Source organism: Colwellia hornerae, assembly GCF_007954355.1.
Classification (GTDB): domain Bacteria; phylum Pseudomonadota; class Gammaproteobacteria; order Enterobacterales; family Alteromonadaceae; genus Colwellia_A; species Colwellia_A hornerae.
In genome coordinates, this window is sequence record NZ_VOLR01000002.1 from 57,672 (window position 1) to 115,342 (window position 57,671).

The following is a 57,671-nucleotide window of genomic DNA, read 5'->3' on the forward strand; positions in this document are numbered from 1 at the left end:
TAAAATTTGTTGTTCAACGTTATAAACAAATACATACGATTTTTGTCCTTCATCCGCCGCCAGTGCTGCAATAGGGAGACGAAAAGCTTTACCTTGATAACCGGTTCGTCCAATACCTTGAAAGGTAAAATCAACTTCTGCAGTCATGCCAGCGCGTAAATTTTTTGTTTCAGAATTAATAAGAATAGTCACCGGGAATGCATTAGCTGTAGCGGCGCGCGAGCTAATTTCTGCGATTGTGCCTTTACTGTTTAAGCCAGGAAATGCCGGATAATGAATATCAATTTCGCTTCCTTTAGATAAATCTCGGATCATCGTTTCGGGGACCATAACTTGCACTTCTAAACCATCGTCACCTTCAATTTGAAAAATGGCTTGGCCCGGAGAAATTTGCATAGAGGGTTCGCTAAGACGTTTCGTTATTTTACCATTATAAGGGGCAGTTAATATCGAATCACTTAAATCTTTATTGGCGATATCAAGTTGAGTTTTAGCAATATTTACGGCACTGCTTGCTGATTCAAAAGCTGCTTTGGCATTATCGAAGCCAGATTTTGACACTAAACCTTTTGCCGATAACTCGGCGTAACGTTTGTATTCATTTTCAGTTTCAGAGAGTGCAGCATAGCTTTTTTGTAGGTTTGCTTGTGCAGATTGACGGCTCAAATTAAAGTTTCTTTGGTCTAAACGCGCTAGGGCATCGCCTCGCTTAACTTCATCACCGAGTTTTACTTTTATCCATTGTATTTTTCCACCAACCTCAAAACTTAAATTAGCTTCTTCAACCGGATAAATAGTGCCAGACAAACGACGCACTTGGTCAAATGAGGTTTGCTGAACTTCTTGCCACGCAATAGGACGAATAACTTCTTCAAAAGGCTGCTCTTCTTTACCACATCCTGAGAGTACTGTGATAAAAGAAAAAGCTAATAAAAATAAACGCATACAAAAACTCCATGAAAAAAAACTGCAATAATAAAGCTATTATAGCGGCTTTACAGTTAACGACAGGTTAATTATCAATACTGTCAAATAATTGCTCAGCTAACGCTTGTAATGTTTCTTGATCGGGATTTGATTGAGCAAAAGTGCGTAAGCCATAAATCCCCATCATTAAAAACTGCGCTAAGTGTTCACTCTTTTTATTTAATGATAATTCTTTTGCTGCCTGCGCTTGCGTAAACTTATCAGCTAGCGATTGTTGCCATTGCAAAACATTGTCAGCAATAACAGCTTGCACTTCTTGGTCTTCTTCTGTTGACTCGTAAAGGGTTTTAATAAATAAGCAGCCTTTAGCGGGATCACCACTGACACACTCACTGACCATATGGTCCAAATATTTTTTTAATTGTGCCAGAATTGTTTCATCGCTTAAGAAAAACCGTGAAAACTCGACATTACGATCGGCTTTATACTGTGCGATAGCGGCTAGAAGTAACCCACGTTTATTATCAAAAGCACAATAAATTGAACCTGGGTGTAGACCTGTCGCCTTTTTTAAATCAGGCATACTGGTTTTGCTATAGCCTTTTTCCATAAATAAGCTCATCGCAGCTCTCAGTACTTTTTCTCGATCGAACTCAGCATTTCTCATGGTTACCACTTATCAATTATCGACACGATAAGGACATGATACTTAATTTTGAACAATCATTCAAAAATAATACTTGAATGATTGTTCAATAAACGCTATCTTGAACGCATATTCAAGAAAGAAATCGATTAATAGAGATAATTAATGACTGATAATTTATTACAACCTTATGCACTAAATAACACCATCACTTTAAATAACCGTATCCTAATGGCGCCATTAACACGTTGTATGGCTGATGATAACTTAGTGCCTACGTTAGCAATGGCTGAGTATTATGGTCGCAGAGCAGAAGCAGGTTTAATTATTTCTGAAGCAACAATAATCCGCCCTGATGGTCAAGGTAATCCAAATACACCCGGCTTATTTACCAAAGAGCAAGTCAACGCTTGGAAGTTTGTCACCAAGACGGTTCATGATAAAGGTGGTAAAATATTTGCTCAACTTTGGCATACCGGCCGAGTTGCTCATCCTCACTTTTTTGAGCACAATAATAATGGCTCTAGTGATGTTTTAGCACCATCGGCGGTAGGTGTTGAAGGTACAGTGCCGAGAATGCGCGACTTAAACTATCAAGTGCCGAAAGCCGCTACTCATCAAGACATCGAGCAATTAGTTGCAGACTACGTTCAAGCGGCAAAAAATGCTCTTGAGGCAGGTTTTGACGGTGTTGAAATTCATGGTGCTAACGGCTATTTAATTGACCAATTCCTTCATTATGATAGTAACCATCGCACCGATGAATACGGCGCGACACCAGAAAATATGTCACGTTTTCCATTAGCTGTTGTTGACGCTGTTATTGCCAGTATTGGCAAAGATAGAACGGCATTAAGAATAAGCCCAGGTGCCTATTTCAATATGTCTGGCGATGTAAGAGACCGTCAAGTATTTGATTACTTGCTCAACGAACTTGAACAGCGTGATCTTGCTTTTTTACATTTAGGTATTTTTGATGATGCTATGGTCTTTGATTATTTAGATGGCCAAGCATCAAGTTATATGCGCGCTAACTACACTAAAACCTTAGTTGGTGTCGGCAGTTATACTCCTGATACCGCCAGTGTTGCCATTGCCAATAATAAGTTTGACCTAGTCGCTATTGGACGACCTTTTATTGCTAATGCTGATTACGTCGCTAAAGTACGTTCAGGTATCGACTTAGTTGAATACAATGCTGAGATGTTAACAAGCTTAGTTTAATAAATAGCGAAGCGAAGCATAAATGACTTCGCTTTTTTCAGTCGCTTAATCAAGGCTTAAATGGCTAAAAAATATCCATAATAAAGCCGAGCCCCGACCAGTGACTCCAGTTCAGCACTGCTTGGAAAGCTAGGCCATTTCTTAGCATTTTCCTCAACCACTGCTTCATTTAACCACACCAGTTGCCAACAAATTTCTTCATCATTGTCAGTCTTAAGTAATATATTATGTGATATTAATACCGCGTTTTCATTGTTCATTTCTGCAAACAATAATTCACTTAATTCAATCACTCTTTGTTGATTTTCTTTGCTAACAGAAAATACGGCAAACTCATGGCAATAGGGCATGTAAACTCTCGGTTGGTGATCAATCAATCACTTCACTTGGTATATCTATCAATGATGATTATAATCTCAAATAATATTTCAAATATACAACGACCTAAGATTAATTACTATGGATCTATTTTTAGTTAAAAAAATTATTAGCGCGCTGATCATGCCGTTAAGTATTGTTATACTATTACTGCTATTGGCTATTATTTTTTATCAATATAAAAAGAGATTCAGTTATAGCTGCTTAATCTTAGCCACCTTATTATTAACGCTAAGCTCATTTCGTCCGTTTGCTAATTTAGTAATGGCACCACTAGAAAGTCAATATTCCGCGTTTACCCGCTCAAATAAACCTGTTGATTATATTATTATTTTAGGTTGCAGGCACACCACTGATGCTCAATTACCAGCGACTAGCGAATTAGGTGTCTGTTCATTGCAACGACTCGTTGAAGCAATACGAATTTTACGTATTCACCCAGAAGCGCAGCTAATTACTTCCGGTTATGCCGGCAATGACGAAACGAGTAATGCCGAGAAAGTTAAGCAAGCTGCGATGTTATTAGGTGTTGCTGAGAGAAAAATAATTGTTGAAGGATTTCCGCAAGATACCGAAGAAGAAGCACAATTAATGGCGCCGAGGGTCAGTGGGAAAAATGTTGTTTTAGTGACTAATTCTGATCACATGCCGCGTGCGATTAAGTACTTCCAGCTAGAGGGTATTAACCCCATAGCTGCCCCTGCAGGAAAATGGACCAAAGGAATGAATGATAAAAAATACTGGCATGACTATGTTCCTAGACCTAAAAATTTAGAGCAAACAACTTATGCCTGGTACGAAAGCATAGGCCGCTTGGTTCAGTGGTTAAAGAGCTAATAGCGGCTTCTATTACCATCATACTGAACTCGTTTCAGTATCTGATTTTTGCCTTCTTCGCCGTCATGCTGAACTCGTTTCAGTATCTGGTTTTTGCTTTCTTCACCGTCATGCTGAACTCGTTTCAGTATCTGGGTTGGTGTTTTGTTGTGCAGTGCGAGATCCTGAAATAAATTCAGGATGACGGATGGAGGTCAGAATAGCGGGTGGAGTGCTTTCAGTATCTAGGCTTTGTCTTCTTCACCGTCATGCTGAACTCGTTTCAGTATCTGGGTTGGTGTTTTGTTGTGCAGTGCGAGATCCTGAAATAAATTCAGGATGACGGATGGAGGTCAGAATAGCGGGTGGAGTACTTTCAGTATCTAGGCTTTGTCTTCTTCACCGTCATGCTGAACTCGTTTCAGTATCTGGGCTTTGTGTTTTGTTGTGCAGTGCGAGATCCTGAAATAAATTCAGGATGACGGATGGAGGTCAGGACGACGGATGGAGGTCAGAATAGCGGGTGGAGTACTTTCAGTATCTAGGCTTTGTCTTCTTCACCGTCATGCTGAACTCGTTTCAGTATCTGGGCTTTGTGTTTTGTTGTGCAGTGCGAGATCCTGAAATAAATTCAGGATGACGGATGGAGGTCAGATGACGGATGGAGGTCAGATGACGGATGGAGGATCAGATGACAGAGAGATCAGATCACGGATTGGGGCAGCATGACGGCTGAGTATATTTTTTAAGCAGGATTATCAATGTCGATAAAAACTGTCGGTATTGATAATTCTTTTTCAAGGTGTTTGGCCAACGCTTTAGCGCCATAACGCTCGGTTGCATGATGGCCGGCCGCAAAGAAATGAATATCCATTTCAGTGGCAACATGGGTAGTTTGCTCTGAAATTTCTCCGCTGATAAATGCGTCAATGCCCTGCTCCGCGGCAAGTTCAATATAATTTTGTCCACCACCGCTGCACCAAGCGACTGTCTTTATTTTTTTATTAGAAGGCGGCGTAATATGTAAGCAATTTCTTGATAATTGCTGAGAGATACGTGTGCTCAGTTCATCACCTGAAATATGATGAGAGAACTCACCACGCACAGCAACGCTTAACGGGTTGCCAACTTCTAGAGGTTGGACATTATTTATTTCAAATAATTGAGCAAGCTGCGCGTTATTTCCTAATTCAGGATGAATATCAAGCGGCAAATGGTAGGCAAATAAGCTAATATTGTGATCAAGTAGCGCTTTAATTCGTTTATATTTCATGCCACGAATAACATAAGATTCATTTTTCCAAAAAAAACCATGATGGACTACTAAAGCATCCGCTTTTTCATCAATAGCTTGGGCAATTAAAGCTTGTGTCGCCGTTACGCCGGTGACAATTTTATGGATTTCGTCACTGCCTTGAACTTGTAAACCATTAGGACAAAAGTCTTTAATTTGTTCAGGCTTTAGCAAGGCATTTAGGTGGTGCTCTAATTCATTACGATGGATCATTGCTCTGTTCTCTTTGTTAGGGACTTAAAGATTAGTTAATTTTATGTGATGAATTCATACTCGGCACTTCTACTTGATTAAACTTTGGCCTTATCTTCCACTTAGGCTTAATAGGCGTTAATGGATGAACACGTTTTTTGGCCACTAAAACATAGATAGAACCGAAATTAGGTAAAAAGTCACTGGCGAGTTTTTGCCAAACTTGGACAATTTTACCTTGGCTTAAGCGACCAGACAAAGAAGAATAAATAACTTTCTCATCGACTAATATTTCATAGCCCATTAAATGTAGCCAATCTTTGACTCGCATCGCCGAAAAAAAACGCTCGTTCCACGGGGTGTTATGTTTACGATAGGGAATAAATTTATTTAGACCCGCTAAACTAAAAGGGTTAAAACCGGTAATCACTAAATAACCATTAGGGATCAATACCCGGCTAGCTTCTCGCACAACATGGTGAGGGTCGAGTGAAAATTCTAAAGCATGGCTGAGTAAACAGACATCAATGCTATGTTCTAAAAACGGTAAATCGTCTACATCGGCGATAATATCACCGTTTTGTTTTCGTTCAACCAAATTCATTTGATGCTTAATTGTACAGCCTGAACTGTCTATATAACCACTGAGTGCGCCAATTTTTAATAAATGATAGCCAAAAAACTTTGGCCACCACAGCGCTAACACTTGTTCAATTTCTTTAACTATCACCTCACCATTTGGTAAAGCTTGCCAAGATTTTGGGTAATGGGGTTGGCGATAGCCCAAAGCAGGTTTCATCAGTTAGATACGCCTTTTTAGTTCGTTTACGGGTATACTAGTTACTCTAGCTTCATTGAGGACGATTTAACGTGCAAAGTCAAACACTAAAGCCAATTTTGATTACGGCAATTCCCGCTTTTACCGACAATTATTTTTGGGCAATCACCTCTTCTCAAGAAAATGTGGCTAATCAAACAACGCTAAAACCGGTTGCTCTGGTCGATCCAGGAGATGCTAAGCCTTGTATTAAATATTTAGAAGAAAATAATTTACAGCTTTGCGCTATTTTAATCACCCATCATCATGCTGACCATACCGGAGGCGTTGCTGAATTAAAAAGCTACTGTAAAAATAAAAACTGGTCACTTACTGTTTACGCACCTGAAAATGAAAAAATAACCAATGTTGATGTGCGGGTGATGGATAAGCAAATCATCGAAATTGCCGCGCTTGCAACCTCTTTTGAAATAATTGACCTTGCAGGACACACCTTAGATCATATTGGATATTACACCGGTGATGTTGTTTTTTGTGGTGATACTTTATTCTCAGGCGGCTGTGGACGAATATTTGAAGGGTCACCGAAACAGATGTTGAGTGCTTTAACCCGTTTAACCGACTTACCTGATCGAACACATGTTTACTGCGCTCATGAGTACACCTTAGCTAATTTACGGTTTGCACTGGCTGTCGAGCCTAATAATGCTGAACTTGTTCACTATTATAATCAAGTGGTTGAGCGTCGAGCCAAAAACATTTCAACCATCCCTACTTCTATTTTGCTTGAGAAAAAAATCAACCCATTTTTGCGTTGCCAACAACAAGAAATCATCGATAGTGCTGTTGATTATAGTGGCAAAAAGTCAATAAATACCTTAGCAACCTTCACCGTTATTAGGCAGTGGAAGAATGAATTCTAAGCCGGTGACTCTTTGACTAATATACAAGCCACGCTTGAATAAGCAGGCTAAATAAGTGAAACTAACCTTAAGTAAATTAATATAGTGCCTACATGAACTTTCTCTTAAAAACATCAAAAAAATCACCTGCTAAAATATATACTTTTGCAAAAGCTTTACCACTGTCATTTTCTGTTGCTGCTGCTGTTATCCTAATGGGTTGTCAAGCGACGTCAGTGCAAAATAGTAATGGCTCTCAAGCAACAGATATTAACCAACGGATGATCGCTAGTACTGCTGAAATTAATCAGGCGATATTAGCCGATGAAAACATTGATATTATTCATCCGGTTGCGGATGTTGAATTTACCTTAACCGACCCAGAAATTGTTGATGATATTTATGTATCCGACGATATCTGGCAGCGTATTCGCACTAAATTTACCTTTGAAATTCCAGAAGATAAGCGCCTCACACAACAACGCAATTGGTTTGTAAAACATCCTGAATACCTTGACCGCGTAGCAAAACGTGCTGAGCCCTTTATTTATTATATTGTGCAAGAACTTGAAAAAAATAATATGCCGTTAGAAATAGCGCTTTTACCTATAGTTGAAAGTGCTTTTGATCCCTTTGCTTACTCTCATGGTCGCGCTTCAGGTATGTGGCAATTTGTTCCAGCAACCGGCAAGCGTTTCAATATGAAACAGAACTGGTGGTATGACGGACGCCGTGATGTTATTGCATCAACACAGGGTGCAATTCAATATTTAAAGTATTTAAACAAATTTTTTGATGGTGACTGGCTATTAGCACTCGCTGCGTATAATTCTGGTGAAGGTCGCGTAAAACGTGCGATGAAAAAAAATGCCCGTAAAAATTTACCAACAGATTTTTGGTCTTTAGATTTACCAAGAGAAACTAGAGCTTACGTACCAAAACTACTCGCTTTGGCCGATGTGATAAAACGTCCTGAAGATTTTAATATTAAACTTTACGAAATTGAAAATAAGAGTCAAATCACTAATATTGATATAGGCTCGCAGCTAGATTTAGCAAAAGCGGCTAAGTTAGCCGATTTATCTTTGGCTGAATTACAGCGCTTAAATCCTGGTTTTAATCGTTGGGCAACCGACCCTGATGGTCCACACCGTTTATTAATACCTAACCATAAAGTCGCTAACTTTGTGAAAAAACTCGCTGAACTCCCCACAGAAGATCGTTTAGCCTGGCAGCGTTATAAAATTAAAAATGGAGATAACTTAGGAGAAATCGCCCATAAATTTAATACCGATATCAAATTAATTAAGCAGGTTAATAATATCAAAGGCACGCAAATTCGTGCTGGCAAACACTTATTAATTCCTGTTGCGACGCAGTCGCTTGACAGTTATGTCTTTTCTCAAAAGCAACGCACCGCGACCACCAAAAACCGTCAACGAAATGGCGAGAAAACAACACACCTTGTCGTCGCAGGTGATACCTTATGGGATATAGGTCAAGCATATAAGGTCAGTAGCCGAAGTATCGCAAAATGGAACGGTATGGCGCCACGCGATGTCCTAAAACTTGGGCAAAAATTGGTTATTTGGCAAAAAACGGCAATGGTTCAAGAAAACTTAGCCAACACAACGTCTTATCAACCGCCAGAGCAGGCGATCATGCGAAATATCACCTATAAGGTAAGACGTGGTGACTCCTTCGCACGTATTGCTAATAAGTTTAAGGTCTCTATTAGTGACATTGAACGCTGGAACAGCTTAAATCGCAAAAAGTACTTACAACCGGGTCAAATGATAAAGTTGTCGGTTGACGTGACTAACAATATTTAATCAATAATATTTGATTGTAAAAAAACGCGATTGACTGCAGTCTCTAGCGTTTTTTTTATATAAAAATCTGCCCCTTATAACCATATATTAGTTTTGAGCACAAATAGCACTTGATAATATTTGTATAGCTGTCACAGTGACACCATCGTATAAGTGATTAATTTTATACGTACCCCACAATTTGTTAATAATTTAAAGGAGTAGCGCTTCAATGTGTTCGATCTTTGGTATATTAGATATAAAAACAGGTGCAGACGCACTTCGTCCGAAAGCTTTAGAATATTCTCGTTTATTACGTCACCGCGGTCCTGATTGGTCCGGTATTTACAGCAGCGAACATGCTATTTTAGTGCATGAGCGCTTATCAATTGTTGATACTGAGCACGGTGCTCAACCATTATATAACGAAGAAAAAACAAACATACTCGCCGTAAATGGTGAAATTTATAACCATAAAGCCCTAGCAGCTAACTTAACCGTTGATTACCAATTTCAAACCGGCTCAGATTGTGAAGTTATTCTGCCGTTATATAAAGAATTTGGCGCTGACTTTATTGATAAACTACAAGGCATGTTTGCTTTTTGTTTATACAACGAGAGTGATAACTCTTACCTCATTGCACGCGATCATATGGGTATCATCCCGCTTTACACTGGCTATGATGAAGACGGTAACTTTTATGTTGCCTCTGAAATGAAAGCTTTAATGCCTATTTGTAAAACAGTCAGTGAGTTTCCTCCCGGTCATATTCTTGATAGTCGTGTTGGCGAGTTACAAAAGTACTATAAACGTAACTGGCAACAATATTCTGCAATTAAAGATAATACCACCAGTAAAACAAAAATTCGTGAAGCGTTAGAAGAGTCTGTTAAAAGTCATTTAATGACAGATGTTCCTTACGGTGTTTTATTATCGGGTGGTTTAGATTCATCGCTAATATCGGCTATCACGCAAAAATTTGCTGCACGTCGAATTGAAGATAATGATTTAGCTGAAGCTTGGTGGCCAAAGGTTCATTCTTTCGCTTGTGGTCTTGAAGGCTCGCCAGATTTAATTGCCGCTAAAACAGTAGCAGACAGCATAGGTACTATCCATCACAGCGTGGTGTTTACTGAGCAAGAAGGTATAGATGCCTTACAAGAAGTTATCTATCACTTAGAAACTTATGACGTTACCACTATTCGAGCTTCTACGCCTATGTACTTGATGGCGCGTAAAATAAAAGCCATGGGTATAAAAATGGTACTTTCAGGTGAAGGCGCTGATGAAATTTTTGGTGGTTACTTATATTTCCATAAAGCGCCTAACGCACAAGAGTTTCATGAAGAGCTTAACCGTAAGTTAGACAGGTTACATAAGTTTGATTGCTTACGTGCCAATAAATCTATGTCGGCTTGGGGTATTGAAGCCCGTGTGCCATTTTTAGATAAAAACTTTATGGATGTTGCCATGCGCATCAACCCAGAAGATAAAATGTGTGGCAACGGAAAAATGGAAAAAGCGATTTTACGTGAGTCTTTTGAAGGTTATTTGCCAAAAGAGATCTTGTGGCGTCAAAAAGAGCAGTTTTCTGATGGTGTTGGTTATTCTTGGATTGATGGCTTAAAAGCGCACGTTGAATCTCAAGTAACAGATCAACAACTTACAACGGCTAGCTTTAAGTTTCCCGTGAATACCCCAGACAGTAAAGAGGCATATTTTTATCGTACTGTTTTTGAAGATAAATTTCCACTCGCTTCAGCAGCAGACTGTGTAATTGGTGGTAAATCGGTTGCCTGTAGCACCGAAGAAGCATTAGCATGGGACGAAAGTTTTAGAAATAATGCTGACCCTTCTGGTCGAGCGGTAATGAGTGTTCATAACGATAGTTACTAACATTTCTTATTAAAATATTATAAAACCGATAAGTCTGACTTATTGGTTTTTTTTTCAATTTTTTATCTCATCAAAATAATGATATTAATTTGAATACATAAAATTATAATTGTGTAGAATAACCCATAAGATAAAAATGATATAAATGATATAAATAGTACTAACAGGAAAATATTTTGACCAAGCAAATCGACCACAACATGCCAAGTATTACCCCTGATAAAGATCAGGTTGAGGCATTCAAAAATAATCGAACTTATTCTCCCGCTTCAGCTAATTCGGTTGATACTACATCACCTCAGCCCAAAGTAGTAAAGTCACCAAAAACACCTAGCTCGCCACCAATAAAACTCGCTAAAGCGGCGATTATTTTTATCTATTTATTTATTGCCGGTGCTGGCTATTGGCTTTATCAACAAAATATTAAAACAAATGCCATTATAGCTTCAGCAGAGCAACGCATTGCCGACTTAGAGCAGCAACTTTCCGCTACCGGCGAAGAAATGGGTGAATCTGCAGTCGAGATGAAGGTACGCATAGAAACACTCGGTAAGACCAGTGATAAACTATGGGAAGAAATGGACAAGCTTTGGGCTTCTGCTTGGCGAAGAAACCAAGCTCAAATAAAGACTTTACAAAAAGACAATAAATTATTGACTGACTTATCAGTAACTCAAGGTAAATCAGTTGCGGCAACAAACGCCGCCGTTAACGATGTGAATAATAAGCAAGTCGCTACAGAGTTCTCAATAGACGCACTAAAAGAAAAGTTGAGTGAAAATATTAAAAATTTATCGCTAGAGTTATCCGCAATAGAGTCAAACTCTCAACGTCGTGATAAACAACAAATAGCCCTGGCGAGCCGGGTCACTCAACTCAGTGAGCAGAATAAAAAATTATTATTGAAAGTTGAAAGTTTAGAAGCGCTAAGCAACATACCTGCCAGAACAGCCCCTCCTTTTGCTGAAGGCTCTTAACACTTAAAATAAGCAAGAGTAGGTTAATTAATAGTTAATAACCTACTCTACTGACCGCCCATCGACTAAAATCTAAACTGACTCTCGAGCTCGCTTACACCTAAACCACTACATTTTTTAACTTTTATTTGTACAGGAATACGTTCTTTAAGCGTATCTACATGACTGATAACACCGATCATTTTACCACTAGCATTTAAACTATCTAACGCATCAAGTGCCACTTCAAGGGTATCGTTATCAAGTGTGCCAAAACCTTCATCAAGAAAAAGAGAGTCAATACTGGTTTTAGCGCTGACTAAATCAGACAAGGCTAACGCCAACGCCAAACTCACTAAAAAACTCTCACCACCAGAAAGTGTTTTAGTATCCCGCACACTATCCGCTTGCCATGTATCAAGAACCTCAAGGGTTAATGCCTCAGATTGTTGGCACTTAAGTTGATAGCGAGCATGTAAGCGCTCAAGCTGCTGGTTCGCTAGATAAACTAGATGAGCAAGTGTTAATCCTTGAGCAAACTTTCTAAATTTCGCGCCATCTGCCGAACCAATTAAGCCGTTTAAATGGGCTAAATCATCGACATCTTTTTGTAGGGCAGTTATTTTTTCAAGTAAACCATGTTGTTGTAGGCGCTGAATGTCGTCATGTTTTAATGTTTGCCCTAATTGTCCTAGTTTTATTTGGACTTGTTTCAACTGCTCTTTACACGCGGCCAATTTGTCAGCAATCACTAAGGTACTAAAGTCAGTAACGCCCGCTTGTTCAATCACAGCTTGCTCAACAGTCAATTGTTCAAGTTGTTGCTGATATTGCTCAAGTAAGGTTTGTGAACGCTGTTTTTCAATGGTGATATTGTCTAACACTTGCTGAAACACATCTTGTTTATCAAGGGGTAATAACGCGTTAATAAAATCAATTTCTTGCAAAAAATCACTTTTAGATAAGTCGTTTTGCCATGCTGAAGTCAATAATTCAACTTCTTCATTAAGATGTGTTAATTGCTGTTCAGCGCTTTTTAATAGACCTTGCTGGTGTTGGTACGTTTGCATGCATTGCTGAAAATATTGTTGTAATTTATCAAGTTCATCAGCTACCGCATTTCGCTTAGTGGTGATATCAGCTCTAACTTCGCTAATGGTTTTTTCTTCAAAAAGATTAAAACGTTGCTGTTGAGCTTGTTTTAATTCACTGACAACTTGCCCCTGAGTTTTACTAACATGCGCGTAGTCGTCATTGAGCCCATTATCATGTATTTGTGCGACCGCTAACTGTTGCTTTAAGCCTGTAATGACTTGCAAGAACTGCTCTTGTTGTTGCAACATCTGTTGATAGCGTTTTACTTGTTCGCTTATTTCAGTAAACCAAGTAGAAAAAACTTCATTACTGGCTAGCGTTTCAGTGTTGTCGTTAAACAACGCCATAAATGATACGGGACTTTGATCTGCATTTACCTGCTTGGCTATGGCGCTAATATCGGCTTTAAAAGCAGTAAACCCTTCGGCCTTAATTTGTTGCTTTTGTGCGAGAAGCACCGTTAATTGTTGCAAACTTATTTGAATGTTTTCTTGATTATTTATTAGCAGCAAAGCTTGGTTTTCAAGCGTCGCCTTATCTTTTTCAGTAGCACTTAATTGCTGCTGGCACTGCTGTAAATGTTGTTCAACCTTTTGAAGCCTGACGTTTGTGTTAACAAAATGTTCTAGATTGTTTTCTCGCTCACTAATAAAAGCCTCGATAAAGGCTAAATCTGCTAATGGACAATCTAGATCAAGTGGTAGTGCTTTTGAATGCCACTGACTCAATAAAACTTGTTGCTCTATTAATTTTTCTTCTTGTTGTTTATTGGCAACGCCAAGTTCTGCCTTTAGCTGAGCTTGGATTTCTGCTTGAGCCTTGCCTCGCTGCTCTAATTGTTTTAATTGTTGTGTTAACTGCTCAAACCTTTGTTGGTACTCAGACGATTCACCTTCGGCTAATGATGAATATTCGTCGATAGCCGGATGCTCATTTGAACCACATAATGGACACGCTTGCTCGGGCTGAAGATTTTTACGATGCTCATTTAACGATAAAATAGTTTTTTGTTGATCTACAATAAGCATGACATCATCACGCGTTATCTGCACTTGTCGATATTCGTTTCTTAATTCAAGTACTTGTTCACAAACGCGTTGATATTGCTGTTTCTTTGCCGCGTTATCGGCATTAGCATTAGCGACTTCATTTGTTAAAAAGTTAAAGCGCCGAGCGCTTTCAAGAGCGGTTATTTGCTTGGCAATTTGCCCTTGTCGTTGTTGTATCTCGTTTTGAAGTACTGATCGGTCATTCATCGACACTTGCTCTAAAACGATAGCTATTTCTTGTTGATATTGTTCAAATCGCTCAACAAGACCATTGTGCAGACTTTGCTGTTTGTTGATCAAATTTTGCTGATTTTCTTGTTGAATACTTAATTCTTGACGTTGTAAGTGCAAACCTTGCTGGTCACTTAGAATTTGCTGTACTTCGTTTTCAGTGAGCAATAAATATTGATACTGACTTTGCCATAATGGCAGCTTCTCGGGCAAAAACTTCAATATCTGATTATTGCTAATAAAGCCTTCGTTTTCAGTAAACTGTATTTGATGTTGTTGTTGCTCGTTAATTAACTTGTCGCAATTATTCTTTGATAACTGCTGAGCATTAGCTAACTCAACTAATTTATTGGCTGATTCTTCTTGTTGTTTAAGCAAATGAAAGATTTTGTTATCAAGAGGGAGCACTTCTTCAATGATCAAATTTTCAATACGTTGATCGGCTAAATGTTGAATGCCCTGCTCTTTTGTTAAGGTTTCATAGGCTTGCTGCGCCATAGTTTTTTGCTGTTCGATATTTTTACAGCTAATTAAAAGCTCATTATTACTGGCAACTAATGATTTTTGTAATTGTATTTTTTGCTGATGTTGCTCGAAAACAGGTCGCAATTTTTCAGCCGGCTTCGCTAAGGCTAACAAATTCAAGTCATCTTGGGCGTCGCGCTCTTTTTGTGCTACACGCTCAAGTTGGCTATTAACCACATTAATACTGTTATGGTTTTCAAGCGACTTTTGTTGCCAAAGATGTGCTTTTTGCCACAAATCATGATCAGTGGCGACTCGTTGTTCATCATCACCAAGTTTTTCAAGTTGTTGAGTCAACGAGGTTAAATCTTCTGCCGACAATATAACGGTACCTTGGCTCTGTGCTTGTAATATTTTCAGGTCGTTACTGGCATTTTTATGGTTCTGATAGACTTGCTGAGAAACTTGACCGTAAATTTCAGTACCGGTTAACTCTTCTAAAAGTTCAGCTCTTTCGTTACTGGGTGCATTTAAAAAAGCCGCAAACTGTCCCTGAGAAAGCATCATAGACTTGGTAAAACGAGAAAAATCTAACCCCGTTAAACTGGCTATTTCAGTACGTACTTGTGAGACTTTCGTCGCTATTATTTGATCATTGTGCACTGTCGATGTTGAAATTTCGGCAAGCTCAGCAATCGGCTTCTGCAGATTCCCTTCGACACTATTTTTTGCACGTCGTTGACTCCAAAAGGCTCGGTAAGCTTTACCTTTTACTTCAAATTCAACCTCAGCTAAACAGCTCGCCGTATGGCGGGTCATTAACTGGTTTTGCTTGTCTGAAATATTTAAGCGAGGTGTTTGATGGTAGAGCGCCAAGCAAATCGCATCTAATATGGTGGTTTTTCCAGCGCCTGTTGGCCCTGTTATGGCAAACAAGCCACTATTATCAAAAGGTGCTTGGCTAAAATCAATTTTCCACGCGCCTTTCAGTGAGTTTATATTTTCAAATCGTAAACTTAATATTCTCACTTAATTTCACCTGTATCTTGAGATTTTTCACTGGCATTTTCACCCGTGGTATTTTGTTGCTGTACTTGCTCTAACGTTTGCGCAAACATTTGTTCGAGTCGACCCTTTTGGCTTATTTCTGTGTCTGTTTGCCAATTTTCTTGCAGTAATCGTGTTGAGAATACCTCAGCTAAAGATAATTCATTTAAGGTGATTTTTTTTTGGCTTTCCGGCATTGACTGCCTCGATTTTTTACTGCGTCGCACCAACAAGACTTCTACCGGTAGTTCTTTGACAAGCGCTTCAATACGAGGGGTTAAATCTTGTAAATATTCAGCACTGTTAATCTCAATATCAAGCCAAATTTTTTGCTCTTTCTCTAACGAGGTCTTCGAGCTTTTTAGCTCGGCAACGAGTTTATTGATATCTTCACTGAGCTGTTCTAGTTTACTTTTTACCATCAACAAGGGCTGAAAACAGGGAATGTCTTGTTCAATGACCTGACTCAGTTTTGCTTGTTCAAATTCTGCGATTAATACTTTTTTAGTTTGGTTTGCTTCATCGAAGCTTAAGGCTATTGGCGAGCCGCAATAGCGAATATGCTCAGATTTAGCAACACGTTGACTACGATGAATATGGCCAAGTGCGATATAATCAGCTTGAGGGAAAGCATTGGCAGGGAAAGCTTCCAAGGTGCCAATATAAATATCGCGTACCGACTCACTGCTGGTCACGCCTACCGTGGTCAGGTGTCCAGTGGCAATAACGGGTAATTTATTTTCATCGTTGACTAAAGAAATAACTTCTGCCTGTTCAAATAGTGTTTGATAGTGTTCACTAATCGCTTGCTGCAATGATTGCTGTTTATCTTTAACAGATTGACCCGCACTGCTGCTAATAATATCGCGCGGGCGAATAAAGGGAATAGCACACAATATCGCCCCTGGCTGACCTTGTTTATTGTTGAGCGTAATCACTTGCTGATTTATCTTATCGCTAACACTGGTGATCACCCGACATGATAAATGTGACAATAACTGTTTAGACTCGCCAAGCATGGCGACAGAGTCATGATTACCGGCCAAGATGATTAATGGGCAGTTTTTTTCATGCATATTGACGATAAAATCAAAGTACATTTCTCGGGCATAGCTAGGTGGTGTACCCGTATCAAAAATATCACCCGCAACAATCACCGCATCAATGTCATGTTCACTGACTTGTGTGAGTAACCAATTTAAAAATTTTTGATGCTCTGCAGCACGACTTTTACCGTAAAAGTTTTGGCCTAGATGCCAGTCAGAAGTATGGAGAATGCGAAATTTCATAAAATTATCTTAAGGTCTAAAACCTAGGTGTGAGTTATTAGTCGATGCTTGTGATGATATTTTTCTTTCCAACAAAGCGAGTATAAAGTTGCTGATGAGCTTGCTTTGAAAAAGTATCGCTACGTGTCTCATAAGCCTTTATCCAATCAATAAGCATGGCTAAATTATCATCCTGAGCTTGCTTTGATGGATATTTATGCGCTTCCCATGAGCGATTTTCAGCATGAGTAATGCATCGGTTAATCGCGATATCTAAGAAGATAATTTCGTTAGCAAACGCTTTATTTTTAACATTGTCATGGTCAGCTGCATTATTGCTAGTCAGTAGTTCAAGTAAGTCACTGTAACAGCCTTCTATTACCCAACTTGAATGTTGTTGGGTAAAGTTGTCAATTTCAATGGCTGAATCTGACAGGCGCTTTCTTTGCGGTGGTGATGTTGCTAACCATGCGAGTGTATCGAGATCTAAATGTGCTAAGCCTTGTTTTTTAGCTATTTTTTTAGCTAAAGTCGACTTCCCTGCTGCGGCATTGCCAAAAATAAGGATTTTTTGCAAGTAGCTCACCTTTTTATCATATTATTATCAAAGCTAGTGTACCTGAACTGATGCTAAAAAATTAGAAATTTAATACAAAAAAAGCAACTTAATAACGATTATCATCAAGACTACTTTCAATGGTTTAAACGCTGATAAAGTTAAGTGCTATGCGCTTAAGGCAATAAAAAAGCGATACTTACGTATCGCTCTTAATTGCTTTAATACTCTGAATTAAACGTTAACGCTTGAGTGACTAAAAGCGATAAGAAGCATTTAAGAAAAAGCTACGTCCGTACAAATCATATCCAGATGAAGTCACCATGTTGCCACGGTTCGACCCTGCGGTTAAGTCAACCAATTCTGGTGCTTTATCAAAGACGTTTTTCATCCCTGCTGTCACCAAAAAGTCATCACCGGTATAAGTGACTGATGTATTGACATAAACGGCACTATCAGCAGAACATACAGGCACAGTTTGCGGTTTACCGACTAAGTCTTCATTTTTGATAAAGACATCACATTTAGCCGTATCTCTTACATCATCCGCTGATTGAGTACCCGACATATAATTTGCCATGATCATCCAGTTCCATTCATCCATTGAAAAATTCAAGGTTGACACTAAACGATGCTCTGGTGTACCAAAGTCTTCCAACAAGTCTTCTGACGATTCACCTTTGAATATAGTGACTTCACGTTCAGTTTGTAAGGTATATTGGTTGTCCCACGTCATCCTAACATTATCAAAATTAGTCACGAAACGCGTATTAACATCTACCCCTTTTGAGGTTTCCTCACCAATATTAATAAACGAAGTATCAATTAAATTTGGAAAGTTAATAACGGCCGCATTACCACTGTTTCGTGAAATACGTGGGCAAAATGAGCTTTCCATATTTGGAGAGTCAAAACAACGCTTTAAAATAGTCGCCGCACTAATTGTTCTAATCGTATCTTCAACCACTAAGCTGAAGTAGGTTACGCCAAAGTTAAACTCATAATCACCTTCAAACACTGGTGTCCACTTAAATGTCGCCGTAATATTTTCTGATGTTTCAGGCTTTAAGTCTCTAGCATTACCGCTTGAAGATGTTGGGATACTGGGTACACCACTCAAACCAATTTGAGTAAAGTCAGCGCCTTGAGCACTACAGTTATCTAAAATTGTTTGTGAGCGATTTTCTTTAGCGGGATCATATTGGCTATTCGTCGTTAAAGACTCTGAGACCATACAAGGATCAGCACTACCACTTACACCACCAAATTGGTTAGCAAGAAATTGCTCTCGTAAATTTGGTGCACGAAAAGAGGTGCCATACGAGGTGCTAAATAATAAGGTTTCAGAAGGTTTGTAGGTAACACGTGCGCGATTGGTTAATTCACTACCAAAGTTAGACTCATCGGTATAACGAAGTGCCGCTTCAACTTCAAATAAATTTGCCCAACTTTGATCGACCGCAATCGGTAATGATATTTCTGCAAAAACATCACTAACATTACGAGAGCCGATGGTTGCTCCTTCTGTTAGGGGATTTTCTGCCGCGACTAACCCTGTTGAACCTAGCATATCACCCGCAGAATCTATGCGATCTTTTCTGTACTCAAGTCCCATAGCAACAGTTGCTGCAGCACCTTTTTCAAAGTCAAAGACGTCACCGGTAACAAAACCTGAGAACATTGATTGCTCAACAGTTGTGGTGTTAATACGTGTACCTATTAAAAAGTCTTTTTCTGCTTGTGTGGCAAAGGTACCACCACCGTAGCTACCGCCATTAAAGATAGATTCTGCGAAAAAATCTACTGGGACACATTCATTGGCCGTAATAAAACCAATACCGGCTGGCGCACTAATACCACAAATAGGATTACCCGTATTGTCTAAACGCAATGTCCCTAAACTTAATGCGAGGTTAGTTTCATTCATCACCGGCTGAGTTTGATCACCAACACCACGATCATATGAAACAAACATTTCATAGCTCCAACCTTTATTAGATAGCCAGTCACTGGTGAAATCACCACGTAAGCCGGTAACAAAGCGGAAGTGATTTAATTCAACCTCACGTTTTTGTGGTAGGTCTTCTAAAGTCATAATGTGAGAAACATCATAATCTGGAAATGGATTTAATGGATTATCAACTAAATTCAATGAGCCATCAGAGTTGGTGACCAAATTACCATTGGCATCTTCATGAGGAATATTAGCGGCTATAGTGGGATAAATTTGTTCTGTAGAAGCTAAGCTGGTCAAGTTACGATGGAAATAATAGCCTTCATAAAATATTTCTTCATCGCCACCAAAAAAGTCAGGGGAGTAGCTACCATTTACCGCCAAAGTAAAACGAGTTACCGGTTGAATTAAATCGGCTTCCATACGATCAACAGCGTCAGAATGACCTGGTGAATAAATACGGCGATTAAATTGATCTGAACTGGTTATATCGATATTTGGATCATTTGGCACAGGTAAACCAAAAGCCGAACTAAAACCCGGAATACCAACATCTGAAGAACCTGGTGTGGTAAAGAAACCAATACCCGATGGATGAGGATAAGTCATCACTGGAGCGTTTGGATCATCAGCATTGTAACCGGTAATATCTAAGATGGAATTATCCCAAAAGCGACTCGAACATACCGAAGTTCTTTTGCCGTTATCGTCTTCAAATATTTTACGAATACAGTCGGTACGATCTTTTACGGCGATACGGTCGCGCTCATAATAAGATGCTGAGATAGTGAATTTTGATTTTTTACCTTCAAAACCGGTAATAAATGAAAAATCTTTTGTTGCACCGCCACCATGTTGTGTATCAGAAATATTTGCAGAAACTTCAAAACCATCAAAACTTTCTTTAAGGATAATATTAATAACACCGGCAACAGCATCGGCACCATAGATAGATGAAGCACCTTCGGTAATCACTTCAATGCGCTGTACCATATTAACTGGGATCAAACTTAAATCGGGTTGTGATGGAGCACCACGTACACCTGATGACCCTAATCGTCGGCCATTAATAAGAATAAGGGTTCGCTCTGGGCCTAAACCACGCAAACCAACATTAGATGAACCAACACCACCACTTGGCGGAGCCTCTGAAGCATTAGAGCCACCTGAATTAGAGTTATATGAACCATCAAATTGTTGACCATTTGCCATTGATGTATTTTGCAATAAGTCAGCAACTGTTCTAACACCAGCTTTCATTGCATCTTCAGCAGTAATGACATGAATAGGTGAAGCGTTTGAAAATTCTGCTTTTTTTAAGCGAGAACCAGTAACAGAAATCCGTTCAACTTCTTTTTCTGCGCCAACTTCTTCAGCAAAAACAGGCATTGATAACATTGAGGTAGATACACCAGCAAGCAGTGCATATTTGATAGCTTTCGCTATTGGGGATGCTTTAGTCATTATATTATCCTTTAGTTAATTATATTTATTTTTATAATTATTCAGTTAATTCCTTAAAACTGATCACTCAAGTACAACTTCTTAATATCCTTTACTAAACGTAACTTAAGTTAAACTGAACAAAGTTACATTACGCTAAACCTATAGAATTAATATTAAAAAGATTAAACAAATTTGACATGTTTACTTTATCCGTAAACTTTTCGCAACACTTTGATAGGTAAATTAAACCCGAAAAATAAAAAACAATTCCGCTTGCAGCTTAACTACTGATTTATATTAGCTTTTATTTATTTTTTTGTGATAAATATTTTAAAATAATTTAAAATAAATTAAAAAATAATTTTTATATATAACTGATCTATATCTACTTACTTGAAAATAATAAATTTTAATTATTGCTTCTGATAATGTTTTATTGAAAACAAACTTGACTGATTATTCCTCAAGCGTTATGTATAGTTAAAACAATAAAAGAAAATAATATGATAAAAATTATCCCTTTGCTACTTATGCCGGCATTCTTAATGAATTGTGCTTACGCGACTTCTATTTTTAATAGCGACGTCGAGAACTTAATTGCAACATTAAAGGCACCTACCCCTATTATTTCAGACTTAAAACAACTGACTGATGAAATTGGCGGTCGCTTAACCGGCACACAAGCCAATAAGAAATCGGTCAACTGGGCATTGAAAAAGTTTCATGAAGCAGGTGTTACGGCTAAAAAAGAAAGCTTCACTATGCCAAGGGCTTGGTCAGAGAAAAGTAGTAGCGCTAAAGTATTTAATAGCCAAATAAATTTTTCACCCCGTATTGTTGCTATGCCTTTTACTAAAAAAACCCATTATCGAGGTCTTAGCGCTAAAATCGTCAATTTAAATAAAGGTAGCGCCACCGATTTTCAAAAAATGAATGTTGACGATGATTTAAAAGACAAGTGGCTACTGATTGAAACTGATATCTTGAATGATGAACGCGGTATTGCCGGTCTTTTTCAAGAATATAACAATGCTGTCATCATCGAAGAACAAGCATTAGCCGTTGCAGCCACTGGTATTATTTATATGTCTTCTCGGCCAAAAAACCTCTTATATCGCCACTTACCTAGCTCTGGGGTTGATAATAAATTAGCCATTGTTGTCATGGAAAGAGAAAGTGCCTTACGCACTCAGCGTTTAATCAATTCAGGTCAGTCACTAAAATTTACAGCGAAGATAAATATATTAGGTGAAAAACCTTATCAAGCTAATAATGTTGTTGCTGAAATAAAAGGTGACACCTACCCCGATGAGATTGTCTTAATTGGCGCTCATATTGATTCTTTTGATTTAGGTACTGGTGCACTTGATAATGGCGCTAATGTTAGCTTAGTGATAGATCTTGCTCGTCAAATAACTAAACTTGCTATAACACCTAAGCGTACTATTCGCTTTGTACTTTTTAATGGCGAAGAACAAGGTATGTACGGTTCATGGGGTTACACGCAAACACATATAGACGAGTTAGATAATCATGTTTTAGCCGCAACCATAGATATTGGCACTGGCGCTATTACTGGCTTTTTTATTAATGGTCGTGAAGAAATTAAAGCCACCATCGACAGTGTTTTACATCCCGATGTTGAATTAGGCGCATTTAACCAAATAATCGACCCCGTTGTTGGCACTGACAATTATGATTTTATGATGCAGGGTATCGCCAACCTAGTGGCTAACCAAGCAGATGCTAATTACGCATCAAATTATCATGCCCAATCAGACACCTTTGAGAAAGTAGACCAACAACAGTTAAAGTTAAACGCCGCCATTATGGGAGCCACTATTTTAGGTATTGCCAATCTTGACGAAATCCCATGGCAACGTCAAACCGCAGAGCAAGTGGTAAAAATGGTTGAACAATATAAGCTCGAACAAGCAATGAAAACCTTTGGTTTACAACAAAGCTGGCAAGAAAATAAACGCGGTATTCAACACTAAAAGCTAAGCGACTTATCTTAAATACTTAAAAGCCGCTCGATAGTAAAATCTAGCGGCTTTTTCTTTAATGAAGATCAACTACGTTCGATCATCGTCAACAGAAATCCTTATATTCAGAATATTTACCCTATTTATCGGTGATATCAACGGTGATCTATTTAGTTATTAACGTGATACTAGATCCCACTTTAACCTTGTTTTATGCACTGGCGGATGCTTTAAGCCTTTTATCTAACATAAAAGTCATTTATTTATTGAGATTATCTATACTTCATCAAAATGTTATTGAAGGAGTAATAATATGAAAAGAATGCCGACTGCTCTGGTAAAAACCTGGTTATTTCTGCTTAAAAGTAAAGATCCCAAACTCGCAAGACAAAAATTTATCGCTTATCAAAAAATCAAAAAATTATTTGGCAGTGCTGACCTAGCACAGTTATATCTTGAACAAGATAGGGATAATGACATCGAAGTCGTTATTATTTAAACCAAAAAATGCGTTGGTGTTAACACCAACGCATTTTTTATCAAGTCTGAAGCATTTATTTGAATACTTACCTTTGTTTATCAAGCCGCACTGAGCCATTTTCTAAATAAATGAGGCGGATAGCATCATTAGGTTGAAAGATCATTCTTGAGTCTAAGTATTGAACGACCATAAACGCCTTACCCTGGTCAGTTTTTATCATTAACTCAACTAAATGAAGCGTCTTGCGGTGGTATTGCGGGGATTTATTATTGGCCATAGAGCCACCTAATAAAGCACCAAGGACAGTAGCAACATCTCGGCCACTACCACTACCAAATTGATTGCCAATCGCACCACCAATAAGCGCACCACCAAAAACTTTCCAGCCTTTGTCTTTATCTTCGATAAGTTCTACTTCAGTAATATTTCTAACCGATTCTACTTTTCCAAAGAGGACTTTTTCGACAGGTACTGCTTTGTTTCTGTCATATTGCGCATTCACTATTGGACTTAATAAAATCGTTAATAGGCACAAACAAGAAAATAGCTTTGTTTTCATGATTTCCCCTTAAATATGCAATCTTGGCTCTTACCAACCCACGGATGCTTTAACTTTAGTTTTACGAATTTCAGTTTCGTCAGCCCATTCAACTAAGCCACTTTCTAAATCCATCAAACGTAGTGTAAATTTATAATAAACATCTGATTTGTCTTTATTAGATTTTACAATACTTGATAAGTTCCCATAAAGCATATACTCCGCACCAACTTGCTTACCAAACTGCACAGCTTTATTGGTGTCAACCATACCACTGTCTTGTTGAAACTTGATTTGCTCACGAGCCGCCTCTACTCGCACCATGTCAACAAAGCGAAACTTGCCTGAACGTAATAACTTAGTTGAAATTGAATCAGTAATTGATTCAGTATCGATATGCTCACTGGTTTTATTTTTAAGACGCTCAACAAAGAGGATCGGACGTTTATTTTGCGTTAACGTACCAACAACCGGTGATAATAATAACGAGTCAGTCATTTCTCCAGCTACTTTTTGTAAGTCGGTAGAGCCAAAGTTGATGTCGGTCGTTTCAACAGCGGTTGCATCACCATAGCGAACAACTGAATGTTGTGCACAACCCGTAACTAGGGTTATAGCTAAACCAACAGTAGTAGCAATAATTAATTTTTTCATAAATACTTCCTTAATAAATAACATAATAAATTTTAATCTTTAGTATCTGTATGCTTTTTCAGGGACTTCTCTCACATAAACCGTGAACGTAGCAACTTGTTCGTTTGGTGCGAGTCCGCTTAAGCTTGTTGACTGAAAACCATGTAATTCAACTGGCTGCCAGGGTGTTTTTCGTGATTCAATCACAAATCCTTGTGCATCAAACCAGTTAAAGTGGTATTGCAATTTCAATGACTTTTTATAGCTACTGTTAAGCTGTAAGTTTACTTCTAGTAAACCATTGGTCTTTCTTGATTTAACATCAATAATTTTTAACTGTTGTGCTAATTTAGGGTTGTCTACCTCTAAGTGCTTCGAAAACTCATCGCCTTGTGTCATCGCACTGGTGCCAATTCCTGAGGTTATTGGCGCAGCACAGCCAATAAAAAGTATTGAGCTGATAACCGTAACGACTGAAAGTCTAATAAAATAATACATATTCCCTCCTTAAAAATTTATAGTTTGATAACCGGTATAGTTACCGATTGCGGTAAAATTAATGAGCGTAATTTTACTATCAACCACTTCAATATCAATAACTTGCTTTACACCTGAATATGAAACCGTCAATTTCTTATGACCTACAGCGACATTGTTCAACCGCATTATTTGCACGTTATTGGGTAAACTGGACCAACTGCGGGTATCGGCTTTTTCTGAGGCAATATTATACAGGCTGGCTAAAATATTACCGACATCACCTGCCGATTTACTCAAATTCTGACGTATTTGCTCTTTAGCAACTAAACGTATTGCTTGTCTCGTCACCAAGCCCGGTAATTTCTCTTGTAAGTCTTTCGTCGCTAAAGACTGTAATCTTACAATTTCTTGTGAAAGGTAACTCTTTTCATCGAGGCTAATACTCAAAGGCATTAATGTAGATAAACGCCCACGGTAAACAGGTAAAGCAAAAGTGAAAAATTTAAAATCAGCGCGAGTATTAAATATAGGTAAATTTACGCTTGCCTCTTCTTTTGCACTGACAATTCCTTGTTCAAAGATAACCACTATTTGGCCTGAGTTCTTTTGATCTTTCGTTTGGTAGCGCCCAAATCTTTGCTCAAAGCGAGTGTAATCTTCATTCATGTCGAGCTTGTTCGCTAATCGCAAGACATCTTGTTGCAGAAAAGTATTATTGGGATATATTTCTAGCGCCCGCTTATAGTCAATATAGGCATCATTATACTGTTTACCCGTTTCATACAATAAAGCTGAAAGATAAAAGGTATATGCATTTTGAAAACTATTTTTTATATTACCAATTAAGTTATCCATTGCAGGCAAGTTTTCATATAAATTATTACTATTAATACCTTTATCAGCCATTGCTTCTTCAGCGCTATAGAGTTCGGCTTGATTAGTTTTTAATGCTCGTTCTTGCACTAGGTTAGCACGGCGCACTTCAACTAAAGCCCCCTCTAAATTGCCTTGATATAAGTAATTTAGCGCTTGATAAGAATGCAACATACCTTGCTCATATGAAGGTATTTCATAGCCAATAGCATTGTCATTGGTCACCACCGCACTGACTTTTTTAAGGCTACTGCTTATTTGTATTTTCGCTGCTTGCTCTTGCGCTTGCACTTGTTGGTAAGCTAATTCAAAACTTTTTTGACTCGCCAGCCCATCATGAGCAAGAAACTGTAAGCGTGCTTTTTCTAATTGGCTCAAACCATAATTATTATGATGACTATTAACAGATATAACTGATGCTGCCGCGAGCACAAAATCACCTCTCAACTGAGCTGAACGTGATTCTTGCATCTGCTGACTGTAACCAAAAAACAAGTCACTCATACCAATAGATGTACAACCAACAAGCGTAGCTACTGAAAACATAAGACAAAATTTTACTAATAACGGTTTAAACATAAAACTTTCAAGTAACCCTTAATGATGAGGATATCATAACACTTTACTAACTAAGCCTGCGCTTGATTCACTAAGTGGTAAAATTAATACGAAACAGCTAAATAGGCAATACAATAATTGTGAGTAAATTGTAAGAATGTTGTAATTTTATGAGCGTGTTAACCGTCAACAAAGCTTAATTGCCCTGTTATTGACATATTTGGTCAGTACTTTGCCCTAATATCGCCCCCGCTAACACTCAATGCTTTGCTTTAATATCGGCTTCTATTTACATAAAAGAGCAAGTGATGTTTATTTCTAGAAAAAACCGACAATTTATAGATTACCAAGACTCATACTATTACCGACAACAATATAAAAAACGTCGTAATAAATGGTTAAAGTTATCACTACTAGTATTTCTTATCCTATTGTCTTGTTTGGCTTTTGTACGTTTTGCGCAAAGTAGTGAGATGGCTTTGCCTGATAATACCACCAATAACAATACGCTTATTAAGGGTCCACAATTATTATTTGATCACCCAAATCCAGCAAGGCAAGCCAATTTCCCCATTGATATTCAAACCAACGTTGAGATTAATGGTTTAATTGCTTATGTGGAAATAAAACAAACCTTCGTTAATCCTCATGCGATTGCTTTAGAAGGAACCTATCAGTTTCCCTTACCTGAAGATGCTGCAATAAAACGGTTAATGATAAAGGTTGGCGATAATGAGATAGTTGGCGAGATAATGGCAAAAAGCACCGCTAAAGTTTTATATCAACAAGCGAAAAGCCAAGGAAAAAAAGCAAGCTTACTTGTGCAACAACAACCAAATTTGTTTATCAATAAAATTGCTAATATTCCACCACAAGCAAGCGTTATTGTTACTCTAACTTTTATGATGCCAGTCTCTTTTTCACAAGGTAAATTTGATCTACGATTACCACTAGCAATGACTAAAAGGTACCAAGCCAAATTATCTCAGCCATTGTCTGAAAATCCACAAGTAGCAAAGACTGCTGAGCTTACAGAGCAAAGAACAGCTTACTCGGCGAATAAATTACGTGCACAACTGCACACGTCAACCATACAAGCGCCTAGCCACTTAACTTCAATTGCCAACAGTCAATCATCAATTAATATTACTTTAAATTCGGGTATTGCGATTACTGCGATTAGCAGTGCAAGTCATAAAATAGTGATGCGCGCGTTAAACGCCGATCAAAATGCTTACTTTATTACCTTAAACCAAAGCGAAGTAGTCACTAATAAAAGTTTTGTTCTAAGCTGGCAATTATTAGCCAGTGAGCAAGCTAAAATCAGCAGTTTTACTGAACAAGTATCAGATGAATACTATACGCTGCTGACCTTTTTCCCACCAAAGACAGACCTTGCACAAGTGATAGCACGAGACATCATTTTTATCATTGATACCTCAGGCTCTATGCAAGGCTCTGCTATGGAACAAGCAAAAGCGAGTCTCTTGTTAGCAATATTACAACTTAACGATAAAGACAGTTTTAATATTATCGCTTTCAATGACACTACCGAATTACTCTTTGCCGGCACTAAAGTGGCAGCTAGTCATAATATTAAAAAAGCGCAACAATTTATTAATCACTTAACGGCCGATGGTGGCACTGAAATGTATCGCCCCTTGAGTAACGCTTTGATGATGAAAAAAAGTGCTGCACAAATAGCGCAGGCTATTCGCCAAATAGTTTTTATTACCGACGGCGCTGTGGCTAACGAATTTGAACTTATGCAACTGCTCGAGAATGCCCGAGGTGATTTTCGCTTATACACTGTTGGCATAGGCGCTGCGCCCAATGGTTACTTTATGAAGAAAGCCGCTCAATTTGGTAGGGGTCGTTATGTTTTTATTCAAAGCCAAAATGATGTTCAACAAAAGATGAGCGATTTTATGACTAAAATAAGTCAGCCCGCAATCACTAACATCGACTTAATCATCGACAGCCAAGTTCATCAACACCTCGAGGTTTATCCTAAAAGCATCCCTGATTTATATTTCGACGAGCCTTTGCAAATAGCGATAAAATCTCAGTTTCCTATAACGAGTTTACAATTAACAGGTAATACCGTCACTGCGCCTTGGTACCAAGAATTAATTATTGATAGTGAGCAATCATCAACCGGTATTTCATCCCTTTGGGCGCGAAGAAAAATAGAAAGCTTACTCGATAGCTTAGTCAGCGGAGCGGATCAAGCTAAGGTGAAGTTTCAAGTTATGACTACTTCACTCAAGCATCAAATTATATCGCCTTATACCAGTTTTATAGCCTTGGAAAAACAGCAAAAAGACGGATTATTACTCGCTAAGAATAGCGTTTTTCAAGCCCATGAAAGTTTAATGGTCGCTATGCCTAAAACAGCATTAGGGTGGAAGTTACAATTTCTGCTTGGCATGGCACTCTTGTTATTGGTAACTATGAGTGAGGCTATTATATTGCGAGGTTATCAGTGTATTAAATTAAGGTATTACCCTTGAAAAAATTAATTAAACCATCGTTATTGATAATAGGTAGCTTATTGTGTTTACAAGCCAGTTGGTTGCCAGCTAAAGCCTGGTTATCTCAACAATTAATCAGTTATAGCTGGCATCAGACATTAGCTTTACAACAAAAGATAAAACCTTGGCCATGGGCTGATACCTACCCCATTGCCGAGCTTTCATTTAAACGCTTAACAAGGCGTCTGGTGGTACTTAATGGCGGTGACCCAAGCACACTGGCCTTTTCAGCCGGGGCTATTGCTCCTTTTAACAAGGTTAACAGTACCCAACCTTTTGTGGTTGCTGGGCATAGAGATAGCCATTTTTCATTTTTAAACGAGGTAGCTATGAAGGATATTATTTCATTAGCTGACCAATATGGTCAAAGCCAGCTTTATCAAGTTGAAGCGATTAACATTGTTGACGCTTTAACTGGCCAATTGCCGATACTGACTGATGATTCATCGTTAATATTAATTACTTGCTACCCTTTTGACGACCCCAGCAGTAATAGCAATGAAAGGTATGTAATAACAGCAAAGTTGCTCTAAGGATATAAGTCGTTATTTAGGGATTAATCCAATAACGGCATTAATCCTCTGTTAAGCCTGCGATAAGCTCCTTATTACTCAATTAAAAAATCTTTGTTAATATTAATAGCTTAATGATTTTGGTAAAATGGCTATCTAGACTATAGTCTGAAATATGATGGAGCAAACAGCATAGACTTATGAAGGAACTAAAGGAAAAATTAGCTATTGGCTTTGGGCTATTCTTGGTACTTTTCGCTGACCACGTATCGGCAACTAAGCTCAGCATACTTACTGAACATTTGGCTCCTTATCAAATTGTTGCCAGCAATACGGTAACAGGCTTATCGACGGAAATAATTGAGGCTACATTAACACAAGCTCAGTATGCATATGACATCAGCGCTCACCCATGGACGTTGTCTTATAGAAGAGCTCAGCATGGAAAAAACACCTGTATATATTCACTTGCCCGTATCCCACAACGAGAGTCATTGTTTAAGTGGGTAGGACATATTGCCTCAAGTACCATCTCTCTTTATTCACTTAAAAATAGCCAGATAGTTATTTCTACTATAGAAGAAGCTAAAAAATATAACATTGCAGTGATACGTGATGATGTCACCCACCATTTTTTATTGACAAAAAACTTTGTCGAAAACCAAAATCTCTACGTAGTTGAAAATTATGATGCGCTCTTAAAATTATTAGACTTATCTAGTCGCCGTATTGATTTAGTTGTACTTAATGATGATTTACTCAAAAATAGAGTAAAGGATCTGGGGGAGGTATCAAGATATAGGAATGTCTTTCAGTTCAATGAATTAACGCTAAATTTTCATTTCGCTTGCAGTTTGAACACAGAGCAAATAATCGTAGATAACCTGACTAAAGCTATGAAACTACTAGAGCAACGTGGGGTGTTTTTGGCGATCAGGGAGCAGTGGAAAAAAAATATGGTCAGTTTGATCAATTAATGCAATGGACATTTTCAGCAAGATAACTGTTTGCTATTAGCACTATTATTGTCGAGCGTATAATCGCAAGGCGATCAGTTATCTTGTAATAAGGGAGCCGTAATGAAAAAAAAGAGTCAAAGCATGTTGATGAAGTTAATGAGCTTAGTTACGTTATTCATCAGCGTTTTTCCACTTTGGGGGCAAACCCTCAAGATCGAAACAATCAATGTCGCTCCCTTTGGCTATATCGGCAATGATGGCAAATCGACTGGAATGATGTTCGAGATAAGTAATAGCATTGCTGAAGCAGCTGGACTTAAGTATACCAACAAGATAATTCCCTATGCCCGCACCATTATCCATCTGCAACAAGGCAAATCAGATTTTGTCTTACGTTTCACTAATGAGCAGTTGCCGGCTATTGCCGTCCCGTTAGTTTCAGTCATTACCATGCCGATTATTATACTGTCTAAGGCCGGTACTCATTATCGAAGCATAAAGGATCTTCATGGACAAACAGTCGGTGTGGTGCGAGGCGGTGAATTCGATGTCAATTTTGATAATAATACCGCCATTAATAAAGTTGAAGTCAATAATTATACACAAATGCTGAAATTATTAATAAAAGGACGAATTGACGCCTGTATTGGCACCAATGTTGGTTTATATTACAACGCTATGCAGCTCGGCATAAAACCAGAAATATTAAATTCGCCACTACACCTAAGTTCCAAAGACTTTGTGCTTCATTTTTCTAAAAAGAAAATGGATACCAAGACGATGGCGATATTAAAAAAATCGGTGAAAAAACTTAAAAGCAATGGTGAAATCCAGAAAATCGTCAACAAATACATAGGTGATTTTAAATAACCTGTCAAGATTAAGACATCAATTAAGCAAGTTTTTTCAGTCTATTATAATCGATAATGGCGTTAACTATTTAAACATTGAGTTTGTTATATTTTAGAAAAAACCAATAGGCGGTTATTGGCTGGCATTGGGTGATCGTCAATTAACCGGAGGCCCACTGCCGTTGCCAATAATAAAACTGCTTCAATATCTCGAATACCACTATTGTTGTCTCTTTCTTTAAGCCACAGATCAAAGTCTGCGTTGCTTTCACTAGAGAACTCTCCTTGATAGTTAAAAGGTCCGTAGATACAAATACTCGCTGCAGATGATAAGTTTTGCGCGAGCCCCTCAAAAAATTTAATCACTAATGGCCAGCTAATAATATGCAGTGTATTGGCGGTATATATGCCGTCAAGCGGTAATTTTTGATTAAATATTGGCCAGGCTCTATTTAAATCTACAACGACCGGCCGGTGTAAATTTGACCATTTTGTTTCATCGATCCACGCATTGATCCCCTGATGATTTATCAGTAAGTCACTGGTTTGCCATGTTAAGTGGGGTAAGTTGGGAGCAAAGAAGACAGCATGTTGTCCCGTTCCTGAGCCAATTTCTAGCACATGCTTGGCATTTGCAAATACTTTGGTTAACACTCTCAAAATAGGTAATTTATTATTTTCACATGCTTGGGAAAAAGGTTTATTCATTATTCTTCTTAAGTTGCTTTATTGTTAAGTAAAGTTTTGAACGGTAATGCCTGCTGGCATTGCTGTTGGTACGTTAGCATATGCTGTTGCTCTTGATGACAAAAATTTTTAATTGCCGCTTTAAAAGCTGGGTGTTTTATCCAGTGGTAAGAGTAGGTTAAGACTGGTTCGAAGCCCCGTTGAATTTTATGTTCACCTTGAGTGCCGGGATTGAAAACTTGCAAGTTGTGCTCAATACAAAACTCGATACCACGATAATAGCACAGCTCAAAATGTAAATTATTGTAGTGTTTAGTACAGCCCCAATATCGACCATATAAGTGGGTGTCATCGTAGAAAAAGAGTGCACAAGCAATATCTTCTTGCTGATGACTGGCAATGATCAATAAAACATTATCGGTCATGTTAAGTACTATTTGCTTAAAAAAGTCATAGTTTAAGTGAGGTTGATGACCGCGTTTTAAATAAGTTAACTGATAAGTGAGATAGAAAAAATCAAGTTCTTGTTGGCTAATTTCGCTATTTTTTAGCTGGCGAATTTTAATCTCTTGTTGAGTAATCGACAGCCTTTCTTTACGAGTATTTTTTCTTTTCCGCGAAGTAAACGTACCAAGAAAGTCATCAAATGTTTTGTAGTCACGGTTAAGCCATTGAAATTGAACGGTATTACGCTGATAGACATCTGCGGGTAAAACCGTTTTTATTTCATCACAGTACAATATATGCCAACTGTTAATATTTTCTTGCTGACAATGTTCAATTAACGGTGCAAACAACTGATTTACTTCAAGTTGTGCAGAGAGTAACTTATTACTGCTCACTGGTGTAAATGGAATAGTAGCCACTAATTTAGGGTAGTAATTTATTTCATTACGTTGATAAGCTTCGGCCCAATCCCAATCAAAAACATACTCACCCCATGAATGACTTTTCAAATACATTGGCATCACGCCTGTGACGTCACCGCCAGTTGATGTCACTAAATGATGTGCTTGCCAACCTTGTTTAACGCTGACCGAGTCACTTTGTTCAAGCGCGTTAAAAAACTCATAAGCAAGAAAAGGGCAAGGTGAATCATTTAACTTCTGCCAATCAATAGCACTTACTTTGTCAATATGGTTCAAAAAGTTAATTTTCATATCAGCATTCAATAGCGTTTTTCTCACCAGCCAATGGCTGTTTATATCGCAATAGTGACTAAAACCACCGTCACAAAGAGCGTTGTTAAAGGATGTTGTGCCAATGATAGCGCTATTTTTATCAAAATGTATCACTAAGCCGTATTTTAAAATTGCCCGGTTAGCGCGATAAAGAGCAGCCAACAAGAATAATAGTAGTAATACCAAGTAACCCAGTCAGAAATTTCATCCAGATATAGATAGCATCAAGTACTAGAATTTAATGAACAGCGCTTATACAATGCAAGGCAAGGTAATAGTAACTAAAGGTTGGATTGGCTGTGTCTGAGAAAGTGATTAACTTCGAATTTGAAAAGCACAATAAAAACAGTATTCGATATAAAGAAGTACCTGAGAGTGGAATGCCACCCGTTTTAGGGTCTATCTATGTGCAAAAATGGTTTGCCGGTGATAATAAAAATATTGAAGTAACCCTTAAGACAAAAGATTAAAAGATGAAAGTAATAAAGTCTGCCCCCTACTCTATCGCTCAATTAGGCCATGCTGTATTAAGGCTGCGAGCGGCGGAAGTTGAAAACATACAGAGCAACGAGTGCCAGCAATTAATTAATAAAATGTTGCTAGCCGTATCAGAAGCAGGTGGTGTTGGTATCGCTGCGCCGCAAATCCACCATAGTGTGCGCATTTTCATTATATGCTCTAAACCCAACGAACGTTATCCTAACGCGCCTTTAATGCCGGCGACAGCCATGATCAACCCTGAAATCTTGACCTCGTCAGCTGAAACAACAAAAGGCTGGGAAGGCTGCTTAAGTGTACCTAGCATGCGCGGTTTTGTGCCAAGACACAATAACATCACGGTCAGATACTATGACCGACAAGGTGTTGAACAACTAAAAGAATTCACGGGTTTTATTGCCCGTATTTTTCAACATGAATTAGACCATTTAAACGGTTTTACTTTTATTGACCAACTAACATCAACTAAAGACTTGATCAGTGAAGTTGAATGGTTTCAACAATTTGCTTAACCACCAAATGAGTACTAATAAATTATGCTATTGATTGATTATTATCGCTTAAGCTAATCGCTAGATACTTGCTAGATAAATAAAAATAAAGCTTTATACTGCCTATAATGATGAATTTTATAAAAATAATACTTTTCCTTTATCCATTAACGGTACTAGCGCAATCGAGCGCAAAGCCAGAGTTGCCTTTATTGGAAAAAGGGAAGACAGTTCTAACGGTAGCCATGGAAGATATCGGTTACTTTCCATTTTACTATCAAGAAAATGGCGAAATAAAAGGTTTTTCGGTTGATGTGCTTAATTATATCGAAGCGCATTCAAATTATGATTTTGAGTTTATAATTCTCCCTTGGCCGAGGGCAGTTCACTTGGTTGCTGAAGGTCGAGTCGATCTAATACTAACGTTATTTAAAACATCAAAGCGTAAACAGATATATCATTTTATTGAACCTGCTTATGCTAATGAAATTAATCAATTATTCACTTTAAAGGATAATTATTTTGAGTTTGATGGACAATTACAGCAATTAACGCCTTATTCTATCGGCACCATTAGAGAATATTCCTATGGAGAATATTTTGATGGCGCCAGCTATCTAAATAAATTACCGGCATTAACAGAAGAAATACTTTTAAAACTATTGCTCGGCAAACAAGTAGATATGCTGATCAGCAACCCATTAGTTTTTAATCAAATAATTGCAAAAAATAAGATGAACGATCAGGTTAAAGCAATAGAGCCATACATATCACTTACCCCTGTATATATGGCGCTAACCAAGAAGAGAAAAGACTCTTTAGTAATAAAGAAAACCCTTGGGCAACTCACTGTACAATTAAAAGCGTCACCGGTGTACCAAAAACTCCTCACTAAATATCAGTTGAATTTTAAATAATAGCGTTTAATTAAAGACTCGATTAAGCGGTTCACCCTTTTTCTCCATTATTTATAAGCAGATTAAGCTGCTATTGTTGTTTTATAATCTTCTTCTACTTAGTTAAAATATCACTATCGTTCAATGATAGTCTTAGAGTCTTAATCATCATTACGGAGTTTACAATGTCTACAGATATCTACGTACCACCTAAAATATGGGAATGGAATAAAGAATCAGGTGGTAAATTTGCCAGTATTAATCGTCCTATTGCGGGGGAAACACATCAAGTCGACTTACCCGTAGGTAAGCACCCTATTCAGCTATACTCGCTGGCTACGCCTAACGGGGTGAAAGTCACTATTTTATTGGAGGAGCTACTAGCGTTGAACATAGCAGAAGCCGAGTACGATGCGCATTTGATTGATATTATGACAGGAGATCAATTTGGCTCTGGGTTTGTTGATATCAATCCAAATTCTAAAATACCGGCTTTAGTTGATAATAGTGGTGACACTACTCTGCCCATTTTCGAATCTGGCGCGATACTACTACATTTGGCAGAGAAGTTTGCTGTGTTTATACCCAAAGAACCGTTACTTAAAGCACAATGCTTATCATGGCTATTTTGGCAAGTAGGTAGTGGTCCTTATTTGGGAGGTGGTTTTGGACATTTTTTCGCCTACGCACCCGAAAAATTTGAGTATCCAATAGAGCGTTTCACCATGGAAGTAAAACGACAACTCGATGTACTCGACCGTCATTTAGCCAATAATAAATATATGTGTGGTGACCAATACACTATTGCAGATATCGCAATATGGCCATGGTATGGGGCATTAGTACAAAATAAAGTTTATGAAGCTGCAGAGTTTTTACAAGCTCAATCCTATAAAAACTTATTACGATGGACTGAAGAGATTGGCAATCGAGCAGCAGTTAAGCGTGGCTTAATGGTCAATCGTACTTGGGGAGAGTTAGAAAAACAGTTACATGAACGCCATGACGCCAGTGATTTTGAACTTAAGACTCAAGACAAACTAGTCGATGCTCAAGAATAAACTGCCACTAATTAGCCTGATAGCGCTACCTGCTCAATAGTAGCGTCATTATAAAACGTCACTTGGATAAAGAGTAACAATTAACATCATCAATGCGTTATGTTAATCACCCAAGCTAGGAGCGTTAAGAGACGAAAGTTGATAATTTACGCTTCTGGCTTGGTTATCTCGTTAGCTAGACTACTTTTCTTTTTTATTAACCAGTACGTTACCCCCAGAGAAATAGTCACTAAAGCAAGACCTACAATTTGATCTGCAGAAACAAGTTTAAGGTCTAAGACAATAACTTTACGTGCAACCGCCATCAATGCTGTGGCAACAACCAATTCTACCGGGATAACGTTTGAGCCAAGATACAATCGAATATTAATAAAGATTTCAACCGCGATTAACACCACCATAAAAGCGCCAAAAGTTTGCAAAATATCTTCAATATCTAAGAGAAAATAGGGTGGTGTCGACAGCTTCAAATAAAGTACATAAACCACATCAGCAATACTCCAGTAGATCACCAATACCATTAATAAGGCTAGTATTCTTATCGCAAATCGAATCGAGCGATGCAGTAACTTTAACAATGGATCTGAATGATTTTCAGGTAATTCTTCGTGTTTCATGGATTTTCCTAAATGCAAAGCCGGATAAATTTATCAATTTAATCATTTTAGAACTAAAATACATTGATATATCTATGACCATAAAGCACTAGCGCTATGGTCATAGAAAATGTCAATACTGAAAGTGCCGCTCAAACTAGCAAATATTCGCTAGCATAGCCTGCCCTAGGTCAATATAAGCGTTAACATCTTCACTCATGCCTTTTGATTTAAGGTGATCAGCAAAACCAAGTCGCGCCGTCATAGCTAACCAAAATATGGCACTAATTAAACCAACAATACGCCACAAAGTAGTCTTGGCCCACTTAAGCGCCAACGTAATGGACAGTACATAGATAACAAAGCCAGCCAGTTTAGATGATGCCCAACCATTAACGAAAGGATACAAATTAAGCGGGTTAACGGTCACCAAATAAATAAAAGTGACAACAAATAAGGTATATAGGATATGTGGTCCAATTTTTAACAGTTTATTATTGACCTTGTCAGACCCTTTCATCATTAACACAAAGTTGATGATGAAAAGAACAAAAGTAAGTGTGATTATGGTTAGGTGAAGGTGTTTAACTATCATGTACATGTGGTTGTTCCCTAGAAATTCATTATTTTTTTAGTACTTAGGCTGTCAGTATATCGTTAATTTGCGCCAGCAAGTGCTATCTTTTATATTATTTTAACTAGCTCAGCTAACATAAGCTGTACCTGTTTATTAAACCTGTTTGCTTTACTGCTGAATTTTTGTGTCATGCTACCATTTACTCAACCTTACTTGCTTTGTTTTCTAGATAAGTTAACGAAGCTTGTAATGCTTCATAACGCAAGGAATAGATATTGTCATTGGCGACTAAATTCAAAACATTACAATTGTCGAGCTGTTGATGTGTTTGCTCATTTGGACACAATAAAAACACTTCACATTGGCCATCTTGAGCATCTTTTACTGCGTTTTCCAGCGCAAGCCCAACCGTTTCATCAATCATAGGGACATCGGTCAAGTCGAGGATCATCACTTCAAAATCTGCAACGCTGGTATGCTGACGTGCAATAGCTTTCGATACGCTAAAGATCATTGGCCCTGATAAGTAAAAAAACAGCACTTTACCGTGCGCTTTATCGAGTAAGCCTCGTTCAAGAGCCGTCAGTGGTACATCATTACCATCAGCGTCACTAATTGCCTTAACTTTTCGGGCCTGTTCCCGACTTAAACGTTCAATAACAATTATATTCGAAATGAAGACACCAAGGCCAACAGCAACAATTAAATCAACAAAAACAGTTAATAACATAACACCATACATAATGGCCATACCCTGAACACTGACTTTATGAGCACGTTGAATAAAACTCCAGTCAAGAATATTAAAACCTACATAAACGGCAATTCCCGCTAATACAGCCATAGGTATAGGCTCGGTTAGACCTGCAGCGACTAATACCACCAAAGCAAGCACCAAGGCGCGAATAATACCTGACACCGGAGAGCGAGCACCGACCTGAATATTGGTCACTGTGCCCATCGTTGCGCCAGCACCCGGTAAAGCACCAAACAAGCCAGAGATCATATTAGCGATACCTTGGCCACGCAACTCTCGGTCGGGATCATGTTCTTTACGTGTTAATGAATCACCAATCACAGCAGTGAGTAAGGTATCAATACAACCGAGTGTGCCAAGCACCAAAGCATCTATTACCATAGTTGTAAAGATGTCGACGTTAAAATGAGGAATAACTAAGGATGGTAAGCCCGGCGGTATTGCACCAATTCGGCGGATATCATCGCTGTTGAAAAAAATCAAAGAAAGCACGGTCACAACAACTAAAGCGACCAGTTGAGCGGGAACATATTTGCGGTAGTGTTTAGGGAAATAAAATAAAAGGCCTAAAGTCAGTGCTCCCAAAAACAATTCACTGAACTTAATATTTGCCAGTATATTAGGCAGTGCTGATAAGCTGCCCATCACTCCACCGGAAGGAGTCTGATGCCCTAACAACGGAGCTAACTGCAAGATAATTAAAATAACACCTATGCCCGACATAAAACCAGAAATCACGCTATAGGGCATTAACGTAATGTATTTCCCAAGCTTTAGTGTGCCAAGCAACATCTGAAATGCACCAGCCATCATTACAATAGTAAATGAAATTGCCATGCCCGTTTCTGGATACTTTGCCATCATGCTGGTTAATATGGCTGTCATAATAACGGTCATTGGACCGGTAGGCTCTGATATCAGGCTAGATGAACCACCAAACAAGGCGGCAAAGAAACCAACCATGATCGCTCCCCAAAGCCCAGCTTCAGCACCGGCTCCTGATGCGACACCAAAAGCAAGCGCTAAGGGTAAAGAGATGATTGCGGTCGTTACACCACCAAACATATCTCCTTTAAGGTTAAACTCTTTAAAACGATGTCCAAACACAGCTCAACTCCTTACTAAAAATACCATCAGGCCAGTTAACATTTTATCTGACCAGCAAACGCAGAAAAATGTAATCTAGCTAATATTATTCAATTTAATAGCGCACTGAAAATCATCCATTTGTTGAACAAGACTTACCTGGTCTTTATCAAAAAAATTAACATGGCCCAGTTTTCGTTGCGCTTTGACTAATTTATTGTACCAATGCAATGTTGATAAAACTGAAAGCGAGGAAAGTGGCGGTTGTTCATTACCAATTAAATTAATCATACCCGTTGTGCCAAGCGACGCTGTGCTACCCAGTACCAAGCCAGCAACTGCTCTTATATGATTTTCAAATTGGCAGGTTACACTCCCGGCTTGTGTCCAATGTCCACTGTTGTGAACGCGAGGTGCTAATTCATTGATGATTAATTCATCATTCACAACAAAGCACTCCATCGCCATAACACCAACGTAGTCTACGGCATTTAATATAGCTTCCATATAAGTGTGAGCTTTTATTGTCAGGGTATTATTTTGGTCTATAGCTGGCGCTATTGATTGCAGCAATATACCATTTTCATGGATATTATCTGTTAAGGCATAATGTTCGATATCGCCACTTTTTGAACGCACCGAGACTAAAGATACTTCTCGTTCGAACTTTATCCATGCTTCAATAATATAGTCTTGGATATTTAAACGATCAAAGTCTTCAATATCTGCCAAAGTTTTTAACACCCACTGGTTTTTACCATCGTAGCCATCACGACAAGATTTAACAACCATAGGCAATTGTAATACTTTCAATGCTTCATTAGCCGGCAACGAATAAGCGAAAGGTGAAGTCGGTATTGCAAGTTTTTCTAATAATTGCTTTTCGCGATAGCGATGTTGACAGGCAGCTATCGCTTCAATATTAGGCAAAATATCACAATGTGCTTGCAGAGCTTTGAGCAGTTTTATATCAACTTGTTCTTTTTCTACGGTAATTAAATCAGGCTTACCTAAGCGGTTATAGAGATTATGAATATTTTGCTCTTCCTGCCAATCTTTAGTGAGTGGCACCACTCGACCTAAACCATCAACACAATCAGTTGCTTGCTGATAATTGTCATTGATAAAGCTGAACTTTATGCCTAATGGCAGTCCCGCTAGCGCCAGCATGCGAGAAAGTTGTCCACAACCAACAATGGCTATGCGCATTATTCTACCTCCCATAAAACACTTTCACTTTGCTGTGCTCGCCATGCTTTTAGCTTACCTTGCAGTGTAATATCATGAGTGGCAAGGATTTGTGAGGCCATTAACCCGGCATTAAAGGCCCCAGCTTCGCCAATACCTTGTGTTGCAACTGCCACACCTTTTGGCATTTGTACAATAGATAGTAAACTGTCCATTCCTTTTAATGCTTTGCTCATAACTGGCACGCCGATAACAGGTAACCAAGTTAATGCTGCGGTCATACCCGGTAAATGTGCGGCGCCACCAGCACCGGCAATAATTACGCTGTACTCTTTATCGGCATTCTCGGCAAATTCATATAAACGCTTAGGAGTCCGGTGGGCTGAAACCACCATAGTTTTATACTCTATGCCCAGTGTTTCAAGTACCGTAACCGCATTTTTCATCACTGGCCAATCTGACTGTGATCCCATGACAATCGCGACTTTCATTTTTTTCATTGTAAATGGTCCTATTTTTAATGGTATCAAGGCTGGGTTGAGTTAAACATCAATCAGCTAAGTAAATATTTTGATTGACTGATTATGGCAAAAAAGATAAATAGATAAAAATTGATATTACTTATACTATAGATAGATAAATATCTATTTAGGACGCTAAGGTTATGAAATCAAGGCTTCATGCTCATGTTGGCACAATTAGGCAGCTCGAAATATTATTGTCTGTTCATGATAAAGGCAGTATTAAAGAAGCGGCAAAAGCACTTTTTTTAACGCAACCAACCGTATCAATACAAATGAAAAAGCTTGCAGAGGCGATGGGGGCACCACTTTATAACTATACCAATAGGCAGATATTATTTACTGATATCGGCTTAGAGTTAGTTAAAACCGCGGTAGAAGTACTCGATAGTTTTACCCGACTTGATATGGCGATAGGTAACATCAAAGGTTTTAAGTCTGGCACCTTAAGGTTGGCTGTTGTCACCACCTCTAAATATTTTATTCCTCATTTATTAGGGCCTTTTTTAGAGAAATATCCAGACATAGATATACAGTTAAATATTGGTAATCGACAACAAACCATTGAACGCCTAAAGCAAGGTATTGACGATTTTTATGTGTTTAGTCACCCGCCATCTGATATTGAAACGCAGTCGATTGAATTTTTAACTAATCCGTTAGTGGCTATAGCACATGAAGACCATCCCATTGCTAAAAAGCAAAACCTGACCCTAAAAGATTTAAGCAAGGAGCCTTTTATTATGCGAGAAAAAGGATCAGGTACACGTTATGCCATTGAGGAGTTTTTAAAACACCATAACACTAAGCTAAATGTAAAGATGACCATTGAAAGTAATGAAGCGATTAAACATTTGGTGATGTCAAAACTAGGCATCTCAATATTATCAGCGCATACCTTAATGTATGGTGGACAAAGTGGGCTAGTGCGTTTGCCAATAAAAGAATTACCGATAAATGCTCATTGGTTTTTTGTTTGGTCTAAATCAAAACGTCAAACCTTACTGGCTGCTGAATTTCTTGATCATATTGAAACCAATGGTCGTTCATTGTTACAAAAAGAAATGATATCAAACGATATTTTATCTCGCTAAATCACGGCTTACTCAGCATAGGGTTAAACGATGCGCTGATTAACGAGTTTTCCCTTAGGTTTACAAATATCGGAGACTTGCTATTTAACTTATTTATCAGTTAGTTATAGCACAACCGGTCTTCTAACAAACTTAATTAAGCGCTAAGTGTTTGTGCGGTTATATGCATAACGATCGCGACTTTCGCAAGTCGACTCTGGGTTGCTAGCGTATAACATACTGTAAATAATGATAGTTAAGCCTAACCATAATGTCTCTTTAGCCTTTACCTCACCTATGATTTATAGTCGTATCATTATAGTTATCAACTTTACACTGATAATAAAGCAATTTAAATCGACTTTTATTGGTTTTAATAATTAGTTATAAAGGATTTTATCATTTAAGGGAGATAACCATGTTCGCCATATATACACCAAATGGAAGAAGCTTTTCAGGTCCTCTGGAAGAGCTTTATCACGTTCAAAAAACACAACTGTCTGAGCAAACTAGAAGTTTTCAGGAGCTTGATGAATTTTCACCTTTATTAAAAAAAGGTTATTCACCGGCTCCTAAGGCCATTGATGCTTATAATGATGCCATCAGTAAAACCGAGACAAAAGAGTTAATATGTCACGCTTATCAAATTATGACTTATCCTGTTGCTGTCATAGCGGACAGTGACCCATTAACTGCGGTAATTAAAATATTTACACAGCTGGCATATCAAGAATTTCCAATTGTTAATAGCCAACAACAACTCGTGGGTAGCTTATCGAGACAACAACTTTATGAATACCTTTTGAAGCATGGCGCTGATGTTGATAAAAGCAGCAAAGCAAAAAGTGTCGCTGATCTATTTTTAAATGAGCACTCAAAAATTTATACGGCAGAACCCGTTACAGACATCCGCCGCATTGCTGTTCTACAAGTAAGAAATCATTTGCACACTATTCCTATCTTAGAAAATAATGGCAAGGTAGTTGGCATTATTTCACGCACCGATATTATAAAAGCAGTCGCTATCGATCCACCTTTATCATTATGGTGTTAACTAAAAAAGATTAATTGAGCTGTTAAAAAAGACAGGCGTTTCTTTGCGTTTAACACAGACTTATTTTAGTGATTGATGTATTTATAAATCATAGTAAACAATAACTCTTGTTGAATGGGTTTTGTCATATAATCGGTCATTCCCATTTTAATGGCATTTTCATGATCTTGCGTAGTGGCATGTGCTGACATACCAATAATAATGGTTTCACTATCGAATACCCTAATTTGTTTTGTTGCTTGTAATCCGTCTAATTTAGGCATTTGAATATCCATAAAAACCAAAGCATAGTCATTAATTTTCATTTTCTCGACAGCTTGCACACCATCCTCAGCAATATCAATTGAAACATTTAAAGGGCCAAGTGTCTTTGTTGCCACGATTTGGTTAATTCGATTATCTTCAACCAATAAAATAGATTTGTTGTTTAACAAGACAATTAATTTAGCCAGGTCTACCACAACTACTTCTTTTGAGTCGCTGGGCAGTTTTTTCATCGAGTAACTCAAAGCCACGGTAAAGATAAACTCTGTGCCTTCCCCTCCTTCGCTTGTTACGGTTATAGTGCCGCCCATCAATTCAGCTAACTGTTTACATATGGCTAAACCAAGCCCTGTACCACCATACTTTCTCGTTGTACTATCGTCAGCTTGTGAAAAAGCGGTAAAAATATTCTCCTGTTGAGCGGGTGTCATCCCTATACCAGAGTCTTTTACACTTAATGCTATTATGACCTGATCGGCGGTTTTACTCTTTAGCGATACATTAATATTTATGCTACCAACTTCGGTAAATTTTATGGCGTTACTGACCAAATTAATAATTATCTGCTCGACTCGTAGCGGATCTCCGATAATATGGTTAGGAATGTCCTCATCAAGCTGAATATTTAGTGATAGGCCTTTATGCTCAATACCAAAATTAAAAATTTGGCTGATTTTTTCAAAAACAGCAGGGAAATCAAAGGAAATATTTTCTAAGGTCAGATGCTTATAGTCAATTTTAGAAAAGTCGAGCACATCATTAATAATTTTGAGTAAATGGTCGCCGGCAAAGTGAATTTTTTCTAGGGCGTCATTTTTCTCGTCCAATGAAGCTGCATTTTTTCCTATATCAGCAAAACCCAAAACCGCATTCATTGGCGTTCTTATTTCGTGGCTCATATTGGCCAAAAAGTTTGATTTGGCTTGGCTCGCTTGGTTCGCTTTTTCTATCGCTTCACTTAGTACGGTATTTTGAGATTCTATTCGGGATAAATTTATTGAAATCTCTTCGCTCATAGTATTGATACCTTGCGCTAATGAGCCAAGTTCATCTAAGCGGTTATCTTCAATTAACTGACTATAGTCACCTGAAGCGATATGGTTAACCGCGCTATCCATAGTTATTATTCGTTTAAAAATCAATTGATTTAATAAATAAATGGTCAGTAAAATAATGACAAACAAGCTTAACAAACTCAGTAACAGCAAAGGTACTATATCAATACGACCTTTCATGTCTTTTTTAGAAAATAAACTCATCGCGAACCAGTCAACTTCTTCGAGGTAAACGATAGCAGCCAGGTAATGGGTATTGTTAATGGTAATATCTATAGTTTTAACAAAAGTACTATCGGTATCATCAAAGAAGTTTTTCTCTGATTCATCACCAATAATCTCATCCCATGATTTGTTTTGTAAAAAAATGGCAATACTTCTATTATCAGCATTGTCATTACTATTGATATTAGTATGGAAAATACCGTGATTATCGATAAGAACTTCTAGAATATCTGGGTTTGAAGATTTGAGTATTTCATCGGCAATCGTCGATGTTTTAGTATAATTACCAACAGTGCCAATGACTTTATCACCTTCCCTAACAAAGTAATCAAAGAATACGTAACGCTTACCATCGATGGCATTGATATCTGCTTCAACATAATACTCTTTGGTTTCTTTTAACTTCTTGGGTAACCATGGATTTTCTTCTAACTTTAATTTTACTTTTTTTATTTCTTGCGACTCTTGATTCCAGTCAAGACTGGTTAATGATGACGTTGAAAGTACGAACCAACCAAAGCAACCGGCAACTTCGCAGTCATTTTTAATGGTGTTGATGGCTCGCTGTTCAAATTCATCATTATTGATGTCTTTCATCCAATTTTGAAAAGAATAATCATTTACCGAACGTTTTATTAAGTTTAAATTTTGGTTAAAATGACTGACCGCTCTTTCTTTATTGAGACTGGCGTGCTTGAGAACCATCTGTTGACCTAAGTCTTGTTCAACATTACTAATAAAGTTTTGTAAAAAAAATGAAAATAGAGAAAGTAATAGCGCAAAAATCAACACGATTAAAAAAATAATTTTAATCCGGATAGAGTTTCTATTGGAATAAGGTGTAACCATAAATGATGAACTCTAAAGTTTAATTACTGGCTATAATCCTAGCACAAATTTGCCGCAGGGGTAGCGTTACATATGACGATTAAAAATCGTTTATTTATCACAAACACATCAAAAAGATAACTTCGTAAGCCATTAAAATATCGGAGATTATAAATGGCTAAAGCATTCACCGGCTTAATTAACTCCCTAATATTTTTAGGGGTAATGACAAAGCACTATTGCCCGTTTGGCCAACAAACCAAATAATGGCACTTAACCCGCCTAATGTAATGATATACCATAACACTGAGACAATTTGGGCATAACGATTTAACGGTAATAGCTCACTCAAATGGCGACGCTTATATTCAAAGAAAATTTCTATACTGCCAATTGCAAGTAAAAAACCCAGCAGTGCTAAGCCAAAGTGATAACTAATATAAACACCTAATGCAGCTCCCAATACACAAGCAACTAAACCAACACGGCTATTAATTGAAAAGGCAATACTCTTTAATATATGTCCGCCATCTAGAGGCAGTACCGGCAACAAATTAAATAGATTTAGTAAAGCGTTAAAGACCGCTAAACCAGCAAATATTTCTAAATCGGTCAGCCAATATCCCACTAAGCAGGCAATAGAGAGTATTAAACCAAAGAAAGGGCCCATTATTGAAATAACAACATCTTGCCAGCGGGTATTAATTTTATCGTCGCTCAGTGCTAAACCACCGACAAAGGGAATAAGGTAAATACCTTTGGTTTTTAAGCCAAAGTATTTCATCGCCTTGATATGTCCATATTCATGAAAAACAAGACAAAGAATAAGTGCTATAGCAAATTCAATAGAAAATAACCAACTGTATGCGGCTAAACTACCAGCAGCAAACAACACTTTGATAACCTTAGCACTTTTTAATAATTTTAAGCCAAGCCCTGCCATGCCAATGAAGCTAAATTTCATCGGTTGCTTGCTATCTTGGGTGACTTGACGTTGTTCTATATCTTTTTCATTAAGGCTATTCTCAAGCAGAAGTTTATTATCGATCAAAAGCTGAAATTGCAATTCAAAAGGCTGCCAATGCAGCGTCCCTTTAAGCTCTAGATGTAACTCGCCTTGTTCGCTTTGCAAAGTAAATTGATGCAAAAAAGCATCATTGCCGTCACTCGCATCAATTTGCGAGACACACTGGTCATCCCAAAACAGTTGTTGCCATCCCGCTATTGAACCTTCTAATCGTAGTGTTTTATTCAAACACGTTACCGCTAATAGTTGCACTTTATAAACTCAGTAAATAAAACCTTGCTCGATTATCACTATATTTACTGATGCGGCAAGGTTTATCGCCGGTATTATTGATTTCTTGATAAGCAGGTCAGATTAAAAATGTCATCACCTGCTTGGTGACAACAAAAAGCCAGCTAAACGCTGGCTTAATAATAGCTAACTAATAAGTATCAAGGATATTGGTGATACTTTGTAATAATAACTACTTAGGCATTAATACCGTATCAATGACATGTATCACACCATTACTTGCTTTGACGTCGGCCATGATGACTTTTGCATTGTTTATCATTACATTACCACCATCTACTTTAACCATTAACATTTGGCCTTGTAAGGTAGCAGCACTGTCTACTTTAACAACATCTGCAGCCATTACTTTTCCAGCTACAACGTGGTAAGTTAAAATTGATACCAGTTTATCTTTGTTTTCTGGTTTTAAGAGCATTTCAACCGTGCCGGCCGGTAACTTTGCAAAAGCCGCATCGGTTGGTGCAAATACAGTAAAAGGTCCTTTGCCTTTAAGCGTATCAACCAGTCCACCGGCTTTAACTGCAGCAACAAGGGTATTGAAAGAACCATTTGCAGCGGCTACATCAACAATGTCTTTTTTCATACCATGGTGTTCTGCATGAGAGCTTGCCATAAAAGCTAAGCTGGCAACCACGAGTAAACCTGTTGTAATAAATTTATTTAACATGTTAATTCCTATTTAATGGATTTTATTTGGTTTCGGCCTATATTTACGTACCAGTAAACAATTAAGATCAGTTTACTTAACATATTTATAATAAAACCGAAGAAAATGTAATCACATTAACCCTATTTACTAAGCAAATATTTCATCCTGTAGACTAAAGTTAAAGGTATATATCGTTAACATTATTATTCGCTCTTTGATAAGCCGTGGCGAAAATACAATAAAAGTTCATTGGCAAAGCCTAAGATTAACGACTAAACCATCAAGATTAAATAATTTTTATAAATTTTCGAAAACGCTTAAATAAAATACTTTATAAATATTTACGTTAATTAAACTTCATAAGTGAGATAAAAATGTCAAAAAAATCAACGAGTGATATTCCTCAAGAAGCATTTGACTGGTACGACGAATACGCTCATGGCGGTATAGATCGCAGAAGCTTTATGGCAAAATTAGCGACTTTAGTGGCGGTGGGATACTCAATGACAGCGCTAACATCAGCACTGCTTCCTAATTATGCCCTAGCCGAACAAGTTTCTTTTAATGATGATGAAATAAAAGCTACCTATAAGACTTTTGATTCGCCAGAGGGTTACGGTAAAGGCGTTGGCTATTTAGTCACACCCACCAATAAAACAGGTACCTTACCCGTGGTTTTGGTAATTCATGAAAATAGAGGATTAAACCCCTACGTAAAAGATGTCGCTCGGCGTTTAGCTAAAGTGGGCTATCTTGCCTTTGCTCCAGATGCTTTGTTCCCCTTAGGAGGATATCCTGGTAATGATGATGAAGGCAGAGCAATGCAAAAGACGATGGATGCTGCAAAAATTCAGCATGACTTTGTCGCAGCAGCAAAATTCATCAAAAAACATCACAGAAGTAACGGAAAACTTGGTGCTATTGGCTTTTGTTTTGGTGGCTATATGGTCAATTACTTAGCAGCAGTGGAGTCTGATTTAATTATTGCCGGCGTACCTTTTTATGGCACACCAGCCAAAAAAGAATTGCGCAAAAATATCAAGGCTTCGTTACTGATTCAATTGGCTGAGCTCGATGAAAGGGTTAATAACACTTGGCCTGAATATGAAAGTGATTTAAAAATGGCTAAAGCCCCCTATCAAATGCAGATCTATAAAAATGCGAAACATGGTTTTCATAATGACTCAACCGGTCGTTATGATAAAGAAAATGCCAAGCTTGCCTGGCATCGTACCCTCGCATTTTTTACTGAGAAATTGGGATGAAAAATCCGCTTAACAACACCTTGTAGGCTTGATCAGATAGATTAATGGCTTAAGCGAGCAAAGTTATCAGTAAACTGAAGCTATGTGCCCGCTTAGCTATATTTTAGCGTTTAAATTCTGATGTTTCACTCCACTTTGGCCAAACATTTTCTTTGGAAAGCTGATAGCCAATGTCAAAAAATGCCTGCATATCTTGTTCAGCGCCAGAGAGATCCCACGTTTGATTATATTCATCACAAGGATTATGGTAACACTTACCTAGACTTTCTTTTAGCTGGGCTCGCAATACTTTAGTCGCTTCATCAACAGCAGTTTCTCCCGTTTTTGCGTATAACGCTGGAATACCAATATTTGCAAAGGCAAAATGATCAGAACGATAATAGATACCAGCAGCAGGACGGGGATCCCCTGCAATGGTTCGATTTTGTTTCTTCGCTGCTACGCTAAGAAAGTTATCTAGCTCAGATTGTCCTAATCCATAGACAGAGACATCGCTACTTCGACCATTAACACCCAAAGCATCCATATTGATATTAGCAACCGTTTTAGCCGCTGGAATAATAGGATTAGCCGCGTAAAACTTAGAGCCTAATAACCCTTGTTCTTCAGCTGTTACCGCCATAATAGTAATTGAACGCGCTGGAGCAACCGGCAATTTAGCAAAAGCTTCCGCGACTTCAATAAGTGCCCCCGTGCCCGAGGCATTGTCGACAGCGCCATTATAAATTTGGTCACCGATTAAGCTGGTGTCTTTGCCTAAGTGATCCCAATGTGCGGTGTAAAGAATGTGCTCATCAGGAGTAGAGCTCCCCGGTAAAGTGGCGATAAAATTATAAGATACTGATTCTTTTACGGTGTTATTTACAGTAACCGAAGCCGTTAAGTCACCCATATCAAGATGATAACTTCCCTTGGCAGCATTAACTTTCGCTTGCTCGAAGTTTAAACCTGCCTGAGTAAATAACTCTTTGGCAACCTCGCTATTTACCCAACCTTCAACAGCAACACGGTCTTTATTCTTGTCTTCACGGACAAAGCCAAATTGAGGCCCAGACCAAGAGTGTTCAACCACCGACCAGTTGTATGATGCTGGCGCAGTTTCATGAATAATAATGGCACCTTCGGCGCCCTGTCGACTAGCCTCTTCATATTTATAGGTCCAGCGCCCGTAATAGGTCATCGCGTTACCATTAAATAGCGCAGCATCTTGAGTCGCAAAACCAGGATCGTTAACCAAGATAACGACAGTTTTACCTTTAACGTCTAAATCTTGGTAATCATTCCAGTTGTACTCAGGTGCGTTAATACCATAGCCAACAAAAACTAACGCTGAATCTTTAAGTTGTTCAAAGTTACTAATACGAGCAGAGCCCATTACCATGTCAGAACCATATTGATAGTCTTTACCACCAATTGACAATGTCATATCTGGCGATGCCTCAATTGATACCATAGGCACGGCTTGCAAGAAGCTGTCACCGTTACCCGGTATAAAACCTACTGCGCTTAATTGTTTTGTTAAGTAGTCAAGTGTAAGCGCTTCACCTTTACTTGATGGTGCACGCCCTTCAAACTCATCTGAGGCAAGTACTTTAATATGCTCAATAAGCTGCTCTTTATTAATGCTTTGGTAGCTCGCTGCAACGTCTGCTACGCTATTATTTTTGACAACATCATTATTGCCACAACCACTTATGAGCGCTAAGGAAAGTAAGGTTAAACCGATAGTATTTTTCATTTTTTATTCTTATATTGAGAATGACACTTTGATTATAAACGAGTATTGACTAGGTTAGATAGATTTAGTTGAAAAGTCATGGTTAGCAACGGCTTATCTAGCTGATAATGTATTTAGTAAATTAACTGATAGAAATAAGTAGGATCATCATTTTCACAATCATAATAATCAAATCAGTAATACAGCAAAGTGTTTTACTATCTTTTGTCGTTAAGCACCGTTACTCTTGCTCGGCAGGTAAGAGGAAACTAAAATCTACACCATAGATTGTTTTGCTTCTTTAAAGTTTAGCTTGGCGTAGGTGAGTAATAAAATTCCACAAGCAACAATAATTGCGGTTAAATATAAAGCGTAGTTATAGGTGGTAAATTGTTTAATAAGTGCCACACAATACAAGGGAGCAATAATTTGCCCAAGGCCATAAGCTGATGTAATTGCCCCCATAATAAAGACCGGATTTTTATTAGACAGCTGGCCAGCAAAATTCATAAACAAAGCAACTAAACCTATAAATGTCGCGCCAAAGAACAAACCACTGATAAGGTTCATCACAATATTACTCGAAAATGTAGGAATTAGAATACCAACAATCTGCAAGAGCATAGCTGCCATCATAATATTAATACTGCCAAAACGGTGTGCTAAACGCATCCATATAATACAAGATGGGATGCCAGCAACACCAACGGCTAACCATACATAACCGCCATATCCCGCTAGTCCGTCTAATGAATTGACGATATCAGGTAGGAATGTTGCTTGAACCACCATACCAACACCTTCGGTAAAGTAAGCCAAAATTAAGATGATAACCATAGGTGAAAAAAGCGACTTATCAAATTTATGTTTCACAACTTCATTGCTAGGTTGTTTATCAAACCGTAAAATATAAGCCGAATAACAAGATAAAAAAGCCCCGAGGATGGCTAATACTAGCCAAGCATCCTTCCAGTCGCCACCAAAGTAAAAGACCGCTCTCATCACTAGATCAGTAATCACAATTGAAAAACCTAAGCCACTAAAGTGTATGCCCATTGCCTTAGTCTTATTCGTGGCTTTTAGCTTTAACATGACTACAGCAGAGCCAACAACAAGCGCCATCGCCGCGCCAAACCCTGCAAATAAGCGAGCAATAATCCATAAGGTATTATTTTCGGTAATGCCTAAAACAAAAGAAGAAACCACACAAAGGCACAAGCCAAATCTAAAATACCTCACCTTGGCGTGTATATCTTTAATAAAAATAGAAAAAACAGAGCCAGTTAAATAGCCAAGATAATTGATTGATGCAAGCACACCAGCAAAAGCGATACTGATTGAATCTTCTAGCATAGTCGGTAACAGCGAAGTAAAAACAAAACGAGCGACACCAACCCCAACCACAAGGGCTAAGATACCGGCTAATAAAATTGAATGATTACTGTCTCGGTGAAACTGTGGCATGTCTGTCCAAAATATTTCTTTGCTATATCTTACACTGTATAACTAACGAGGGTAGATAAGTAAATCACCAATAATGATGAGTGCTATATAACATAGCCATATAGTGCATAATTAACACCGATTTTTTCTTGCTAATTTTATTACATCAAAAAAATGGGTGCTAATACAGTGATAATAATGAGTGGGATGAACGCGTTTTTGCGCAGCTAAATATTACCTTGCTGTGATCGACAATAGCCCAGTCCTATTTCGATAAATATGTTATCGTCTAGCCAATTTCATTCGCACAGGCTTATTATTTTTGATGTCATTTGAATTGGTTTTTTTATTCTTTGCCGGTTTTTTTGGCGGCGTACTTAACTCAATTGCAGGTGGTGGGAGTTTCATTACTTTTCCCGCACTTATTTTTGTTGGCATTCCTCCCATCATGGCAAATGCAAGCAACACTTTTGCCTCATGTGCCGGTTATATGAGTGGTACTTATGCCTTTCGAAAAGAGATTTCTGCCCATAAAGATCAATTGCCTCTGATTATAACAATCAGTTTAATCGGCGGTATTTTGGGGGCATGGTTGTTACTAAAAACACCTGAAGTACTGTTTCGTGAGGCTATTCCCTGGTTACTCTTATTTGCTAGTGTATTATTTATTTTTGGTGGCAAGATTAATGCAACACTTAAAAAAATGGCAGCCAATCACCAACATGCCTCATCAATAGGAGGCTTGCTACTGATAATTATTCTGTTAGGTGTTGCTACTTATGGTGGTTTTTTTAACGCCGGCTTAGGTATAATTACTCTTAGCTATCTAGCCTTAGCTGGTCACACTAATATCAATACTATGAATGGCTTAAAGCTCTTGGTGTCATCAACAGTGTCACTAATTGCTATCGCAGTGTTTATTTTTAATGATTTGATTGCCTGGTATGAAGGGACTATTGTGCTGTGTGGCACGTTAGCTGGAGGCTATATTGCCGCACATGTGTCTCGCCAACTGCCACAAGAAAAGGTCAGGTATTTTGTTATTATCGCGAGTATTATAACCACCCTATATTTCTTTTTTGACAGTTATGCAAACTAACCTTTAAATAAGCTTTTACGGCTAACAAGACAACCTAAGTGCGTCCAAATTAGTACCTTGTAAAATCAATAATGCCAAAGGCAAACCGCTTAAATGCCTTATCAGCGCTCATTTGTAAACGGTTGCCAGAACATCCCCATAAACTTATCGAATCAGTAAATAAACATTCTCTTGAAGGCCTAACTCTCTTTAGCTATTTCACGCAACGCTTGTTCAAAAACATCCGGTGGCTGACCACCACTGATCAAATGTTTATCATTGACTATCACTGCTGGTACTGAGCTTATGCCCATCGCTTGATAGTGACGCTGCAAAGCACGAACCTCTTCTTCATATTCATTTGACGCCAATATATGTTGCGCTTTTTCTCTATCTAAACCGACGTTTTGCGATACAGCAAGTAGCTTTTGATGATCACTGGGATCGCCACTATCTTTAAAATACAAGTCAAACAAGGCGAGTTTAAGTTCGGTTTGTTTATCATATTCTTTTGCCCAATGTAGCAACCGATGTGCATCAAATGTATTATAAATTTGACCGCCACCACGGTTACCAAACTCATAACCAAGCGCTAAGCCGCGTTGCTTGATCATCAGTCTATTTTGCTCACCTTGTTCAATACTAATACCGTATTTTTCAGTAAGGTGTTCGGTAATATCCTGACCTTCTTTTGGCATATCGGGATTGAGTTCAAACGGTTGCCAAGTAATATCCACTGAAATATCAGCCGCAAGTTTTATTAATGCTTGATTTAAAGACTGGTAACCAATAATACACCAGGGGCAGGAAACGTCGGAGACTATGTCTAACTTAAGGTGTTTACTCATATTTTTTCACTTGAAATTCGTTGGTGACATCAGTTTTTTCAGTGTTTAAGTCGAAATAAATCCCCTAAATCTAAAAAATGGTCACAAAAATGGTTAGCTAGAGATTAACATAAAATGATTTACCCTATTAATACATTACAATAACAACCTTTCGCTTCCTTAACGACTATATTAGCTGTATATCCTTTTAGGTAGTTATTTAACATAGTTTGAGCATAGCCTGCTGTTTGCGAGCAAGCTAAACCTTGGCCATAAGGAACAAAATAAACAACATCTCCTGATTCATCTATTAATGCTACAGAGGGTGTTGAGGGGATAATGTTGTGTTCATTAATGACAACATTTTTTATTACAAAATTATTAGCACCCGCCAATTTATTGAGGTTTTCAATATGCTTTTCACTGTACTGTTGGCATTCACAACTAGGTGTAGAGAAGTGCAATAGTGTATTTTGACCAAGCCTATTCACTGGCTTGGCATAGGGTAACAAATAACCTGATAGCTGCTGATACTCTATACCCGCTAATTTATTACTCTCATCGAAATCGACAAGCCTATCTTTTATAAGGTAACCAAATGCAGATAGCGTAAAAGCTATCCACACCGTAAGTACACCTAACTGAAGTTTTGTCATTACCTTATTTGAAACGGGCAATATTAAGTGCCATAGCACTTGAAGTAACACTCACACTATTAGCCTCTAGTGCTAATGCTTCAACTCTCTCTCTGTCTATTAAAGCTGTATCTCTTAACGTTTCGGCACTTTTTGCTATATCAGCAGTGGTTACTGATTGCTGTTCAACCGCTGCGGCAACATTAATCGATATAGCGCTAGCATGCTCAACGAGTGCTGACGCTTGAGATATTTGTTTTTGGGCTTTATCTGCACTTTCAATAACCGATTGTACGATCCCGATACTGTGTGTCATCGAGTCTGTCGTTAACTTAGAGTAATTTTTTAACAAAGAAAGTGTTTGACCGATTTTGTCGGTGCTTTCTTTGGTGCGAGTTGCTAACGCACGCACTTCATCGGCGACAACAGCAAACCCTCGTCCTTGTTCTCCAGCTCTTGCGGCCTCTATTGCCGCATTTAGTGCTAATAAATTTGTTTGCTCAGCAATACCACTGATTTCAGATAATACTTTCGAAATGGCCTCTGTTGAGTTGGCGAGATCGTTAACCTGCTCACTGGTCTTTTCAAGTGCGGATGTTAAATCTTTGTTTTGATTATTGATGCTAATAATTTCTTCATTAGAGGCTTTCGTGTAATTGGTTGCTTCTTTCATCTGGTCGCTTAACTGGGTCGTTTCTTGCGCGATAGATGCTACTGTTACCGCCATTTCTTCGGCCGATGTCGCAATCACCTCGGTTTCTTGTTGACGCTGCGCTGTCGAATTTTCGAGTTCTGTTTTGGTGCTATTTAAGTTTTGTGAATTAGCATTCAATTCTATAACTTGCTCTTTGACACCTTGAATAACCTTTGATAACAAACCCAATAGCTCATTAAAGGACAATAAAGTTCTATTGTTATTGGCTGCTGCCTTGATGTTCAAGTCAATCGCATTGACATCAGCAGTTAATGCGGTCGCAACTAAAGATAACTCTTTACCTGCTTCACTTTCGACCTTCATGGAATGTGCGATATATCCGGCAATAATAGACTCAGCAATAGCGTAAACAGCATGTATTATCACAGTGGTAAAGACGAGTCTCCCTTCATCAAATATATAAACACCGGTATCATTTACCTGCAAGTAGTAAAAAGAAAGGTGGTGAACTGCAACAACAAGAATAGCGGTAATGAATACTCGCCAATCTTGAAAAATGATTAAAAAGGCTAACAGGATAAAAATTTCAAAATGGACTTCAATTAAGCCGTTTGCTTGGTGAATATGCAAGGCTGCAAATATCATCGCCGAAAGCGCTGAAACATGACCGGAGATAGCAGCATCTCCAGCTGTTTTATAAAAGTATATCGGCACTAATAAAGCGGGTAACCCGATTACAAATGCAGATAAGTATGAGTCGTAGATGAAAGCTAAGAGTAAACTTTCAGCAAATAACACACTAAAAAGGTAGGTAAATAATTTATTGTTTTTATTCATTTTTATCCCTTTATACAGACATAATCAACATCAGTTTTATCATGATTAACGTTCAAATCATTAATGCTTCCCTTAGCTTAATCGCAAATAAAAACCTAATACGTTCAGTTTCTATAACAAGCGATTTAAATCAAGATATGATAACTTTAGTTGAATAAAATTGACAAATCAACATGGTCAATAACTAAGTTAGAATAATTTAATGGCGATAAACTTAATGATGCCAATATCAATAATATATGGGTGATAACCAGCACAATATTTACCATTGTGCTCAGAAATTCGCTCAGACTTAATTTTATCAATGCTGTCAGATAAGCCCACCGTTCGAAACAAAACGGCGTCAGGGGATAAATCAATAGACTGACCTTACTGTTAAATATATCTGCGAGTTAACTTGAAAGTTCTTGATTCAAAATAGTGACAATTTTTTTTCTAGAGGAATCACCATAACCGACACTTTGATAGATGAGCGTACCCTTTCTGCCGACAATAAATAAATGAGGTATCCCTTCAACGCCAAATTTACTGCCTAAAAGCCCTCGTTTATCATGTGTTAATGTTAACGCTAATGCAGATAATTTGCGTTTAATATGTCGATACTGTTTACGGCTTTCTTTAAAATTTACCGCAATAACATTTATTTTTTCTTTACCTAGTCTAGCCTGAATATCTTCTAACATAGGTAGTTCCTTTAGGCAGGGAGCACACCAAGATGCCCAAAAAGAAATGATAACAATTTTTCCTTTATGGTCTGTTAAGTTAACGTCCAGACCTTCACTGTCTTCACCCAAGTAATTTGGTGGAATATCCCCTATTGCTAATTTTGACAGTGCACTAGCGTTGGGCACAGCTAACGTAAGTAGCAATATAAGTAAGCATTTTCGACTATTCAAGTTTATTGACTCCGTTCAAATCATCTCCCATTTAAGGAGGGGAATTATTGTTTAAATTAATATAGCAAGGCGAATTAACTCACTGCTATATGCACATCTATTTGATTTGCGTTTGGATAAAACTCAAAATCTGTCGAGTATTCTCTTTTATATTCAGCTTGTTCACTAGAAAAATAATGCCAAACCTCGGTCCAAGCATCGATTGCTATTTGAGGCATTTCTCCTTGATGAGTGAAGACGAGGTATTTACCTTCTGGGATAACAACTTGCTCTAAATTTATCTTTCTTGGCAGTAACTTACCATCAAAACCAGCAAGTACCGTAAATTCGCCGGTTTGATCAGACTGATAATTGGTATAGACACCATAGACCCTTTCACCGTTTCTATAATCGACTGGAACAGTTTTGTCAAAAGTCTGCCATAAAGTACCTATTTTTCCATTGTTAGGGTCCATTTCAGCGGCATTATTCGTTCTGGTAGCTATGCCATTAATCTTTTTCCCTGCAAAATATCTTATTTCCATTGCTTTACTCTCTTATTATAATGCCGAATGCCCGCTATGATGATTATGCTGATTTACCTTGCAAACCTTTGATAAAAGTAGGCGAATTTTATCTGCTACTGACGTTGTTAACAATAATATTACCTGATCACATATCTGAACACTGAAATATTTTTAAAAATAAGGCTTTTTATCTTAGTCGCGCATACCATGTAAAAAATAACCCGGCTTCAAGATAAAAACGCAACCATAATGGTGTATCATCTAGATACTTCTCCATACAACATCAAACCAACACTAGTGACTTCATGAATTATATTCCTTTAGATGACCTTAAGAATGCTTGGATTTTTAGACATAAAAGCTTGCCGATCAACGATAAAGATAAAACAAAAATAAAACCTATGGTTCAAGCACGAGCACAAGTTGTTTGGGATACCTTTATTAGCCGTCAAGTGGACCATCCTGATT

The 57,671-nt window shown here is 38.1% G+C and carries 51 protein-coding genes (2 of these 51 cut by a window edge); 21 read left to right on the forward strand and 30 right to left on the reverse strand.

The annotated features are described in order from the left end of the window. Both ESZ26_RS01405 and ESZ26_RS01410 read right to left on the reverse strand, forming a co-directional pair. Positions 1–945: the 5' portion of an efflux RND transporter periplasmic adaptor subunit gene (locus ESZ26_RS01405; RefSeq protein ID WP_146797467.1), read on the reverse strand. 159 nt of this gene lie to the left of the window's left edge; 945 of the gene's 1,104 nt are visible here — the first part of the coding sequence; the start codon lies at positions 943–945; its stop codon lies off the left edge, out of view. 67 nt (positions 946–1,012) lie between these two features. Beyond that, positions 1,013–1,594: a TetR/AcrR family transcriptional regulator gene (locus ESZ26_RS01410; RefSeq protein WP_146797466.1), complete on the reverse strand. Its 582-nt coding sequence runs from the start codon at positions 1,592–1,594 to the stop codon at positions 1,013–1,015. Positions 1,595–1,738: 144 nt separating this feature from the next. Here ESZ26_RS01410 and ESZ26_RS01415 point away from each other — a divergent pair, with 144 nt between their 5' ends. After that, entirely contained in the window at positions 1,739–2,797 is a 1,059-nt protein-coding gene (locus tag ESZ26_RS01415; protein WP_146797463.1) for an alkene reductase, read from the forward strand. Between the two features lie 56 nt (positions 2,798–2,853). Here ESZ26_RS01415 and ESZ26_RS01420 read toward each other — a convergent pair whose 3' ends face one another. Then, positions 2,854–3,147, reverse strand: a complete 294-nt coding sequence (locus ESZ26_RS01420) for a hypothetical protein (protein WP_146797461.1) — start codon at positions 3,145–3,147, stop codon at positions 2,854–2,856. Between the two features lie 109 nt (positions 3,148–3,256). On the opposite strand from ESZ26_RS01420, the gene ESZ26_RS01425 reads away from it, so the two are divergent. Next, entirely contained in the window at positions 3,257–4,012 is a 756-nt protein-coding gene (locus tag ESZ26_RS01425) for an ElyC/SanA/YdcF family protein (protein WP_146797458.1), read from the forward strand. A 724-nt stretch (positions 4,013–4,736) separates the two neighbouring features. On the opposite strand, the gene ESZ26_RS01430 is transcribed toward ESZ26_RS01425, so the two are convergent. Beyond that, complete coding sequence (locus ESZ26_RS01430) at positions 4,737–5,498, reverse strand: Nif3-like dinuclear metal center hexameric protein (protein WP_190278369.1); 762 nt, start codon at positions 5,496–5,498, stop codon at positions 4,737–4,739. Between the two features lie 31 nt (positions 5,499–5,529). Next, complete coding sequence (locus ESZ26_RS01435) at positions 5,530–6,276, reverse strand: class I SAM-dependent methyltransferase (protein ID WP_146797456.1); 747 nt, start codon at positions 6,274–6,276, stop codon at positions 5,530–5,532. Between the two features lie 71 nt (positions 6,277–6,347). Here ESZ26_RS01435 and gloB point away from each other — a divergent pair, with 71 nt between their 5' ends. The 4 genes from gloB to ESZ26_RS01455 all read left to right on the forward strand — a co-directional run bounded on the left by gloB (position 6,348) and on the right by ESZ26_RS01455 (position 11,842). Next, entirely contained in the window at positions 6,348–7,178 is an 831-nt protein-coding gene (gene gloB, locus ESZ26_RS01440) for a hydroxyacylglutathione hydrolase (protein WP_146797453.1), read from the forward strand. A gap of 194 nt (positions 7,179–7,372) precedes the next feature. Then, a complete protein-coding gene (locus tag ESZ26_RS01445) occupies positions 7,373–8,989 on the forward strand; it encodes a lytic transglycosylase (RefSeq protein WP_395880539.1) in 1,617 nt (538 codons plus the stop codon). A 211-nt stretch (positions 8,990–9,200) separates the two neighbouring features. Further along, positions 9,201–10,865, forward strand: coding sequence for an asparagine synthase B (gene asnB / locus ESZ26_RS01450; protein ID WP_146797448.1), 1,665 nt, complete (start codon positions 9,201–9,203; stop codon positions 10,863–10,865). Positions 10,866–11,041: 176 nt separating this feature from the next. After that, positions 11,042–11,842 carry a coiled-coil domain-containing protein gene (locus ESZ26_RS01455; RefSeq protein WP_146797446.1) on the forward strand — a complete coding sequence of 267 codons (801 nt, stop codon included), beginning with the start codon at positions 11,042–11,044 and terminating at the stop codon, positions 11,840–11,842. A 65-nt stretch (positions 11,843–11,907) separates the two neighbouring features. Here ESZ26_RS01455 and ESZ26_RS01460 read toward each other — a convergent pair whose 3' ends face one another. From ESZ26_RS01460 to ESZ26_RS01475, 4 genes are all read right to left on the reverse strand, one after another. Continuing rightward, positions 11,908–15,690, reverse strand: a complete 3,783-nt coding sequence (locus ESZ26_RS01460) for an AAA family ATPase (protein WP_146797444.1) — start codon at positions 15,688–15,690, stop codon at positions 11,908–11,910. Beyond that, positions 15,687–16,997 carry an exonuclease subunit SbcD gene (gene sbcD / locus ESZ26_RS01465; RefSeq protein WP_146797441.1) on the reverse strand — a complete coding sequence of 437 codons (1,311 nt, stop codon included), beginning with the start codon at positions 16,995–16,997 and terminating at the stop codon, positions 15,687–15,689. Before sbcD ends, ESZ26_RS01460 begins: the two co-directional genes overlap by 4 nt. Positions 16,998–17,034: 37 nt before the next feature. Then, positions 17,035–17,562: a P-loop NTPase family protein gene (locus ESZ26_RS01470; protein ID WP_395880512.1), complete on the reverse strand. Its 528-nt coding sequence runs from the start codon at positions 17,560–17,562 to the stop codon at positions 17,035–17,037. Positions 17,563–17,788: 226 nt separating this feature from the next. Continuing rightward, positions 17,789–20,950, reverse strand: a complete 3,162-nt coding sequence (locus tag ESZ26_RS01475) for a TonB-dependent receptor domain-containing protein (RefSeq protein WP_146797436.1) — start codon at positions 20,948–20,950, stop codon at positions 17,789–17,791. A 485-nt stretch (positions 20,951–21,435) separates the two neighbouring features. Here ESZ26_RS01475 and ESZ26_RS01480 point away from each other — a divergent pair, with 485 nt between their 5' ends. Then, complete coding sequence (locus tag ESZ26_RS01480; RefSeq protein ID WP_211361193.1) at positions 21,436–22,929, forward strand: M28 family peptidase; 1,494 nt, start codon at positions 21,436–21,438, stop codon at positions 22,927–22,929. Positions 22,930–23,230: 301 nt separating this feature from the next. Beyond that, on the forward strand, positions 23,231–23,416 hold the full coding sequence (locus ESZ26_RS01485) for a hypothetical protein (RefSeq protein ID WP_146797433.1): 186 nt from the start codon (positions 23,231–23,233) through the stop codon (positions 23,414–23,416). A gap of 67 nt (positions 23,417–23,483) precedes the next feature. On the opposite strand, the gene ESZ26_RS01490 is transcribed toward ESZ26_RS01485, so the two are convergent. From ESZ26_RS01490 to ESZ26_RS01505, 4 genes are read right to left on the reverse strand one after another with little or no spacing between them, the layout of a single operon-like run. Continuing rightward, positions 23,484–23,957: an outer membrane lipoprotein gene (locus tag ESZ26_RS01490; RefSeq protein WP_146797430.1), complete on the reverse strand. Its 474-nt coding sequence runs from the start codon at positions 23,955–23,957 to the stop codon at positions 23,484–23,486. A 30-nt stretch (positions 23,958–23,987) separates the two neighbouring features. Further along, complete coding sequence (gene lpoB, locus ESZ26_RS01495) at positions 23,988–24,590, reverse strand: penicillin-binding protein activator LpoB (protein WP_146797427.1); 603 nt, start codon at positions 24,588–24,590, stop codon at positions 23,988–23,990. 39 nt (positions 24,591–24,629) lie between these two features. Next, on the reverse strand, positions 24,630–25,067 hold the full coding sequence (locus tag ESZ26_RS01500; RefSeq protein ID WP_146797423.1) for a YcfL family putative periplasmic lipoprotein: 438 nt from the start codon (positions 25,065–25,067) through the stop codon (positions 24,630–24,632). 9 nt (positions 25,068–25,076) lie between these two features. Further along, positions 25,077–26,468: a COG3014 family protein gene (locus ESZ26_RS01505; protein ID WP_223271541.1), complete on the reverse strand. Its 1,392-nt coding sequence runs from the start codon at positions 26,466–26,468 to the stop codon at positions 25,077–25,079. Positions 26,469–26,788: 320 nt separating this feature from the next. Here ESZ26_RS01505 and ESZ26_RS01510 point away from each other — a divergent pair, with 320 nt between their 5' ends. The 4 genes from ESZ26_RS01510 to ESZ26_RS01525 all read left to right on the forward strand — a co-directional run bounded on the left by ESZ26_RS01510 (position 26,789) and on the right by ESZ26_RS01525 (position 31,355). Then, a complete protein-coding gene (locus tag ESZ26_RS01510) occupies positions 26,789–28,993 on the forward strand; it encodes a marine proteobacterial sortase target protein (RefSeq protein WP_146797420.1) in 2,205 nt (734 codons plus the stop codon). Further along, positions 28,990–29,547, forward strand: coding sequence for a class GN sortase (locus ESZ26_RS01515; protein ID WP_170246281.1), 558 nt, complete (start codon positions 28,990–28,992; stop codon positions 29,545–29,547). The genes ESZ26_RS01510 and ESZ26_RS01515 overlap by 4 nt, the downstream gene beginning before the upstream one ends. Before the next feature lie 179 nt (positions 29,548–29,726). After that, positions 29,727–30,503, forward strand: coding sequence for a substrate-binding periplasmic protein (locus ESZ26_RS01520; protein WP_146797414.1), 777 nt, complete (start codon positions 29,727–29,729; stop codon positions 30,501–30,503). 102 nt (positions 30,504–30,605) lie between these two features. Beyond that, on the forward strand, positions 30,606–31,355 hold the full coding sequence (locus ESZ26_RS01525) for a substrate-binding periplasmic protein (protein WP_146797411.1): 750 nt from the start codon (positions 30,606–30,608) through the stop codon (positions 31,353–31,355). Positions 31,356–31,441: 86 nt separating this feature from the next. On the opposite strand, the gene ESZ26_RS01530 is transcribed toward ESZ26_RS01525, so the two are convergent. Both ESZ26_RS01530 and ESZ26_RS01535 read right to left on the reverse strand, forming a co-directional pair. Further along, entirely contained in the window at positions 31,442–32,044 is a 603-nt protein-coding gene (locus ESZ26_RS01530; protein WP_146797409.1) for a DUF938 domain-containing protein, read from the reverse strand. Between the two features lie 8 nt (positions 32,045–32,052). Further along, the gene (locus ESZ26_RS01535; RefSeq protein ID WP_223271542.1) at positions 32,053–33,390 is read right to left on the reverse strand and encodes a GNAT family N-acetyltransferase; all 1,338 of its coding nucleotides are present in this window, start codon (positions 33,388–33,390) and stop codon (positions 32,053–32,055) included. A gap of 113 nt (positions 33,391–33,503) precedes the next feature. Between ESZ26_RS01535 and ESZ26_RS19145 the strand changes: the two genes are divergently transcribed. From ESZ26_RS19145 to yghU, 4 genes are all read left to right on the forward strand, one after another. Next, positions 33,504–33,674, forward strand: a complete 171-nt coding sequence (locus ESZ26_RS19145) for a hypothetical protein (RefSeq protein ID WP_170246282.1) — start codon at positions 33,504–33,506, stop codon at positions 33,672–33,674. Between the two features lie 3 nt (positions 33,675–33,677). After that, positions 33,678–34,214, forward strand: a complete 537-nt coding sequence (gene def, locus ESZ26_RS01540) for a peptide deformylase (RefSeq protein WP_146797406.1) — start codon at positions 33,678–33,680, stop codon at positions 34,212–34,214. A 107-nt stretch (positions 34,215–34,321) separates the two neighbouring features. Beyond that, positions 34,322–35,110: a substrate-binding periplasmic protein gene (locus tag ESZ26_RS01545; RefSeq protein WP_146797403.1), complete on the forward strand. Its 789-nt coding sequence runs from the start codon at positions 34,322–34,324 to the stop codon at positions 35,108–35,110. Between the two features lie 164 nt (positions 35,111–35,274). Then, a complete protein-coding gene (gene yghU, locus ESZ26_RS01550; RefSeq protein WP_146797400.1) occupies positions 35,275–36,150 on the forward strand; it encodes a glutathione-dependent disulfide-bond oxidoreductase in 876 nt (291 codons plus the stop codon). A gap of 146 nt (positions 36,151–36,296) precedes the next feature. On the opposite strand, the gene ESZ26_RS01555 is transcribed toward yghU, so the two are convergent. The 5 genes from ESZ26_RS01555 to purE form a co-directional block, all read right to left on the reverse strand. After that, positions 36,297–36,767 (reverse strand): phosphate-starvation-inducible PsiE family protein, encoded by a 471-nt coding sequence (locus tag ESZ26_RS01555; protein ID WP_146797397.1) that lies wholly within the window; start codon positions 36,765–36,767, stop codon positions 36,297–36,299. Between the two features lie 136 nt (positions 36,768–36,903). Further along, positions 36,904–37,347, reverse strand: coding sequence for a SirB2 family protein (locus ESZ26_RS01560; RefSeq protein WP_146797394.1), 444 nt, complete (start codon positions 37,345–37,347; stop codon positions 36,904–36,906). 175 nt (positions 37,348–37,522) lie between these two features. Then, positions 37,523–39,145, reverse strand: coding sequence for a SulP family inorganic anion transporter (locus tag ESZ26_RS01565; protein WP_211361195.1), 1,623 nt, complete (start codon positions 39,143–39,145; stop codon positions 37,523–37,525). A gap of 117 nt (positions 39,146–39,262) precedes the next feature. Next, entirely contained in the window at positions 39,263–40,375 is a 1,113-nt protein-coding gene (locus ESZ26_RS01570) for a 5-(carboxyamino)imidazole ribonucleotide synthase (RefSeq protein ID WP_146797388.1), read from the reverse strand. Then, positions 40,375–40,854, reverse strand: a complete 480-nt coding sequence (gene purE / locus ESZ26_RS01575) for a 5-(carboxyamino)imidazole ribonucleotide mutase (RefSeq protein WP_190278368.1) — start codon at positions 40,852–40,854, stop codon at positions 40,375–40,377. Before purE ends, ESZ26_RS01570 begins: the two co-directional genes overlap by 1 nt. Positions 40,855–41,018: 164 nt before the next feature. Here purE and ESZ26_RS01580 point away from each other — a divergent pair, with 164 nt between their 5' ends. Further along, entirely contained in the window at positions 41,019–41,969 is a 951-nt protein-coding gene (locus ESZ26_RS01580) for a LysR family transcriptional regulator (RefSeq protein WP_146797386.1), read from the forward strand. A 397-nt stretch (positions 41,970–42,366) separates the two neighbouring features. Beyond that, positions 42,367–43,002, forward strand: coding sequence for a CBS domain-containing protein (locus ESZ26_RS01585; RefSeq protein ID WP_146797383.1), 636 nt, complete (start codon positions 42,367–42,369; stop codon positions 43,000–43,002). Between the two features lie 65 nt (positions 43,003–43,067). Here ESZ26_RS01585 and ESZ26_RS01590 read toward each other — a convergent pair whose 3' ends face one another. The 3 genes from ESZ26_RS01590 to ESZ26_RS01600 all read right to left on the reverse strand — a co-directional run bounded on the left by ESZ26_RS01590 (position 43,068) and on the right by ESZ26_RS01600 (position 47,362). Beyond that, on the reverse strand, positions 43,068–45,251 hold the full coding sequence (locus tag ESZ26_RS01590; protein WP_170246283.1) for an ATP-binding protein: 2,184 nt from the start codon (positions 45,249–45,251) through the stop codon (positions 43,068–43,070). Positions 45,252–45,573: 322 nt separating this feature from the next. After that, on the reverse strand, positions 45,574–46,653 hold the full coding sequence (locus tag ESZ26_RS01595) for a site-2 protease family protein (protein WP_146797377.1): 1,080 nt from the start codon (positions 46,651–46,653) through the stop codon (positions 45,574–45,576). A 211-nt stretch (positions 46,654–46,864) separates the two neighbouring features. Next, positions 46,865–47,362, reverse strand: a complete 498-nt coding sequence (locus ESZ26_RS01600; RefSeq protein ID WP_146797374.1) for a fasciclin domain-containing protein — start codon at positions 47,360–47,362, stop codon at positions 46,865–46,867. A 356-nt stretch (positions 47,363–47,718) separates the two neighbouring features. On the opposite strand from ESZ26_RS01600, the gene ESZ26_RS01605 reads away from it, so the two are divergent. Then, on the forward strand, positions 47,719–48,609 hold the full coding sequence (locus ESZ26_RS01605; RefSeq protein ID WP_146797371.1) for a dienelactone hydrolase family protein: 891 nt from the start codon (positions 47,719–47,721) through the stop codon (positions 48,607–48,609). 103 nt (positions 48,610–48,712) lie between these two features. Here the strand turns inward: ESZ26_RS01605 and ESZ26_RS01610 are convergent, their stop codons facing one another. Both ESZ26_RS01610 and ESZ26_RS01615 read right to left on the reverse strand, forming a co-directional pair. Next, positions 48,713–50,347 carry a M28 family metallopeptidase gene (locus tag ESZ26_RS01610; protein WP_146797368.1) on the reverse strand — a complete coding sequence of 545 codons (1,635 nt, stop codon included), beginning with the start codon at positions 50,345–50,347 and terminating at the stop codon, positions 48,713–48,715. A 255-nt stretch (positions 50,348–50,602) separates the two neighbouring features. After that, complete coding sequence (locus tag ESZ26_RS01615; protein ID WP_146797365.1) at positions 50,603–51,790, reverse strand: YbfB/YjiJ family MFS transporter; 1,188 nt, start codon at positions 51,788–51,790, stop codon at positions 50,603–50,605. 304 nt (positions 51,791–52,094) lie between these two features. Here ESZ26_RS01615 and ESZ26_RS01620 point away from each other — a divergent pair, with 304 nt between their 5' ends. Next, positions 52,095–52,868, forward strand: coding sequence for a sulfite exporter TauE/SafE family protein (locus tag ESZ26_RS01620; protein WP_146797362.1), 774 nt, complete (start codon positions 52,095–52,097; stop codon positions 52,866–52,868). A 179-nt stretch (positions 52,869–53,047) separates the two neighbouring features. Here ESZ26_RS01620 and ESZ26_RS01625 read toward each other — a convergent pair whose 3' ends face one another. The 5 genes from ESZ26_RS01625 to ESZ26_RS01645 all read right to left on the reverse strand — a co-directional run bounded on the left by ESZ26_RS01625 (position 53,048) and on the right by ESZ26_RS01645 (position 57,221). Next, complete coding sequence (locus ESZ26_RS01625) at positions 53,048–53,695, reverse strand: DsbA family oxidoreductase (protein ID WP_146797359.1); 648 nt, start codon at positions 53,693–53,695, stop codon at positions 53,048–53,050. Between the two features lie 119 nt (positions 53,696–53,814). Then, entirely contained in the window at positions 53,815–54,330 is a 516-nt protein-coding gene (locus tag ESZ26_RS01630) for a DUF6436 domain-containing protein (protein WP_146797356.1), read from the reverse strand. A 4-nt stretch (positions 54,331–54,334) separates the two neighbouring features. Further along, positions 54,335–55,801 carry a methyl-accepting chemotaxis protein gene (locus tag ESZ26_RS01635; protein WP_146797353.1) on the reverse strand — a complete coding sequence of 489 codons (1,467 nt, stop codon included), beginning with the start codon at positions 55,799–55,801 and terminating at the stop codon, positions 54,335–54,337. A gap of 392 nt (positions 55,802–56,193) precedes the next feature. Continuing rightward, positions 56,194–56,697, reverse strand: coding sequence for a TlpA family protein disulfide reductase (locus tag ESZ26_RS01640; protein WP_170246284.1), 504 nt, complete (start codon positions 56,695–56,697; stop codon positions 56,194–56,196). 74 nt (positions 56,698–56,771) lie between these two features. Further along, positions 56,772–57,221 (reverse strand): GyrI-like domain-containing protein, encoded by a 450-nt coding sequence (locus tag ESZ26_RS01645; protein WP_146797347.1) that lies wholly within the window; start codon positions 57,219–57,221, stop codon positions 56,772–56,774. A gap of 287 nt (positions 57,222–57,508) precedes the next feature. Here ESZ26_RS01645 and ESZ26_RS01650 point away from each other — a divergent pair, with 287 nt between their 5' ends. Then, on the forward strand, positions 57,509–57,671 hold the 5' portion of the coding sequence (locus ESZ26_RS01650) for a DUF2947 domain-containing protein (RefSeq protein ID WP_146797344.1). 311 nt of this gene lie beyond the right edge of the window; the window shows 163 of its 474 coding nt (coding positions 1–163); its start codon is at positions 57,509–57,511; its stop codon lies beyond the right edge, outside the window.

What these genes read in the sequence shown, in the direction of transcription:
- ESZ26_RS01505 (WP_223271541.1), bottom strand. Translation starts at nt 26,468, where the DNA reads ATGTTTTCAGTAGCTACGCTTGTTGGTTGTACATCTATTGGTATGAGT.
- ESZ26_RS01475 (WP_146797436.1), bottom strand. Translation starts at nt 20,950, where the DNA reads ATGACTAAAGCATCCCCAATAGCGAAAGCTATCAAATATGCACTGCTT.
- ESZ26_RS01585 (WP_146797383.1), top strand. Translation starts at nt 42,367, where the DNA reads ATGTTCGCCATATATACACCAAATGGAAGAAGCTTTTCAGGTCCTCTG.
- ESZ26_RS01600 (WP_146797374.1), bottom strand. Translation starts at nt 47,362, where the DNA reads ATGTTAAATAAATTTATTACAACAGGTTTACTCGTGGTTGCCAGCTTA.
- ESZ26_RS01435 (WP_146797456.1), bottom strand. Translation starts at nt 6,276, where the DNA reads ATGAAACCTGCTTTGGGCTATCGCCAACCCCATTACCCAAAATCTTGG.
- ESZ26_RS01555 (WP_146797397.1), bottom strand. Translation starts at nt 36,767, where the DNA reads ATGAAACACGAAGAATTACCTGAAAATCATTCAGATCCATTGTTAAAG.
- ESZ26_RS01590 (WP_170246283.1), bottom strand. Translation starts at nt 45,251, where the DNA reads ATGGTTCTCAAGCACGCCAGTCTCAATAAAGAAAGAGCGGTCAGTCAT.
- ESZ26_RS01580 (WP_146797386.1), top strand. Translation starts at nt 41,019, where the DNA reads ATGAAATCAAGGCTTCATGCTCATGTTGGCACAATTAGGCAGCTCGAA.
- ESZ26_RS01630 (WP_146797356.1), bottom strand. Translation starts at nt 54,330, where the DNA reads ATGACAAAACTTCAGTTAGGTGTACTTACGGTGTGGATAGCTTTTACG.
- ESZ26_RS01560 (WP_146797394.1), bottom strand. Translation starts at nt 37,347, where the DNA reads ATGTACATGATAGTTAAACACCTTCACCTAACCATAATCACACTTACT.
- ESZ26_RS01545 (WP_146797403.1), top strand. Translation starts at nt 34,322, where the DNA reads ATGATGAATTTTATAAAAATAATACTTTTCCTTTATCCATTAACGGTA.
- ESZ26_RS01605 (WP_146797371.1), top strand. Translation starts at nt 47,719, where the DNA reads ATGTCAAAAAAATCAACGAGTGATATTCCTCAAGAAGCATTTGACTGG.
- ESZ26_RS01565 (WP_211361195.1), bottom strand. Translation starts at nt 39,145, where the DNA reads ATGTTTGGTGGTGTAACGACCGCAATCATCTCTTTACCCTTAGCGCTT.
- ESZ26_RS01500 (WP_146797423.1), bottom strand. Translation starts at nt 25,067, where the DNA reads ATGTATTATTTTATTAGACTTTCAGTCGTTACGGTTATCAGCTCAATA.
- purE (WP_190278368.1), bottom strand. Translation starts at nt 40,854, where the DNA reads ATGAAAAAAATGAAAGTCGCGATTGTCATGGGATCACAGTCAGATTGG.
- ESZ26_RS01415 (WP_146797463.1), top strand. Translation starts at nt 1,739, where the DNA reads ATGACTGATAATTTATTACAACCTTATGCACTAAATAACACCATCACT.
- ESZ26_RS01635 (WP_146797353.1), bottom strand. Translation starts at nt 55,801, where the DNA reads ATGAATAAAAACAATAAATTATTTACCTACCTTTTTAGTGTGTTATTT.
- ESZ26_RS01420 (WP_146797461.1), bottom strand. Translation starts at nt 3,147, where the DNA reads ATGCCCTATTGCCATGAGTTTGCCGTATTTTCTGTTAGCAAAGAAAAT.
- ESZ26_RS01480 (WP_211361193.1), top strand. Translation starts at nt 21,436, where the DNA reads ATGATAAAAATTATCCCTTTGCTACTTATGCCGGCATTCTTAATGAAT.
- ESZ26_RS01615 (WP_146797365.1), bottom strand. Translation starts at nt 51,790, where the DNA reads ATGCCACAGTTTCACCGAGACAGTAATCATTCAATTTTATTAGCCGGT.
- ESZ26_RS01410 (WP_146797466.1), bottom strand. Translation starts at nt 1,594, where the DNA reads ATGAGAAATGCTGAGTTCGATCGAGAAAAAGTACTGAGAGCTGCGATG.
- asnB (WP_146797448.1), top strand. Translation starts at nt 9,201, where the DNA reads ATGTGTTCGATCTTTGGTATATTAGATATAAAAACAGGTGCAGACGCA.
- ESZ26_RS01490 (WP_146797430.1), bottom strand. Translation starts at nt 23,957, where the DNA reads ATGAAAACAAAGCTATTTTCTTGTTTGTGCCTATTAACGATTTTATTA.
- ESZ26_RS01570 (WP_146797388.1), bottom strand. Translation starts at nt 40,375, where the DNA reads ATGCGCATAGCCATTGTTGGTTGTGGACAACTTTCTCGCATGCTGGCG.
- ESZ26_RS01425 (WP_146797458.1), top strand. Translation starts at nt 3,257, where the DNA reads ATGGATCTATTTTTAGTTAAAAAAATTATTAGCGCGCTGATCATGCCG.
- ESZ26_RS01485 (WP_146797433.1), top strand. Translation starts at nt 23,231, where the DNA reads ATGAAAAGAATGCCGACTGCTCTGGTAAAAACCTGGTTATTTCTGCTT.
- sbcD (WP_146797441.1), bottom strand. Translation starts at nt 16,997, where the DNA reads ATGAAATTTCGCATTCTCCATACTTCTGACTGGCATCTAGGCCAAAAC.
- ESZ26_RS01620 (WP_146797362.1), top strand. Translation starts at nt 52,095, where the DNA reads ATGTCATTTGAATTGGTTTTTTTATTCTTTGCCGGTTTTTTTGGCGGC.
- ESZ26_RS01625 (WP_146797359.1), bottom strand. Translation starts at nt 53,695, where the DNA reads ATGAGTAAACACCTTAAGTTAGACATAGTCTCCGACGTTTCCTGCCCC.
- def (WP_146797406.1), top strand. Translation starts at nt 33,678, where the DNA reads ATGAAAGTAATAAAGTCTGCCCCCTACTCTATCGCTCAATTAGGCCAT.
- ESZ26_RS01525 (WP_146797411.1), top strand. Translation starts at nt 30,606, where the DNA reads ATGAAAAAAAAGAGTCAAAGCATGTTGATGAAGTTAATGAGCTTAGTT.
- ESZ26_RS01645 (WP_146797347.1), bottom strand. Translation starts at nt 57,221, where the DNA reads ATGGAAATAAGATATTTTGCAGGGAAAAAGATTAATGGCATAGCTACC.
- ESZ26_RS01430 (WP_190278369.1), bottom strand. Translation starts at nt 5,498, where the DNA reads ATGATCCATCGTAATGAATTAGAGCACCACCTAAATGCCTTGCTAAAG.
- lpoB (WP_146797427.1), bottom strand. Translation starts at nt 24,590, where the DNA reads ATGAAAAAATTAATTATTGCTACTACTGTTGGTTTAGCTATAACCCTA.
- ESZ26_RS01610 (WP_146797368.1), bottom strand. Translation starts at nt 50,347, where the DNA reads ATGAAAAATACTATCGGTTTAACCTTACTTTCCTTAGCGCTCATAAGT.
- ESZ26_RS01530 (WP_146797409.1), bottom strand. Translation starts at nt 32,044, where the DNA reads ATGAATAAACCTTTTTCCCAAGCATGTGAAAATAATAAATTACCTATT.
- ESZ26_RS01445 (WP_395880539.1), top strand. Translation starts at nt 7,373, where the DNA reads ATGGGTTGTCAAGCGACGTCAGTGCAAAATAGTAATGGCTCTCAAGCA.
- ESZ26_RS01510 (WP_146797420.1), top strand. Translation starts at nt 26,789, where the DNA reads ATGTTTATTTCTAGAAAAAACCGACAATTTATAGATTACCAAGACTCA.
- ESZ26_RS01520 (WP_146797414.1), top strand. Translation starts at nt 29,727, where the DNA reads ATGAAGGAACTAAAGGAAAAATTAGCTATTGGCTTTGGGCTATTCTTG.
- yghU (WP_146797400.1), top strand. Translation starts at nt 35,275, where the DNA reads ATGTCTACAGATATCTACGTACCACCTAAAATATGGGAATGGAATAAA.